This window comes from Brevibacillus sp. FIR094, from assembly GCF_050477165.1.
GTDB lineage: Bacteria > Bacillota > Bacilli > Brevibacillales > Brevibacillaceae > Brevibacillus.
Genome location: NZ_JBEAES010000026.1, coordinates 1 through 57671 on the forward strand (window position 1 = coordinate 1; position 57671 = coordinate 57671).

The 57671-nt window shown below is 45.7% G+C and carries 51 protein-coding genes and 1 pseudogene (1 of these 52 running past the window's edge); 44 read left to right on the plus strand and 8 right to left on the minus strand.

The annotated features are described in order from the left end of the window. Positions 1 to 161 precede the first annotated feature (161 nt). The 10 genes from ACQ5DJ_RS21080 to csrA all read left to right on the plus strand — a co-directional run bounded on the left by ACQ5DJ_RS21080 (position 162) and on the right by csrA (position 8107). Positions 162 to 2153, plus strand: a complete 1992-nt coding sequence (locus ACQ5DJ_RS21080; RefSeq protein ID WP_429844156.1) for a DEAD/DEAH box helicase — start codon at positions 162 to 164, stop codon at positions 2151 to 2153. 56 nt (positions 2154 to 2209) lie between these two features. Further along, the gene (locus ACQ5DJ_RS21085; protein WP_429844157.1) at positions 2210 to 3025 is read left to right on the plus strand and encodes a ComF family protein; all 816 of its coding nucleotides are present in this window, start codon (positions 2210 to 2212) and stop codon (positions 3023 to 3025) included. An 89-nt stretch (positions 3026 to 3114) separates the two neighbouring features. Then, entirely contained in the window at positions 3115 to 3543 is a 429-nt protein-coding gene (locus ACQ5DJ_RS21090) for a TIGR03826 family flagellar region protein (protein WP_429844158.1), read from the plus strand. 99 nt (positions 3544 to 3642) lie between these two features. Further along, complete coding sequence (gene flgM, locus ACQ5DJ_RS21095) at positions 3643 to 3918, plus strand: flagellar biosynthesis anti-sigma factor FlgM (protein WP_429844159.1); 276 nt, start codon at positions 3643 to 3645, stop codon at positions 3916 to 3918. Between the two features lie 18 nt (positions 3919 to 3936). Then, a complete protein-coding gene (locus ACQ5DJ_RS21100) occupies positions 3937 to 4428 on the plus strand; it encodes a flagellar protein FlgN (protein WP_429844160.1) in 492 nt (163 codons plus the stop codon). Positions 4429 to 4441: 13 nt separating this feature from the next. Continuing rightward, positions 4442 to 5902, plus strand: a complete 1461-nt coding sequence (flgK, locus tag ACQ5DJ_RS21105; protein WP_429844161.1) for a flagellar hook-associated protein FlgK — start codon at positions 4442 to 4444, stop codon at positions 5900 to 5902. Positions 5903 to 5934: 32 nt separating this feature from the next. Further along, on the plus strand, positions 5935 to 6822 hold the full coding sequence (gene flgL, locus ACQ5DJ_RS21110) for a flagellar hook-associated protein FlgL (RefSeq protein WP_429844162.1): 888 nt from the start codon (positions 5935 to 5937) through the stop codon (positions 6820 to 6822). A 25-nt stretch (positions 6823 to 6847) separates the two neighbouring features. Next, on the plus strand, positions 6848 to 7420 hold the full coding sequence (locus tag ACQ5DJ_RS21115) for a DUF6470 family protein (protein WP_429844163.1): 573 nt from the start codon (positions 6848 to 6850) through the stop codon (positions 7418 to 7420). A 14-nt stretch (positions 7421 to 7434) separates the two neighbouring features. Then, positions 7435 to 7854: a flagellar assembly protein FliW gene (fliW, locus tag ACQ5DJ_RS21120; protein WP_429844164.1), complete on the plus strand. Its 420-nt coding sequence runs from the start codon at positions 7435 to 7437 to the stop codon at positions 7852 to 7854. Positions 7855 to 7858: 4 nt separating this feature from the next. Beyond that, positions 7859 to 8107, plus strand: coding sequence for a carbon storage regulator CsrA (csrA, locus tag ACQ5DJ_RS21125; protein WP_429844165.1), 249 nt, complete (start codon positions 7859 to 7861; stop codon positions 8105 to 8107). A 137-nt stretch (positions 8108 to 8244) separates the two neighbouring features. Here csrA and fliB read toward each other — a convergent pair whose 3' ends face one another. Beyond that, positions 8245 to 9480, minus strand: a complete 1236-nt coding sequence (gene fliB / locus ACQ5DJ_RS21130; protein ID WP_429844167.1) for a flagellin lysine-N-methylase — start codon at positions 9478 to 9480, stop codon at positions 8245 to 8247. A gap of 242 nt (positions 9481 to 9722) precedes the next feature. On the opposite strand from fliB, the gene ACQ5DJ_RS21135 reads away from it, so the two are divergent. From ACQ5DJ_RS21135 to ACQ5DJ_RS21180, 10 genes are all read left to right on the plus strand, one after another. Next, positions 9723 to 10544, plus strand: a complete 822-nt coding sequence (locus ACQ5DJ_RS21135; protein ID WP_429844168.1) for a flagellin — start codon at positions 9723 to 9725, stop codon at positions 10542 to 10544. 136 nt (positions 10545 to 10680) lie between these two features. Next, entirely contained in the window at positions 10681 to 11037 is a 357-nt protein-coding gene (flaG, locus tag ACQ5DJ_RS21140; RefSeq protein WP_429844169.1) for a flagellar protein FlaG, read from the plus strand. A gap of 14 nt (positions 11038 to 11051) precedes the next feature. Further along, positions 11052 to 12524, plus strand: coding sequence for a flagellar filament capping protein FliD (gene fliD, locus ACQ5DJ_RS21145; protein WP_429844170.1), 1473 nt, complete (start codon positions 11052 to 11054; stop codon positions 12522 to 12524). A 16-nt stretch (positions 12525 to 12540) separates the two neighbouring features. Next, entirely contained in the window at positions 12541 to 12918 is a 378-nt protein-coding gene (gene fliS, locus ACQ5DJ_RS21150) for a flagellar export chaperone FliS (RefSeq protein ID WP_429844171.1), read from the plus strand. Positions 12919 to 12933: 15 nt separating this feature from the next. Then, positions 12934 to 13287: a hypothetical protein gene (locus tag ACQ5DJ_RS21155; RefSeq protein ID WP_429844172.1), complete on the plus strand. Its 354-nt coding sequence runs from the start codon at positions 12934 to 12936 to the stop codon at positions 13285 to 13287. A gap of 213 nt (positions 13288 to 13500) precedes the next feature. After that, complete coding sequence (locus ACQ5DJ_RS21160) at positions 13501 to 16968, plus strand: IPT/TIG domain-containing protein (RefSeq protein WP_429844173.1); 3468 nt, start codon at positions 13501 to 13503, stop codon at positions 16966 to 16968. 162 nt (positions 16969 to 17130) lie between these two features. After that, positions 17131 to 17943 carry a motility protein A gene (locus ACQ5DJ_RS21165; protein WP_429844174.1) on the plus strand — a complete coding sequence of 271 codons (813 nt, stop codon included), beginning with the start codon at positions 17131 to 17133 and terminating at the stop codon, positions 17941 to 17943. Then, complete coding sequence (locus tag ACQ5DJ_RS21170; protein WP_429844175.1) at positions 17936 to 18718, plus strand: OmpA family protein; 783 nt, start codon at positions 17936 to 17938, stop codon at positions 18716 to 18718. Before ACQ5DJ_RS21165 ends, ACQ5DJ_RS21170 begins: the two co-directional genes overlap by 8 nt. Positions 18719 to 19007: 289 nt before the next feature. Beyond that, positions 19008 to 19799, plus strand: coding sequence for a basic amino acid ABC transporter substrate-binding protein (locus ACQ5DJ_RS21175; protein WP_429844176.1), 792 nt, complete (start codon positions 19008 to 19010; stop codon positions 19797 to 19799). A gap of 88 nt (positions 19800 to 19887) precedes the next feature. Continuing rightward, positions 19888 to 20562 (plus strand): amino acid ABC transporter permease, encoded by a 675-nt coding sequence (locus tag ACQ5DJ_RS21180; protein WP_026043386.1) that lies wholly within the window; start codon positions 19888 to 19890, stop codon positions 20560 to 20562. Positions 20563 to 20639: 77 nt separating this feature from the next. Here ACQ5DJ_RS21180 and ACQ5DJ_RS21185 read toward each other — a convergent pair whose 3' ends face one another. Beyond that, on the minus strand, positions 20640 to 21692 hold the full coding sequence (locus tag ACQ5DJ_RS21185) for an HD-GYP domain-containing protein (protein WP_429844177.1): 1053 nt from the start codon (positions 21690 to 21692) through the stop codon (positions 20640 to 20642). Positions 21693 to 21901: 209 nt separating this feature from the next. Between ACQ5DJ_RS21185 and hpf the strand changes: the two genes are divergently transcribed. The 4 genes from hpf to prfB all read left to right on the plus strand — a co-directional run bounded on the left by hpf (position 21902) and on the right by prfB (position 27120). Further along, the gene (gene hpf / locus ACQ5DJ_RS21190) at positions 21902 to 22465 is read left to right on the plus strand and encodes a ribosome hibernation-promoting factor, HPF/YfiA family (protein ID WP_429844178.1); all 564 of its coding nucleotides are present in this window, start codon (positions 21902 to 21904) and stop codon (positions 22463 to 22465) included. A 198-nt stretch (positions 22466 to 22663) separates the two neighbouring features. Continuing rightward, entirely contained in the window at positions 22664 to 25183 is a 2520-nt protein-coding gene (gene secA / locus ACQ5DJ_RS21195) for a preprotein translocase subunit SecA (RefSeq protein ID WP_429844179.1), read from the plus strand. A 247-nt stretch (positions 25184 to 25430) separates the two neighbouring features. Next, positions 25431 to 25892 (plus strand): hypothetical protein, encoded by a 462-nt coding sequence (locus ACQ5DJ_RS21200; protein WP_429844180.1) that lies wholly within the window; start codon positions 25431 to 25433, stop codon positions 25890 to 25892. A 114-nt stretch (positions 25893 to 26006) separates the two neighbouring features. Next, positions 26007 to 27120, plus strand: a protein-coding gene (gene prfB / locus ACQ5DJ_RS21205; protein WP_429844181.1) for a peptide chain release factor 2 whose coding sequence is annotated in 2 segments (ribosomal slippage) — positions 26007 to 26087 and positions 26089 to 27120 — 1113 coding nt in all. Because the reading frame shifts where the segments join, the coding sequence is not laid out codon by codon here. Here the strand turns inward: prfB and ACQ5DJ_RS21210 are convergent. Continuing rightward, positions 27110 to 28546 carry a PAS domain-containing sensor histidine kinase gene (locus ACQ5DJ_RS21210; RefSeq protein ID WP_429844182.1) on the minus strand — a complete coding sequence of 479 codons (1437 nt, stop codon included), beginning with the start codon at positions 28544 to 28546 and terminating at the stop codon, positions 27110 to 27112. The genes prfB and ACQ5DJ_RS21210 overlap by 11 nt on opposite strands. A gap of 143 nt (positions 28547 to 28689) precedes the next feature. On the opposite strand from ACQ5DJ_RS21210, the gene ACQ5DJ_RS21215 reads away from it, so the two are divergent. From ACQ5DJ_RS21215 to ACQ5DJ_RS21260, 10 genes are all read left to right on the plus strand, one after another. Then, complete coding sequence (locus ACQ5DJ_RS21215) at positions 28690 to 28959, plus strand: YciI family protein (protein ID WP_017252257.1); 270 nt, start codon at positions 28690 to 28692, stop codon at positions 28957 to 28959. Between the two features lie 77 nt (positions 28960 to 29036). Beyond that, on the plus strand, positions 29037 to 29426 hold the full coding sequence (locus ACQ5DJ_RS21220) for a c-type cytochrome (RefSeq protein WP_429844183.1): 390 nt from the start codon (positions 29037 to 29039) through the stop codon (positions 29424 to 29426). A 135-nt stretch (positions 29427 to 29561) separates the two neighbouring features. Then, positions 29562 to 30602 carry an N-acetyl-gamma-glutamyl-phosphate reductase gene (gene argC / locus ACQ5DJ_RS21225; protein ID WP_429844184.1) on the plus strand — a complete coding sequence of 347 codons (1041 nt, stop codon included), beginning with the start codon at positions 29562 to 29564 and terminating at the stop codon, positions 30600 to 30602. A 13-nt stretch (positions 30603 to 30615) separates the two neighbouring features. Then, the gene (gene argB, locus ACQ5DJ_RS21230) at positions 30616 to 31413 is read left to right on the plus strand and encodes an acetylglutamate kinase (RefSeq protein ID WP_429844185.1); all 798 of its coding nucleotides are present in this window, start codon (positions 30616 to 30618) and stop codon (positions 31411 to 31413) included. An 18-nt stretch (positions 31414 to 31431) separates the two neighbouring features. After that, the gene (locus tag ACQ5DJ_RS21235; RefSeq protein WP_429844186.1) at positions 31432 to 32613 is read left to right on the plus strand and encodes an aspartate aminotransferase family protein; all 1182 of its coding nucleotides are present in this window, start codon (positions 31432 to 31434) and stop codon (positions 32611 to 32613) included. Between the two features lie 148 nt (positions 32614 to 32761). Beyond that, the gene (locus ACQ5DJ_RS21240) at positions 32762 to 33868 is read left to right on the plus strand and encodes a carbamoyl phosphate synthase small subunit (RefSeq protein WP_429844187.1); all 1107 of its coding nucleotides are present in this window, start codon (positions 32762 to 32764) and stop codon (positions 33866 to 33868) included. Continuing rightward, positions 33861 to 37103, plus strand: coding sequence for a carbamoyl-phosphate synthase (glutamine-hydrolyzing) large subunit (carB, locus tag ACQ5DJ_RS21245; RefSeq protein ID WP_429844188.1), 3243 nt, complete (start codon positions 33861 to 33863; stop codon positions 37101 to 37103). The genes ACQ5DJ_RS21240 and carB overlap by 8 nt, the downstream gene beginning before the upstream one ends. Then, positions 37048 to 38019 (plus strand): ornithine carbamoyltransferase, encoded by a 972-nt coding sequence (gene argF, locus ACQ5DJ_RS21250; protein WP_429844189.1) that lies wholly within the window; start codon positions 37048 to 37050, stop codon positions 38017 to 38019. The genes carB and argF overlap by 56 nt, the downstream gene beginning before the upstream one ends. A 431-nt stretch (positions 38020 to 38450) precedes the next feature. Beyond that, entirely contained in the window at positions 38451 to 39002 is a 552-nt protein-coding gene (locus tag ACQ5DJ_RS21255) for a DUF5317 family protein (RefSeq protein WP_429844190.1), read from the plus strand. After that, a complete protein-coding gene (locus ACQ5DJ_RS21260) occupies positions 38986 to 40323 on the plus strand; it encodes an HD-GYP domain-containing protein (RefSeq protein ID WP_429844191.1) in 1338 nt (445 codons plus the stop codon). The genes ACQ5DJ_RS21255 and ACQ5DJ_RS21260 overlap by 17 nt, the downstream gene beginning before the upstream one ends. A 28-nt stretch (positions 40324 to 40351) precedes the next feature. Here the strand turns inward: ACQ5DJ_RS21260 and ACQ5DJ_RS21265 are convergent, their stop codons facing one another. Further along, positions 40352 to 40891, minus strand: a complete 540-nt coding sequence (locus tag ACQ5DJ_RS21265; protein ID WP_429844192.1) for a histidine phosphatase family protein — start codon at positions 40889 to 40891, stop codon at positions 40352 to 40354. 276 nt (positions 40892 to 41167) lie between these two features. Between ACQ5DJ_RS21265 and ACQ5DJ_RS21270 the strand changes: the two genes are divergently transcribed. Together ACQ5DJ_RS21270 and argH are read left to right on the plus strand one after the other, a co-directional pair. Then, complete coding sequence (locus ACQ5DJ_RS21270) at positions 41168 to 42427, plus strand: argininosuccinate synthase (protein WP_429844216.1); 1260 nt, start codon at positions 41168 to 41170, stop codon at positions 42425 to 42427. Next, positions 42424 to 43869, plus strand: a complete 1446-nt coding sequence (argH, locus tag ACQ5DJ_RS21275) for an argininosuccinate lyase (RefSeq protein ID WP_429844193.1) — start codon at positions 42424 to 42426, stop codon at positions 43867 to 43869. The genes ACQ5DJ_RS21270 and argH overlap by 4 nt, the downstream gene beginning before the upstream one ends. Before the next feature lie 60 nt (positions 43870 to 43929). Here argH and ACQ5DJ_RS21280 read toward each other — a convergent pair whose 3' ends face one another. Further along, complete coding sequence (locus tag ACQ5DJ_RS21280) at positions 43930 to 44841, minus strand: acetamidase/formamidase family protein (RefSeq protein ID WP_429844194.1); 912 nt, start codon at positions 44839 to 44841, stop codon at positions 43930 to 43932. Between the two features lie 139 nt (positions 44842 to 44980). Here ACQ5DJ_RS21280 and ACQ5DJ_RS21285 point away from each other — a divergent pair, with 139 nt between their 5' ends. Beyond that, complete coding sequence (locus ACQ5DJ_RS21285) at positions 44981 to 46084, plus strand: GerAB/ArcD/ProY family transporter (protein ID WP_429844195.1); 1104 nt, start codon at positions 44981 to 44983, stop codon at positions 46082 to 46084. Positions 46085 to 46135: 51 nt separating this feature from the next. Here the strand turns inward: ACQ5DJ_RS21285 and ACQ5DJ_RS21290 are convergent, their stop codons facing one another. Both ACQ5DJ_RS21290 and ACQ5DJ_RS21295 read right to left on the minus strand, forming a co-directional pair. Then, complete coding sequence (locus ACQ5DJ_RS21290; RefSeq protein ID WP_429844196.1) at positions 46136 to 46600, minus strand: hypothetical protein; 465 nt, start codon at positions 46598 to 46600, stop codon at positions 46136 to 46138. Positions 46601 to 46782: 182 nt separating this feature from the next. Further along, entirely contained in the window at positions 46783 to 47940 is a 1158-nt protein-coding gene (locus tag ACQ5DJ_RS21295) for an iron-containing alcohol dehydrogenase (RefSeq protein ID WP_429844197.1), read from the minus strand. A 337-nt stretch (positions 47941 to 48277) separates the two neighbouring features. Here ACQ5DJ_RS21295 and ftsE point away from each other — a divergent pair. The 6 genes and pseudogenes from ftsE to ACQ5DJ_RS21325 all read left to right on the plus strand — a co-directional run bounded on the left by ftsE (position 48278) and on the right by ACQ5DJ_RS21325 (position 55849). Beyond that, positions 48278 to 48963: pseudogene (ftsE, locus tag ACQ5DJ_RS21300) on the plus strand (cell division ATP-binding protein FtsE). Further along, complete coding sequence (ftsX, locus tag ACQ5DJ_RS21305) at positions 48953 to 49849, plus strand: permease-like cell division protein FtsX (protein ID WP_429844198.1); 897 nt, start codon at positions 48953 to 48955, stop codon at positions 49847 to 49849. The pseudogene ftsE and the gene ftsX overlap by 11 nt, the downstream one beginning before the upstream one ends. Before the next feature lie 27 nt (positions 49850 to 49876). Continuing rightward, complete coding sequence (locus ACQ5DJ_RS21310; RefSeq protein WP_429844199.1) at positions 49877 to 51079, plus strand: murein hydrolase activator EnvC family protein; 1203 nt, start codon at positions 49877 to 49879, stop codon at positions 51077 to 51079. Between the two features lie 92 nt (positions 51080 to 51171). After that, a complete protein-coding gene (locus tag ACQ5DJ_RS21315) occupies positions 51172 to 52641 on the plus strand; it encodes a S41 family peptidase (protein ID WP_429844200.1) in 1470 nt (489 codons plus the stop codon). Positions 52642 to 52656: 15 nt separating this feature from the next. Next, positions 52657 to 54018: a PDZ domain-containing protein gene (locus tag ACQ5DJ_RS21320; protein WP_429844201.1), complete on the plus strand. Its 1362-nt coding sequence runs from the start codon at positions 52657 to 52659 to the stop codon at positions 54016 to 54018. Positions 54019 to 54148: 130 nt separating this feature from the next. Then, positions 54149 to 55849: a hypothetical protein gene (locus ACQ5DJ_RS21325; protein ID WP_429844202.1), complete on the plus strand. Its 1701-nt coding sequence runs from the start codon at positions 54149 to 54151 to the stop codon at positions 55847 to 55849. A 64-nt stretch (positions 55850 to 55913) separates the two neighbouring features. Here the strand turns inward: ACQ5DJ_RS21325 and ACQ5DJ_RS21330 are convergent, their stop codons facing one another. After that, the gene (locus ACQ5DJ_RS21330; protein ID WP_429844203.1) at positions 55914 to 56846 is read right to left on the minus strand and encodes a flagellar hook assembly protein FlgD; all 933 of its coding nucleotides are present in this window, start codon (positions 56844 to 56846) and stop codon (positions 55914 to 55916) included. 179 nt (positions 56847 to 57025) lie between these two features. On the opposite strand from ACQ5DJ_RS21330, the gene uvrB reads away from it, so the two are divergent. Then, a protein-coding gene (gene uvrB / locus ACQ5DJ_RS21335) for an excinuclease ABC subunit UvrB (RefSeq protein WP_429844204.1) crosses the window boundary here: on the plus strand, positions 57026 to 57671 show its 5' end (the start). The gene runs 1331 nt beyond the window's last position; 646 of the gene's 1977 nt are visible here — the first part of the coding sequence; the start codon lies at positions 57026 to 57028; the stop codon falls past the right edge of the window.

A 57671-nucleotide genomic window follows, 5' to 3' on the forward strand; every position in this document is an offset into this window, starting at 1 on the left:
TTCTTAACGTTGCCTAGACTTTTTTAAAAGTGTCCTTTACAAAGGGGACAGTTTAGCATGTCGGCGGCTCTTTTATTTTTCTTTCGGGAACTGTGCTCAAAAAAATTTGCCGGACCTCTTGTCTTTTTGCACACTGTTTGTAAGAGGTGGAGGGGGAGCGTATGCACAAGTATTTGCTGTATATCAAAGCTGGCAGCGGCGGATCTACACATCAGGTGCAGGCTTATGTCACACCGAGCTTTTCTGTGGATCGTGCCTTTTGGCAGGAGAGGGAAGGCTGCGTACTGCATGTCATTGGTAAGACGGCGTCACTTGCGCTGGCCTTTTCCTTGCGTGAGAGGGTGAACGGGCATTTGGCTCAAGGAGTCAGGGAAGAACGGATGTTGACGGATGGGTATGTAAACGAGTTGAGGTCACTTGTGGCAACAACTGTGTGCGAAGCAAGCCGCCTGTATGGACGAGATGTAGAGAATGCGAGGGAACGTCGAGAACAGGGGTGGTTTACCTGGGAGCCAGTCGAGGCTAGTGTAAAAGTTACGTATCGAGATAGAGTAACACCGAAGAAATTCCTCGATGACCAGTTACGTCCTTTGGGTGGTCGTCAGCTTCTGCATAGGAGTTCATCTCTAGAGCATTCGGAAGCGGTTGTTTTGAGCGAGCTTCTGAGCGGGCGTGCGCTCTTTTGGGACGAGATCCTGACCTTGCTGAAAAAGCAAGCAGTGGACATTGAAGATTTGTCAGCCATTTTGCATTCCTTTGTGCTCGCAAACAAAGCGGAGTGGCGGCCTGGCATTCGGTTTTCGGTTGCAAAAGGCTGGTTGCGCAATCGATTAGAAATGGTTTGTGAGCGCTGTGGGAGTGTGGGGGAGAAGGTAGAGCTTACCTATTGCCATACGTGTGAGCAAGGCTGTGCCTACTGTACAGCCTGTTTGGGAATGGGCAGGAGTAAATGCTGCACGCCGTATTTCTTAATGGCAGTAGGTGGGCCGACGATTTGTCGTGCAGACAAATTAGAGAATGCGGTGAGGTTGGAGTGGACGGGAAAGTATTCGGCAGGTCAATCACGGGCAGCTGAGCGAGCGCGCTCTTTTGTAGCCAATCCGCGGCCGGGGTTGTCTGAGTTTTTGATTTGGGCTGTTTGCGGGGCAGGCAAAACAGAGCTTCTTTTTCCATCGGTCCAGGAGGCGCTCGTTGCAAGAGGCCGTGTACTGATTGCAACTCCACGGAAGGATGTCGTTCTTGAACTGGCACCGCGTATTCGCCGAGTTTTCCCAAAAGCAAAAGTGATTGCAGTTCATGGCTCCAGTACCGAGAAGTGGGAGGAGAGCGATATTACGATTGCCACAACCCATCAGGTAATACGCTATTACAAGAGGTTTTCGCTGGTGGTGCTCGATGAGGTGGATGCATTTCCTTATCACAATGATCCTGTTCTGTACCGTGCACTGTCCCGGGCCGTCGAGAGTAATGGCAAGTTGTTGTATTTGAGCGCGACACCTCCCAAGTATTTGCGCAAGCGACTTATGGAAAAAGCAAGTTCGACTGACAAGCATTCTGGAGTGATACCACTGTTTTCCGAGAAGCATGTTTTGCTCCCGGGGCGTTATCACGGATCGGCTCTTCCTGTTCCCAAGATTCTTACGGTGAGAGGACTGCACAAGCGCATCCTGGCAAGTCGGCTCGTGCATGAGTTCATTCATGCAGTGTGTTTCTCTCTTGATGCAAACAGGCAAGTATTTGTGTTTGTGCCACGAGTTGCAGAAGTGGAAAGGGTGCTCGAATATCTTCAGATGTGGATGCCATTACATGCAGCACAGATGACAAGTGTCCATGCAGCCGATCCCATGCGGGAAGAGAAGGTGGATGCATTTCGAAAAAAGCGCTATGCACTGATGGTAACCACAACGATATTGGAGCGGGGTGTGACGATACCGAAGAGCGATGTTGTGGTCTTGGGAGCTGAAGTTCCCGTATTTGACGAGGCATCCTTGGTTCAAATCGCGGGACGGGTAGGCAGATCGATTGACGACCCAACAGGCGGTGTATTGTTTTTGCAAGCTGATCGCGCTACTGCCCCCAAGCGGGCAGTACGGCAAATCAACCAGATGAATCAATTGGCTCAAAAGCTGACAGAGCAAGGAGTCTTCTCATGAAGGGAGAAAGCTGTGTCGCCTGCGGAAGGCTTATATCGAAACCTGAAAGGGAGAGGGTGGTACGAGATCGAGCTCGATTTCTGGTCAATCGAGCTAGCTACCCTGTTATGTATCGATTGCTGAAGGGCCTGATGTTGTGTGGAAACTGCTTGGAAGAGATGCCTTTTATCGGAGAAGAGATGTGTCTTGCGTGTGGTCGGGATATGAAAAGCGAGATTCGTAAATACAACGGGCGGTGCCGAGATTGCGTCAACAAAGCACATGAGGATGGGATGGATTTGAAGGCGAATAGGAGTCTCCTTTGCTATGACGATAAAGGTAAGGAGTTGCTCGGAATATTCAAATACAGAGGTGACGAGAGCTTGGCTGCTTATTTTGGGGCATTGTTGGCCATCGCGATGCATCGTTACTATTCACATATTGAATTCTCATGTATTACAACAGTACCTTTACATCCACTGCGCCTGAAGGAGCGCGGATTCAATCAGGTGGATTTGCTGGCTCAATATTTGGGAGGTGTGATCCATGTTCCAGTTCGCACATTGTTGCTCCGAACAAAAGACACGCCGAAGCTCAGCAAACAGTCAGGGCGAGTGGCTCGTTTGGAAAGCATGCGAGAAGCCTTTGCATGGACTGGGGATGCCGGGGTACCTTGTGTAACTGATAACTTTGTCGCTAGATTTTTTGGAAAAAATAATTTACTGGAGTTCAGAGTGACCGATGCCAGTTTGACTCGTCCAAATCCACCTCAAAAAATTTTGCTCATTGACGATATATACACGACAGGTTCAACCCTGCGCTCATGTGCCAAGACACTGCGAATACATTTGGGGAGAACATGTGAAATTTATTCCTTGACAATATACAGATAGCCAGGTTGTGAAAATTACGCTATTATGGAGGCATACATCATCAGTTTGAGAACCGTATGAACTTTCTGAATGTCAAAGGGGTTGTCGATATGTCTATGGGCAAGTTGGCAAACTGCTCGCGGTGTGATTCTTTATTTGTACAAGCAGTCCGTGACATTTGCCCCAAATGCTGTGAACAAGTAGAACAGGAATATGACAAATGCGCCCGATTTTTACGCAAGCGTGAAAATCGTGGGGCGAATATCCACCAGGTGAGCGAAGCCACAAGCGTAAGTGTGAAGCAAATTACAAAATTCATTAAAGAAGGGCGTATCTCCGTTGCAGGAAATCCCGGTCTTGGATATCCGTGCGAGCGTTGTGGGTTCATGATTCGATCTGGAAATATATGTGATTCGTGCATGCAGGGGTTAAGGTATGAAATTACCCAACAAGCCGAAGTGGAGCAGCGGTTGGAACAGGCAGAACGTGATAATTTGGCCCAAGCAGCTTATCGAAGAAAGCAGAATGCTGACGAATAGTTCCGATGAAAAAAACTAATTGAATGTGAGAAATATGCCGATGATACTACTAAGAGAATCATCGGTTTTATTTTTGGTTGCTTGAGAGGATGGATATTAATGCGTATTAATGAACCCAACCGTGCGGGGATGATCAACACTTACAATAAAACCGGTTCAAACCCGTTGAACAAAAATGGAAAAATCCCTATGGGAAAAGATGAGGTTAACATTTCAAGGGAAGCATTGGAAATGTTGAAGCAAGTGGAGGAGCCTAACGCTCCAGCGCGTAGGGAAAAAGTAGAACAGTTAAAAAAGCAGGTGGAGGATGGCGCCTATAAAGTTTCAAGTGAAAAGATTGCTGAGAAATTCCTATCCTTTTGGAAAAAGCTCTAAAGGAGCTGAGTTATTTTCATGAGACAACTTTTTGAATTGCTGGAAAACCTGCTGCAGTTTCATAAAGCACTATATACGTTGGCGACGCAGAAAAAAAGCGTCTTAATTAAAGGACATGTTGATGAACTTATTGCCATAACGAGTAAGGAACAGAAGTTGATTAAAGGTGTGATTATAGCCGAAGAAGAGCGGCAGAAGTTGATGAAGCAAATCGTATCAGAAAAAAGTATAGCTCTGCAAGACTATACGTTGGCTGAATTTATTAAATGGACGACAAGTGCTGAAGATAAAATTCAGTTGACAAATTATCGCAATGCTCTTATTCGGATTGTCTCTGATTTGCGAGATGCGAATGAGCTGAATCAGCAATTGCTGGGACAGTCCCTTTCGTTTGTGAATATTCAATTGGATATGATATTGGATACACCAGAAGAAGACTTCATTTATAAAAAACCTACAATTAGTAATTTGCCAGTACCAAATCGTGCCATTATAAATAACAAAGCTTAAATGGGGGGTTAACATGCGATCAACTTTTCACGGATTGGAAGTAGCGAAGAGGGGGATCTTCGCTCAACAGACAGCATTGAATACGACAGGGCATAACATTTCCAATGCCAACACGGAAGGATACACTCGCCAACGAGTCAATATGCAAGCGACCAATGGTCTTCCATATCCATCATTGAATGCTAGTAAAGAACCCGGAATTCTAGGCACAGGAGTACAGGTAACCGATATTCAGCGATTACGTGAAGGTTTTTTGGACCTGCAATTTAGAAATGAAAACAAGACGCTGGGATATTGGGATCAACGTGTAGATGCAGTAAACAAGATTGAGCAAATTATGCATGAACCATCCGAAACGGGATTACAAAAGGTAATGGATCAAATGTGGCAGGCGTGGCAAGACTTGTCAAAAGACCCAACAAGCTCTTCTGCTCGTGCTGTAGTACGAGAACGCTCTAATGCGGTGGCAGAGACTTTTAGTGGGATTTACAATCACCTGCAAACGATTCAGAAAGATTTTGATAATGTTGTTGGAATAAAAGTTGCGGAAATTAACTCCCTTGGGGAACAGATAGCACAAGTGAATAGAATGATTAATCAGGTAGTCCCTCACGGCTATACACCTAATGATTTGTATGATCAACGGGATGTTTTGATAGACAAACTATCCAAGCTGACAGATATCAGGGTAGTTCAGACTAACAATGGTATGGTTGATGTATTAATGGAAGGCTCACCTTTTGTTACTGCTGATACAACTACTCCTTTGGCTACAGTTCGCAATGGAATCACAGGTTTCTACGATATTACACTTGGGGGAGCAGCATTTATTCCTAGACAAGGCAGTCTTGCTGGCTTAGTAGAAGCACGAGATCAGTTGCTTCCTGAAACAATGAAGCGTCTCGATGTCTTGGCAATTAATTTGACAAAGGAAATCAATGAAATTCATAAAACAGGTTTTAGTTTGTCGGATATCCAAAATGGTGGGGGATCGTCAGGTATACCGTTTTTCGTAGATTCTGTCGGTGGTGTTACTAACCCGACAGGCGCCAATAAAATTAAAATTAATCCTACAATTCTAGGTAGTCTGGATACGATTGCGGTAGGAAAACAGCCATCAGTAGGAAATAATGAGAATGCCTTGGCCATTGCTTCCATCAAGTTTAAAATAATTAACCCTGGACTTGGTCCAAACGATTTTAAAGAAGCAACTACAATGGATGACTATTATCGAAATATAGTTGGTCAAATCGGTGTTTACGGCCAAGAAGCTACAAGGAATCAAAAAAATGCAGAAACGATCGTTGGGATGGTTGAGAATCAAAGGCAATCCGTTTCGGGTGTTTCGATTGATGAAGAGATGTCTAATCTTGTGAAATATCAACATGCATATAACGCTTCTGCACGTGCTATTACCAGTGTGGACGAGATATTGGATAAGGTTATTAATGGTATGGGACGAGTAGGATTGTAATAACAATCTGTGACGAAAGGAAGATTGTATAAATGTCTATGCGCGTAACACAGAGCATGCTAAACAGTAACATGCTTCGTAATGTAAATAATTCCATGGGAAATATGGATAGATTACAAGAACAACTCTCATCCGGCAAAAAAACATCTAAACCATCAGATGATCCTGTTCTAGCTACAAGAGCAATGTACTATCGCTCAGCTCTGATGGAAAATGATCAATACATTCGAAATGTAGATGAAGCCGAATCATGGATGGGTGCTACAGATAGTGCACTCGACGATGTAGGAAATGTGCTAAAAAGGGTACAGGAACTCATGGTGGCCTCAGGGAATGATGATCTCTCTGTAGAAGATCGTAAAGTTATGGCAAGTGAAATAGCTGAGCTTAAAAACCATTTAGGAACAGTTGCAAATCAAACCATTAATGGACGTTACATTTTTGCTGGTACAGATACGGATAAGCCTCCATATGATGTTGCAACTGGACAATTTACCAATACAAATAGCTCTCAAATAAACGTTGAGATTAGCCAAAATACTTATTCAGCTATTAATATAGATGCTCAAAAAGTATTTAATTCTCCAGCAACAAACAATATTTTTACGATCATGGATAAAGTGATTTCAAATCTGCAAACAGGTGTATCCTCTATGCCTCTCATGAACGATGTGAAGGGACAATTTGAGAATATATTGACAGAAAGAGCGGCATTAGGTGCTCGTGTAAATCGTATAGAATTGGTTCAAGAGAGATTGGCTAACAGTGAAGTCAACATTACGGCATTAAAATCCAAAAATGAAGATGTAGATGAGGCAGAGGCTATTACGCAATTGAAGACACAAGAAAATGTCCACAGAGCAGCGTTGTCAGCGGGTGCCAGAATTATTCAACCCTCTTTGCTAGATTTCCTCCGATAGAATATAATAAGGGGGAGGAACGTATATGCAGTTAGCCAGAATCCAAATGCAAAGTTCTCCGGCACAGATCGGGTTCACTACGCGTAATGCATTTCTTGAAATGCAGCAACCGCAGGCAGAAATGAATCTTCGACAAGAACCAGCTACCCTACAGATCAGTCAGGATGCAGGAGTTCTTTTCATTGATTCCTCGAGAGCGAGAGAGAGCAGCGGATTACGCTCGTCCATGCAATTTAGCGATGAAAATTACCAATTTTCGAAGCAGCAGTTACTTGATGCTATTGCCAGAATAAGTCAAGAAGGCGACAGCATGCGGGCAATTGAAAATCCAGGAAATGCAATTGCTGCCTTGGCTTTTGATAAGATCGGGATCAGTCCTACTCCGCTATCTACACCTTCGAGTCTAGATGAAGGCGTGGATGTTACTTATCAGGCCAAGCCTGTGGAGATTCATGTAAAACGGGGAGGTATGAAAATGGATCCTGTCTACAGACCTCCTATTTATAAATATAAACCTGGTGATGTAAATGTGTATATGAAGCAATATCAACAATTACGTATTGAAGTCGTAGGCTTGAATATGGACCAATCTCTATAAGGAGGATACCTGCTATGGCTAGTGAGCAAAAAATAGAGATAGGAAAGTTTTTTTTTGAAGAAGGTATTCTCGGATTTGAGCATTTACAGTTCTTTCACTTAGTCAAAGAAGAAAACGAAAGTCCCTTTTATTCACTTCAGTCATTGGAAGATGACCAGATTAGTTTTTGGGTAGTTGATCCGTTCAATTTTTTCCCAGAGTATGAATTTTCACTCCATAGTCAAGCAAAGATGGCGCTGCATATAGAAGAGAATCATTCTATCCTCGTCGTGAACATTGTTACAATACGTGGAGAAAATAATATTACGGTTAACTTAAAGGCACCTATAGTTATTAATCAAGGTAATCGAATGGCGAAACAAGTAATTCTTAACGAGGAAAATTACGAAGTTCGTCAACCACTGTTTCAAAAACAGTTGGAAAAAAGTAGGTGACGATATGTTAGTCCTATCCCGGAAAAAAAATGAGTCTATCATGATTGGAGACTTAATCGAGATAAAAGTAGTTGCAGTGGATGGGGATCTCGTACGTATCGGTATAGAGGCTCCACTTGACTATGACATTTACCGTAAAGAAATCTATATAGCCATCCAGCAAGAAAACAAACTGGCTACACAAAATAAGGTAGAGTGGTCTTCTTTAAAACAGTTAGTTGATCAAGGCAAATTAACAGGTGACTCCAATTAAGTTATTGGGGTCACCTGTTTTCGTTTTGTTTTTAATAAGTCTGAAAAGAAAACTGCTTATATTAAAGAAAACCAATAGAAAACCCGTAAGAGGAACACTTTTAAAAGCTTCCTTTACGGGTTACTGATGTTTAAAAATTAATTTTTTACAAGAATCGCCATTCCTGCAAGAGAATTACAATCATTCGCTTTTAAAACCTCAAGGGCAAGTTTTGAAAAGCTGCCATTATGCTCAATTGTTTTAGCAATAGATTGTATACACAGAATAACATGTTCTAAGTTAAAAGTTTCTTTGTGGTAGGCTGCCATACCAACCAAGTACACTTTAATAATTCCGTATTGAACGATTAACTTTACGTAGTCTGTCATGCATTCCATTCCGCTTCCTAATGGAAATAAATTTTTGAATATGTGATTAACCAAATAGTTTTCCAGGATGTAGTGATGGGTATCCATAAATGGCTGATAATAATTGGCGAAAGCGTTCTGATATCGTATCGTTAAATCTTCAATCGTAGTTTCCTCTGTGAATCCAATGCCGTTGATTAATGCATGATGACATTCAAGATAACGTGGATTAGAGATACCTAAGGTCACCCTTAGATCTATTAAGCTCTTGATAAGCAAGATTTGTGGTGTCCATTCTACTGGCACTGCCTGAAGGCTCTCATTTAACGAACCCTGATCAATAAGAGTGTCATAGTGATTGATGATGAGAGGGATATCTGTTTCCTTATTAGCAAGGATAAGATCTTGGACATTTTGGAGGAAAATTCCCAAGAGCATCAGCCGATCAGGCAATTCGTAGTTACGGTTTTGCAGAAGGCGAATACTAAAGATTCTCAAGTCCCAGAAGTAAGAAGAGAGTTTGTCGTTGATAGAGTTAGTATCGATAAAACCTTGCACAGCATGCTTAGTATGTAAAGGTTCCTCAATCTCATCGAATTCCATTTTATTCGGATTTAGTAATGCCAATCGGGCTGCTTCTGGACAAGACATTGTTGCGGAACGTTCTACAACATGATTGACTACATTACTGACCCGAGGATAAGACATACAAATATTTGATAAATAATCTTCGCCAAGCTGAAGTTGTACTTTGCATAGCTTCTCTTCATTCAACATAGGACAACCCGCGTTTGCTTGGACATCTATTTTAGCGTACGTTTTTTCAGTTGGGTTAGTCCGATTTCGTTTTATATGAGTTGAAATTAATTGCTTCATTTCAGGATCTTTTACTTTGTTGTATTTGAAATAGGTTGACTTGTCGATGTCAACACGCCATCCTGAGCAACAAGTATCCTCACATGCTGAACCGATACATGAAAAAGCACGTAAGTAACTAGGGACTAAGATCTTTCGTTTTTGTTTCATAGCTGCTTTCCTCCTACTTGTTTCTCTTTTAAATAATATATCGGTAATCTGGTATTATCTAGAGAGTATTGATAATTAGCATCAGCTAAAATGTTTTCAAAAATTTTTTAAAAAAGTACTAAAAGAATGAAATGCCTCTTCCGATAATAGTAGTGTAAGGGGAAGAACAAGCGCGCGATTGCTCTTAACCCCCAAAAAATTGGTCACAGGGACGTGGCCTTTATACTCAAGGAGGAAATGACATGATTATCAACCACAACCTTTCTGCTATGAATACTCACCGTCAACTCGGTGTAAACTCTGGTAACCTCTCTAAAAACGTAGAAAAACTGTCTTCTGGCTACCGTATTAACCGTGCTGCTGACGATGCTGCTGGTCTCTCCATCTCTGAGCGTATGCGTTCCCAAATTCGTGGTATGGATCAAGCATCCCGCAACGCTCAAGACGGTATCTCTCTCGTGCAAACAGCTGAGGGTGCACTGCAAACAGTAAACAACATGCTCGTTCGTATCAAAGAATTGGCTACTCAAGCAGCTAACGGAACTTATGATGCTACAGCAGACTTGGCTCGTATTAACGAAGAAGTAAAAGAGCTGTCCTCTGAGATCACAAATATTAAAGACAACACTAAATTCAACGGTATCAAATTGTTGGATGGTTCTAAAGCTACTATCGATCTCCAAATCGGTATCGAAGCTGGTCAAGTGTTGAAACTTGATGGAACTAAATTCAAAATCGATACAGTTGAAACTGCTGTTCAAGGTTATGATTTCACTACTCAAGCAGGTGCTAATGGTAAGCTTGCTGATATTGAAACTCAAATCAACTCTGTGAGTGCGGCGCGTTCTTACCTCGGTGCTAACCAAAACCGTCTGGAGAACACAATCAACAACCTGAACATCACTTCTGAGAACCTGCAAGCAGCTGAATCCCGTATCCGTGATCTGGATATGGCAAAAGAGCAAATGACATTTACAAAGAACAACATCCTTACTCAAGCTGCACAAGCTATGTTGGCACAAGCAAACCAATTGCCACAAGGTGTTCTGCAACTGTTGCGTTAATAGAAAGCGTCAAAAAAGAGAGCGGGCTTCCCTGCTCTCTTTTTTTTGCATTTATAGAAAAGCATTCAAAAACGTATCAAACTTTCATAGAAACAATCCGATAACATCAATATGATATGTTTTTAGGGGGAGAGGCATGAATATTGGCTCAGTCAATCCACAGGGAAAGGCAAGTCAGCTTGTATCAGAAATGTCTCTGAACAGTGCAGGTCGACAACATGGCATACAAAATAACATTCCTGTAGGGACAGAGGGAGACACTCAATTAGGGAGAGAACACCTAGAAAGGCAATTAGATACTCTCAATAAGTTTGTTCAAACAACGGATACACATTTGAAATTTACACTCCATGAAAAGTTAAATGAGTACTTCGTGCAGATCGTGGACAATGAGACGAATGAGGTAGTTAGAGAAGTGCCGTCTAAAAAAATTCTAGATTTAGCAGCAAAGTTTCAGGAAATGATTGGGATATTGGTTGACGAAAAAAGATAGGGGGAATGGGCAAGATGGTAAGTAATATTCGCTTTGGCGGGATGGCATCAGGTCTTGATACTGAAAAAATGGTTAAGGATTTAATGAATGCTGAACGTGCACCACTTAATAAACTAAAACGGAAGAAACAAATAGAGGAATGGAGACGTGATTCCTATCGTGAAATGAACGCGAGTATGTTGGAATTTCAGAAATCTCTAGATAACTTGCGTTTCGCAGCAAATTTCGATAAGAAAAAGGCAGTACCGGACAATGATACAGCAGTATCAATTAAAACAACGGGGAAGCCAGTACTGAGCAATTACGCAATAAAAGTTAATGAAATCGGAGAAGCTTCAGTACCAGCTTCAGCTGACCTTTCTCCTACGCTAGCAAATTCATCAACTTTATTTACAAGTAATTTTTCCATCAAGCTTTCTTCTAGTGCGGGAGCTGCTACTATTGATGTAACGACCTCTGACACAATTGATAGTGTGATTCGAAAAATAAACCAATCTTCTACTGGGGTAAAAGCTACTTATTTTAACAACAAGCTTGTTCTTAACAATAATGATGGTACTACTTTTAATTTGGAAGTCACCAATGGGAATGCAGCAGAGCTCGGTTTAGGAGGAGTGGGCAGCACAAAAACGGCTACTCCTGGAAAACCCGGTAAGGAAACTGAAGTAGAAATTAATGGTGTGGTTCATAAATTTAAGGGAAACACGTTTACTTATGATGGTATGGAAATTACCGTTAAACAAAAAACCACAGGCACAGTTGGTGTGAATGTAACACAAGATGAGGATACGGTATTCAATAGTATTAAAAACTTTATCACAAAATATAATGAGGTTTTAGATAAAGTAAACTCAAAGATCTCTGAAAAGAAAAACCGTGGGTATGAACCCCTCCTTGACGAAGATCGTGAAAAGCTTCCTGAAAAGACAGCTGACAAGTTGGAAGAAATGGCGAAAAGCGGAATTTTGCAACGTGATTCTATTCTAACGAGTGGTCTGGATGCCTTGCGTTTTGCTTTGTCGAATCCTCTAAAGGGCGCAGACCCTAAATTTGATACTTTAAGCGAAATAGGAATAACAGGGGCACCTAATAGCAAGTATGCTTATTTAGATAAAGGAAAACTGTATGTTGACGAAGCAAAATTACGAGAGGCAATAAATAAAAATGGTGATAAAGTAGTACAATTGTTTACACAGTTCAGTAGCACAAAAGATCCGAAGGAAACAGGTCTCGCTCAGAGATTATATAATGAACTCGACAAGAGCATTAAACTAATTTCAGCTAAAGCAGGAAATACCACACTTGCTGTTGACGATAGTGTAATTGGTAAAAGTCTTACACAAATAAGCAAGGATATTGATAGGTGGGAAGATCGTTTAGTTGAAATAGAAAATCGACATTGGAAGAAGTTCACAGCCATGGAAAAGGCTTTATCAAAATATAATTCTCAGAACTCATGGTTCGCAAATATGTCAGGTGGACAGTAAAGAAGGGGAGATGGTTGTGTACCAAAGTGCTGCACAGACCTATCAAAATAACCAAGTTACAACCGCAACTCCGGCAGAATTAACACTCATGTTATATAATGGGGCAATAAAATTTATTAAACAAACACGCACTTCAATCAATAACGGTGATTTGGAAAAAGCTAATGAATTTAGCAAGAGAGTGCAGGATATCTTACAAGAATTAATTCTGACTTTAAATAAAGAGTATCCGTTGGCTGAACAAATGATGATGATATATGAATTTATGTTGTCACGATTAGTTGAATCAAATATAAGAAAAGATACTGTTATTCTAGATGAAGTGGAAGAGTTTTTTATCCAATTTCGGGACACGTGGAAGGAAGCCATGTTAATAGCGAAGAAAGAGGCGTAGATAGGAGGGGAGACGATGTCGGTGACTATCGAAGCCTTAGTGTACGAGCTCCTGCAAGAGACACTAATTTTAAAAGATACGTTAAATCAAAAAGAGGTAGAGCCAGAAGAGCTAATTACTATTCTTGAAAAAAGAGAAGTAATCATGGACAAATTAACACCCGTTCTTCCGACATTAAATGATGAACAAAGGAAAATCTTAGTGCAAGCTGAAGAAGTAAATTCCGGTTTGCTTTCAGACTTGCTAGCTCACCAGAATCGAATTAGTTCGAAGCTTACTGAAATTAAGCAATTAAAAGTAGCCTCGAATAGTTATCACAATAATAATCCTACAGCTGAATATGGCTTTTTCTTCGATAAGAAAAAATAGAAATTGTGAATGTAATGTAAGGAGCGCTTCCGTTTTTCTTCGGAAGCGTATTTTTCTATGTATATCTAAAGGAAGAAGACATTGAGACCGATACTAGTAGTAGTGAAATGTTGAGATTAGGAAATAGGTCTCGATATGTAACGATCTAATAGAAAAACAGTAGTAAAAAAATACTAATGTTTTTTTATATATTATTTTGGGAGGAAAAAATGGATGGGAACAATCATGAAGAAAATTACGATTATGTTGTCTTTGCTTCTCGTTTTTTCTGGTGTTCCGCTTCATTCAGCTTTTGCAGCAGTTAATGACTATGTAACTGTTTCAAAAAGTGTCGATCCAACGTCAGTAACGACTGAGGAAGAAGCAGAAGTCACTCTGAATATTCAGGGTACTCCACCGGTCACTGTTGTTCAGCCTAATGATGTCATACTTATCATTGATAAGTCAGGAAGTATGGCACCTGGAGCTAACAACGGTGAAGATAAAATGAAAGCAGCCAAAGATGCAGCGAAAGGCTTTATCGACTTGATGGATCTAACAAAGCATCAGGTGGGAATTGTGGATTTTAGCTCGTCAAGTTTGACTAAAACCTTCCCATTGACCACGGATGCTTCAGCGGCAAAAGAATATGTTGATACCATTACCGCAAACGGTAGTACTGCCACTGGAGATGCGATTGAAAAAGCTATGGCCGAACTAGAGAATCATCGACCAGAAGCAAGGCCCGTTATTGTCATTATGACAGATGGTGATGCAACTGAGCCTAAAAACAATGCCTACGACTATGCGAAACAGTGGGCACAATCAGCAAAAGATGCTGGGATTACTTTTTATACAATTGCCCTCTTAAAATCTTCGGATAATCCAAATGCTAGTGGTCCTAATCAATTGTTGAAAGAAATGGCGACTACATCGTCTCACCATCACTTCGTGTTAGGCTCTGCAGGCTTGAAGGAAATATACGCAGCGATCGTGAAAGAAATTGGGATGGCATCTGCGTATGATGTTGTGCTAAACGATATCGTCTCACCAGACTTTGAGATTGTACCAGGGTCCTATGATAACAATATTCCCAAACCAACTGTAAAAGGGAATACATTAACATGGCAATTTACTGAGTTAAAGAATAATACTCTTACCTTCAAATACAAGATAAAGCCAAAGGATCCAAGTAAAGTTGGTATCTTACCGATTTCGACGAATGATGCAATGGTTTCCTATAAGGACTATGCTGGCGCATCTCGTACAAAATCAATACCAAATGTAACCCTTCAAGTGAAGTATCCAGCTCCAGCAATTACTTCTATTGAAAAGAATGTTGGACACCCGGATGGTGGAGAAACTGTAACTATCACAGGTAAGCATTTTAGAACAGGAGCAACTGTGAATTTTGGTTCAGTTGCAGCAAAAAATGTTCAAATCTTGAGTTCAGATAAAATTGTGGTTACTACCCCTCCAGGTCCCCAAGGGGATGTAGCGGTAACTGTTGTGAATACAGATGGTCAAAAAGGCTCTGGACAATATCAATACAAAGCAGATCCTAAAGTTACCACTATTCAACCGGCACATGGCCCATTAAGTGGCGGTACATTGATTTTTATCAATGGTAATTATTTTATGAATGGGATGAAAGTTAAGTTTGGAGATAAAGAGGTTCAATTAGATACGTATGCTGGACCAACTTATATAAAAGTTAAGGCCCCAGTGGCTACTGTAGCTGGACCTGTTGATCTAGTATTTACTAACCCGGACGGGTCTTCACTTACTGTTCCCGGTGCTTATACTTACGATGCCCCAGTTGTAGAAAAACTGGAAGTAACGAATATTACACCTAACACAGGTGAATTAGTTGGTGGAGAGTTTGTTTTCCTGGATGGGAAAAAATTTGCTCAAGGAGTAAAGGTCTATTTTGGAGGAGTAGAAGCCGCACTATCTACTTATTTCTCAGATGCACGCATAAAAGTGAAAGTGCCGGCAGCAACAACTCCAGGTCCTGTTGAAGTAAAAGTGGTTAATCCGGATGGAGAAAATATTTCTATAAAGGATGGCTATACTTATAAGCCCGCTCCAGAGCTCCCTGCCCCAGAAATTACAAAAATTACACCTAATACTGGTCTAAAGGCCGGCGGAGATAATGTCACGATTGAAGGCAAAAATTTTGTTCAAGGTATTAAAGTATACTTTGGATCTAACGAAGCAGTAGTTAAAAGTTTTGCTTCAAGTACGAAAATAACCGTAACTTCTCCGTCAGTAGCCTCTGCTGGAGAAGTAGAAGTGAAAGTTGTCAACCCGGATAGTAAAGAGGCAATAAAAGTTTCAGGTTTTAAATACTTAGATGCTCCACCGGTTCTCCCGCCAACTATTAAAACTATTTCACCTGACAATGGTCCTTTGGTTGGTGGAACATTTGTATATATTGATGGTACGGAGTTCGTTCAAGGATCGAAAGTGTATTTTGGTAAGGTAGAGGTTCCAGTAGGTGCTTATTATTCTAAAGAACGAATCCGAGTTACCGCTCCGGCTGCCAGTGCAGCAGGCCCTGTAGATGTTAAAATCGTAAATCCAGATGGCGGGGAAGGTACTAAAAATGCAGGCTATACTTATAATGCACCACCACCTGCACCTGCACCGGTAATCACCACAATTACGCCTAATACTGATTTGTTAACAGGTGGTACACCCGTTTATATTGATGGTCAGAACTTCGTTCAAGGATTAAAAGTTTATTTCGGTAGCACTGAAGTTCCAGTAAACGTTTTTTACAGTAATACTCGGATTAAAGTTACTTCTCCTTCTTCTTCAGTAGAGGGACCTGTAGATGTGAAGTTTGTCAACCCGGATGGAAAGGAAGGAATAAAAGCTGCTGGTTTTACTTTCCTTAAACCACCGCCGCAAATCGTGGAAATCACCAAAATTTCTCCAGACAAAGGCAATGCTAGCGGAGGCGGATTCGTCTATTTGGATGGTTCGAACTTTAAGCAAGATGCAATGGTGAATTTTGGACCAAACGCAGTGAAGATAGACTATTTCTACAGTGCTTCTCGCGTCCGAGTAAAAGCTCCGTCGTCTAAAGGATATGAAGGCCCTGTTGACGTTACAGTTACAAATGGAGATGGACAAAGTTTTACTGTTTCAAACGGATACACGTATGAAATTCCAGCACCACAAATAACTGGTATTACTCCAAAGAATGGACCGATGGCTGGAGGAACATTTGTATATATTGATGGTATAAACTTCAGTCCCGATATGACTCTCACAGTCGATGGGAAATCAGTGCCTATTGGAGTTTATTATAGTGATACCCGTATCAGGATAACTACTCCTGCAAGTTCTACTTCAGGTGCAGTGCCAATTGTTATCACTATGCCAAATGGAGCGAATGCATCAACAACATTTACGTATGATGCCCCGCCTCAGACACCTGCTCCAGTTATTACAAAAATTACCCCAACAAGTGGTCCTGTCACTGGAGGAACCTTTATATACGTTGATGGAACTGGGTTTATAAATGGATTAAAAGTATACATGAATGACATTGAAATACCAGTTTCTTATTTCTACAGCGATGTCCGAATCAGATTAGCATCACCTCCTACTAATAGTCCGGGTACAGTCCCTATTAAATTTGTTAACCCAGACGGTAAAGAGAGCAATACTATTAATTTCGAGTACAAATAGTAAGCCAAGTGAAAAGTCGCCAGATCATTTTCTGGCGATTTTTTCTTATACGCTCTTTGCTCAGATTGTAGCTTGAGGATAGTTTGGTATAATGAATGAAGCTAGTTTCTAACCGAAAAAGTCGATGATTTTTACATTTACAAGTATAAGTAGGTGACTATTATGAATACCACAAAACGCCGCTCACTCGTCTTAATCGGAGCCGTCCTCCTCATCTTCATACACGCGGTCTACCTAAACGGAACCCTATCGGATCTCCTCAACGTAACCGCCGTTGAGCTCGTCGCGCTCTCCGTAGTCATGTCCTATGCAGTGAAACGCAAGCATCTCGACTTGAAAAAAATCTGGCGCCTGCTCATCCACGGCCGGCAAAGCAACATCGAAGAAACGATCAAGCGCTTCTACTATTACGCGCTCGTCCAGAAGGAACAGGGCTATATCGCGCTCGAAAAGGAGCTGCAACAAGAACCCGATTCATTTGTCCAACGCGGATGCTTGCTGGCGATCGAGGGTGTTCCTGAAGAAGAGCTGCGCCTGATCCTAGAGAACGAGCTAAAGGGCGAGCAGTATCGCTACCAACAGTCAGCAGGGTTCTTCCGCCTTATTAGTTTGTTGGCGCCGGGGATGGGTCTGGTTGGTACGCTTCTGGGGATGACGGGTGTACTGAAGTCGCTCTCCGACATGGCCTTGACCGGACACAGTCTGAGCGCAGCGGTCGTAGCGACGCTGTATGGCGCGCTCTTGGCGAATCTGTTCGCGTTGCCATGCTACTATCGCCTGATGGATCTGTACGACCGGGAAATGTTTGAAAAGCGTCTTTTTATCGAAGGGTGTATTGGTCTCCAGCGCATGGAGACACCACGCTTGTTGTTTGAAAAGCTGAACTCATTCTTGCCAGGTGACCAAAAGCTGGTGCTGATTAAAGAAGCAGGCAGCATGAAGGGCACGATTGAAAGGCAGGACCGCTATGCATGACGAACGGTTATACGACGAAAAGGAGCTAGAGAAAAGCTGGCTGCTTAGCTACAGTGACCTGATTACGCTGTTGTTCGTGATCGTGATTATTATCGCAGCGACGCAGACGAAGAGCATTCAGGCACAAAAAGAAGAGGTCCAACAGGAAAAAGCGAGCTTGGAGCAGGTGCATGAGAGCCTCGATTTACTCAATTTGCAAAAGCTGGAGCTACAGCGCGAAGTCTACCAATTGGAGGCTCGTCAGAAGGAGCTCAAAGGCGAAAAAGAAGAAGGCTCCGAAGACACCGTAAACGTGCCGAAGCCGCCAATGGGCCTGTCTGACTCGAGTGAGCACGATATGGAGACGGTACGCAACCAGCTATCCTCCGCTTTGGCTGAGCTGAATCTCGACTACGAGGAGACCGAAGAAGGCCTGCGTATCCGTTTGCCGGAAACGATCTTGTTTACGAGTGGTTCGGCAGACCTACAGGCCCAAGGGAAGCAAGTCGTCGGGACGGTAGCAGGGGTTTTGAAGCGGTTTGAACACAAGGTGCGAATCGAGGGCTATACAGACAATGTGCCGATATCGCGCAGTTCCTACCAATCCAACTGGGAGCTATCCTCGGCGCGCTCGATCTCTGTCATGCGTGAAATGGTGGATGTTCACTCCTTACCAGCGTCTCGCTTTACAGTGGCTGGCTTGGGCGAATACAAACCGCTTGTGGACAACTCCAACGCGGAGAACCGTGCGAAGAATCGCCGGGTAGAGATCGTGATTCTGGGGGAAAAAGAATAATTCATTATTTTCAGATAAAAGCAGGATTTTTATATGCAGGATAGAACTATATCCCGTATATATGAATCCTGTTTTTTTGCTGCTATACCCACTTATTCTCCCCATTCGTTCCCCTTACTTTCGTACTAAAGTGGCAGAATATACAGGAAAATAGTTATGCCCAGCTTGTGCACAAGGTCATGTGGATAATGTGGATAACTCTGTGGAGAACGCAAAAAATCCGTGATTTTCATGTGGACATTGCTGGGGACAAAATGGGCAGATAGAGAGACACAAGGGGGATTTCGAAATGCGTATCGGGACAAATTGGTTCAAATCGCTCGCGTTGGTCGTCGGTGTGGGGGTACTCCTCGCAGGCTGTGGATCGGGTGGTCAGCAAACGTCTGGCAGTGGTGGAGCGAGTGACAAGGTGTACGTAGTCGGTACAGATGCGGCATATCCACCGTTCCAAATGCTTGAGGCTGACAAGATTAGTGGCCATGACATCGATGTAATGAACGCGATCGCGGAAGCTGGCGGATTCAAGATCGAGTGGAAAAACACCGGGTGGGACCCACTTTTTGATGGACTGGACAAAGGGACGGTTGATATTGGAATCTCGTCCATCACGATCACAGAGAAGCGCAAGGAGAAATACGATTTTTCGGACTCATACTTTGAAGCAAATCAACTCATTCTGGTAGCGGAAGATTCTCCAGTGACGAAGCTGGCAGATTTAAAAGGCAAGAAGATCGGGGTTCAAGCTGCGACCACGGGTGAAGAAGTGGTCAAAAAAGCGTTTGGAGATACGTACGAAGGCTTGAAAGGCTATGATGACATGCCATCCTCCGTCGATGACTTCTTCAATGGTCGAGTAGATGCAGTGATTGGCGATAATGGCGTTTTGTCCTACTATGTGAATAAAGTAAAAGATAAGAAGTTTAAGCTGATTAAAGATGATTCCTTTGAAAAGGAATTTTACGGAATTATCGTGAAAAAGGGCAATACCGATGCGATGAACAAAATCAACGACGGATTGAAAAAGATAAAAGAAAATGGAAAGCTGCAGGAAATTTACACCCAGTACTTTGGCAATAAGTAGGCAGCAAAATGGCCGGGTGCGTCCCTACGACGTAGCCGGCGTTTGTTCGCAACATGGCTTGTTGACATGAAGAAGGGAGGATTAGCCATTGGACTGGAGTGTCATCTACGACTATCGTGAACTGTTTATTCGAGGCATTATTAATACGATTTTACTGACCGCAGTGGCTACGGTTTGTGGAACATTTTTGGGGTTGTTTATCAGCTTGGGGAAAATGTCCTCCAAGCGAATGATACGGTGGACCTGTTCCATTTACGTAGAGCTGTTTCGGGGAACCCCGATGCTGGTCCAAATTTTGCTGATTCATTTTGCGGTGATTCCGTCGATTTGGGGGATTCTGTATCCGGGAGCGAGCAGCCCGGAAGCGATTTATTCAGGCTTCGTCGCGCTTTCGCTCAATGCGGCTGCCTATATGGCGGAAATCTTTCGAGCTGGCATCCAATCCATTGATCCGGGGCAAATGGAAGCGGCACGATCACTTGGCATGAACAAGGGCCTAGCCATGCGCCAAATTATACTTCCGCAGGCGTTTACACGAATGCTGCCCGCAATCGGGAATGAGTTTATTGCTCTTTTGAAAGATTCATCCCTTCTGGCAGTAATCGCGACACCGGAATTAAACTACGCAGCCATGAACGTGGCGAAAAGTACATTTGAGCGCTACCCCCCGTATTTAACAGAGGCGGCGGTTTACCTGGTCCTTACGTTGTTCTTGTCCCGTGTAGTCGTGAGAGGACTAGAGAAAAAATATTCCACACGGTGATGGAAGTTATAAACGAAATAATAGCAAAATCCCCCTGTTTCCTTGATCGGACAGGGGGATTCGTTTTTTCAACGTATTTAACTGATCATTCTCTGAATGCGTAGGGAACGCTGCAGTCTCAGGTCTATAAAATCATTACCTCTACGAACGAGAGGGCGCATAGGTTCATCAGTATGAATCATAATGATTTCGACTTGGTCGCCATTGCTCAAAAGCGCATGGGAACCGATGTAAAGTAAGATAATGTAATGGATAAAACGAGAGACAATCATCGGATTTAATTTGCCTGTGCAAGCTAACTCCCACAGAACATTCGCTGCTTCAAAGGGAGAGGTTCCCTTCCGATACACGCGATCTGCGCATATCGCATCAAATACGTCTGCGACACTGATGATTTGGCATTCAAGAGGGATGCCATCTTTTTTTCGTCCGAGGGGATATCCACTTCCATCCCAACGTTCGTGGTGCATCAGAGCACATTGTGCCAGCAAATTGTCGGCATCGTCCATGGTGCGCAAGAGTTCGTAGCCGTATACGGTATGCTTTTTCATAATCGTATACTCTTCGTCTGTCAAACGCTCTGGCTTGGACAGTAGCTCATCGGGAATTTTCATCTTGCCGATGTCATGGAGAAGACCTGCAAGGCCCAAAAAGTGAACTTCTCGTTGCGGCAATCCTATGATTTTTCCGATTAAAGCTGCCACGATACCTACATGCAGGGAGTGGCGATACGTATAACTATCTGTTCCTTCATTCAAATAAATGAAGCGCAGAAATCTCATGTGATGAAGAACTTGGTCGAGCATAGGATGAACAGCGTCGCTAAATTGTTGCAGTCGGGGGGTATCCCCATTTGCGAGCTGGTTAAATAAATACTCGGTTTTTTGTACGGCTACCATATAGGCCTTTGCAGCCTCTGCCTCACTCCAGTGAAGGAGAGGAATAGGCATTTCGGGTGCTTCCGAGTCAGTAGTAACGTGTACGACTTCCACCTGGTGAGCCTCTAGCAGTCGTATATCAGTTAGATGAAGGGTTGCACCAGCGGGTAGTAAAAGTAGGCCGAACTCATTGTAGACGTCTTGAGCGAGTGTTGTTCCGATAAGTGAATGGGAAGGTTTTACCTCGGCCATGAGGATTCCTCCAGTGCGATGTACGACCGCGATATAGGATGGGATGACTACCTCTCCTATTATAGCATAGGGAATCTAGTAAGTATTGGTAAAATAATGTCGGATATTGATGATTTGTAAAAGATTTGCAAAGATTTTTTTAAGCAGAGTGGAAGGATTATTTACAGAGGTGGCGAATAAGTATGTATAGACGGAAGGAGGTTGGAACCATGAAATTTAACATTCGTGGAGAAAACATTCAAGTCACCGCTGCGCTTAGAGAATATGTCGAAAAGAAAGTCGGCCGTCTGGAAAAATATTTTGAAACTCCACAGCCTACAGAAGTACAAGTCACCATGCATGTACATCGCGGAGAGGGCACGATCGAGGTAACTATCCCACTGAGTGGGGTCATTATCCGAGCAGAGGAAACGCACGAAGATATGTATGCTGCTATCGATCTGGTAGTAGAAAAGCTGGAACGTCAGATTCGCAAACACAAAACGAAGCTGATGCGGAAACTTCGGGTTGATTCGACAGGAAGAATCGCACAGCGTGAGAGTCAACCAGTAGCAGTCATGATCCCGGATGTGGATGAGGATGATATGGACATAGACATCGATATCGTTCGAACCAAACGCTTCGATCTGAAGCCGATGGATGCACAGGAAGCGGTCATGCAGATGGATATGCTGGGGCACAACTTCTTCGTTTTCCAAAACAGTGACACCAATGACGTCAGTGTGGTGTATCGCCGCAATGATGGGCGTTACGGATTGATTGAACCAAAATAACGAAACTTTACACATTCTCATTCGTATAAGACTAGGGAGTTGCTATTGGCAACTCCCTTTACTTGTGTAGTGGATGCTCTATTTGATAAAATATCTTTTTAGAAAGTATTATTTTCGTAGAATCGGTATCCTTTTTTATTATCTGGACTCATGCCGGCTGTGCATTTTTGTTTGGCAGTATATGGAAGGGGTGTCCTCATGTTAGGACTCGTTAAAAAGATATTCGGCGATAGCAATGAACGTGAAGTAAAGAAAATGTTTAAGCGTGTGGAAAGTATCAACGCGCTGGAACCAACGATTAAGGAACTCTCGGATGACCAATTGCGGGAGAAGACAGCTGAGTTTAAGGCTCGCTTGGCAAATGGAGAAGAACTGGACAAAATTTTGAATGAAGCGTTTGCCGTTGTACGTGAAGCATCGATCCGTGTACTGGGCATGCGTCACTTCGACGTCCAAATGATTGGTGGTATGGTGCTTCAGGAAGGCCGTATCTCCGAGATGAAGACGGGTGAAGGTAAAACGCTGGTTGCGACACTGGCGACATACCTGAATGCCTTGATGGACAAAGGCGTCCACGTCGTTACCGTGAACGAATACTTGGCTGAGCGTGACTCGACCATCATGGGTACGCTGTATAACTTCCTTGGATTGACAGTCGGTTTGAACAAGAATGGACTGAGCCCTGAAGAAAAACGCGAAGCATACGCGTGTGACATTACGTATGGTACGAACAACGAGTTTGGCTTCGATTACCTGCGTGACAATATGGTTCTGTACAAGGAACAAATGGTGCAACGTCCGCTCTTCTTCGCTATCATCGACGAGGTGGACAGCATTTTGATTGACGAAGCACGTACGCCGTTGATCATCTCCGGCTCTGCTAACAAATCGACAGAGCTGTACTACATCTGCTCGCATTTTGTGAAACGCCTGGAAGAAGAAAAAGATTTTACAATCGATGAGAAGCTGAAAATCGTCAACCTCTCAGATGAAGGTGTGAGCAAGGTCGAACAGGCATTCAACATCGACAACCTGTACGATACGGCACATATCACGTTGAACCACCATATTACGGCGGCGTTGAAGGCACAAGTGCTGTTCAAGCGCGATGTTGATTATGTGGTGCAGGAAGGCGAAGTGGTGATCGTTGACGAGTTCACCGGCCGTCTGATGGTTGGACGTCGTTACAGCGATGGCTTGCATCAAGCGATTGAAGCCAAAGAAGGTCTGCGTGTCCAAAGCGAGAGCATGACACTGGCGACTATTACTTTGCAAAACTACTTCCGTATGTACCAGAAGCTGGCGGGTATGACAGGTACAGCGAAGACGGAAGAAGAAGAGTTCAAAAAGATTTACGGTCTCGATGTTGTGGTTATTCCAACGAATAAGCCAGTACAGCGTGTCGATTCACCTGACCTTGTTTTCAAAACAGAGGCAGCCAAATATCGTGCGGTTGTAAACGACATTGTCGAGCGTCACAAAAAGGGCCAACCGATCCTGGTAGGTACCATCTCCATCGAAAACTCGGAGCGCTTGTCCCAAATGCTGAAGCAAAAAGGTGTACCGCATAACGTATTGAACGCGAAGCAGCATGAGCGCGAGGCGGAAATCGTTGCGCGTGCAGGTGTGTATGGAGCGGTTACCATTGCGACAAACATGGCGGGTCGCGGTACGGACATTCAGTTGGGCGAAGGTGTTGCGGAGCAGGGCGGTCTTCATATTATCGGTACAGAACGTCACGAGAGCCGTCGGATTGACAATCAGCTGCGCGGTCGTGCTGGTCGTCAGGGGGACCCGGGTTCGTCCCAGTTCTTCCTCTCGATGCAAGATGAGCTGATGCGTCGTTTCGGTGCGGACAATATCATGAATATGATGGATCGTCTGGGTATGGAAGAGGATATGCCGATCGAGAGCCGCCTGGTTACTCGTGCGGTGGAATCTGCCCAGAAGCGTGTAGAGGGATCGAACTTCGATGCACGTAAAGGCGTTCTCCAGTACGACGACGTGATGAATCAACAACGTCTGGTTGTCTACAAACAGCGTAAAGACATCCTGGAGCAGGAAGACCTCAGCGATGTTGCTTTGAATATGATCTACGCAGTAATGGAGCGTGCAGTGTCTCTGCATTGTCCAAAAGAAGAGGTACCAGAGGATTGGGATCTGCAAGCATTGACCGATGCTGCCAATAATGGATTCCTCCATGAAGAAACGGTTACAGCTAAAATGCTGAAAGGCAAGGAAGCAGAAGAAATTCTCGAGCTGTTGAAAGCAGAAGTCGATAAGCAGTACAAACAGCGTGAAGAAGAAATCGGCGAATCGATTCGCGAGTTTGAAAAAGTCGTCATTCTGCGTGCTGTCGACAGCAAGTGGATGGATCACATCGATGCGATGGATCAGTTGCGTCAAGGTATTCACTTGCGCGCCTACGCACAAAACGATCCGCTTCGTGAGTACCAGTTCGAAGGATACGAAATGTATCAAGGTATGCTGGCTGCTGTTCAGGAAGAAGTCGCTATGTATATCATGAAGGCCGAAGTTAGCCAAAACCTGGAGCGTCAGGATGTCATTCGCGGTCAAGGAATCGACCCGGACAACTTGCAAACTTCTGGACCATCTGATCGTCCAGATCCGGAGACCTCCGGTGATGCTGATCCGAAAAACCGTGCGCAGCGTCGCGCTCAGGAGCAAGAACGCAAACGTCAAAATAAGAAACAGTAAGCAATATGACAAAACATTCTTCTCGTATCGGCAAATTCGGTACGAGGGGAATGTTTTTTTCTTGTCCATTCCTAATGCCTTGACAGTATTCGTCCTCATCTATTCTTCCTCGTCTGATATTAAGGATCTATTTGTCTAACACTGGTAAATGTGATCGAACGATTCAAGTGGTAATTATCTGAAAAATAAATAGAATCGTAAGTACAACACTTTTACCAAAAATTCACGAAGACGGGGGAATGAACAAATGAGAACGTCAGTGAACGTGATGGGGATACAAACGAAGAATATTATGGAGCGCATTTCCGTTACCTTAAAAGCAGTGCTAAAGACAGGAAAAGAAAATAAAAAAGTACAGCTCATTGAAAAGGAGGAGGGAATCGAATTACCGAGAGTCATCTCTGCGCAAGACCCGGTCTTTGAGGACAAGCGACTGATAGAGGAAATTCCAGAGCCGAATTGGAATGAGGCCTTGATCGCACCGCCGAATGGAATGGTGGATCGAACGCGTGAAAGTCCGCTAGCCAAAAAATATCGAAAAACACACAACTGGAAGCGACAAGCCTTCATCAGACAAGCTTATCAGCTGAAAGCAAGCGAAGCTCGGCGTACGCATCTCCATCTGGTTGCCGCACCACAGGCGGAAAATAAACAACCACATGAAATCCGAGACCTGAGATCCTCGCCATCACCACCGGTGGCAACGTGACAAAGGGTAGCGGCGAAGTCCCTTTTCTAAACGTGACATGCTGCCATATTTGCGCATCCGGCAAATTACGTTACAATAAAACATAGCTTACGTAAAGAGAAGGTGATTCGCAACATGGCATTAATCGATATTGCGGACATCAAACAAGAGATGTCTAGCATGGCTAAGCGATTAGCGGATATCAGGGGGTCTCTTTGACCTCCCAGTAAAACAGGAACGAATCGGTGAACTGGAAGAGCGCATGCTGGCACCCGATTTTTGGGATGACAATGATGCAGCGCAAAAGACAATCAGTGAACTGAATGCCATCAAAAGCCTCGTAGAGACGATGGCCAAGCTGGATTCCCAGTACGAGGATCTCCAGGTAATGCTGGAGCTCGTCATCGAAGAAGGGGATGCGTCTCTCATTCAAGATCTGTATGACAGTACGCAGGAGCTACGGAAGTCATTTGAGAGCTTTGAGCTGGAATTGCTTTTGAGTGATGAATACGACAAAAACAACGCCATTCTGGAGCTGCATCCGGGAGCGGGTGGAACAGAGTCCCAGGATTGGGCGGCCATGCTTCTGCGCATGTATACACGTTGGGGGGATGCCAAGGGCTTCAAGGTCGAAACATTGGACTATTTGCCTGGTGATGAAGCCGGTGTAAAAAGTGTTACTCTCCTCATTAAGGGCTACAATGCGTATGGCTACCTCAAATCAGAAAAAGGGGTTCATCGTCTTGTGCGGATATCTCCGTTTGATGCCTCTGGACGTCGTCACACATCGTTTGTGTCTTGCAACGTCCTGCCGGAGATCGAAGACGATAATGCGGTAGACATACGTACAGAAGACCTGAAAGTCGATACGTATCGTTCCAGTGGCGCGGGTGGTCAGCATATCAACACGACTGACTCCGCTGTACGGATTACTCACTTGCCTTCTGGAATTGTGGTGACGTGTCAAACGGAACGCTCCCAGATTAAAAACCGGGAGCGTGCGATGAAGATGCTGACGGCACGATTGTTCGAGAAAAAACGGGAAGAACAAGAGAAAACGTTGGCCGCGATTCAAGGTGAACAAAAAGATATTGCATGGGGCAGCCAAATTCGTTCCTATGTCTTCCACCCATACAGCCTGGTAAAAGACCATCGGACGAATATGGAGACAGGAAACGTTCAGGCAGTCATGGATGGTGAGATTGATTCGTTTATCGATGCCTATCTACGCGCGCAGATTAATCGTTAAACGAAACAGAAGGCTTCAAGGCTTTTGGTATGAAAATCGATACGGTGGTTCCTTTGCCGACATCACTGGAGATGTTGATTGTACCGCCGTGATCGCGAATAATTTTTGAGCTTACCATTAACCCCAGGCCAGTTCCTGCTTCCTTTGTACTATAAAAAAGCTCTCCTAATCGGGGAAGTAGCTCGGCAGGGATACCTTGTCCTTGATCGCTGATTCGGATGACAACATCAGAAGAGCGCTCTACAACCTTGATTGTGAGATTTCCACCTAACGGCATGGCTTCCATGCCGTTTTTTATGATGTTTATGAAGACTTGCTTGATTTGATATTCCTCACACAAAATGAGGGACGTGACTTGCGGAAAATCAGTAAGAATAGATACATTTTTAAGAAGTGCTTGTGGTTCCAAAAGCTTAATGACAGACGAAAGCAATGGCAAAAGGCCGTTGGGAGCAAATCGCAACGCTTGCGGCTTGGCCATTATCAAAAGCTCACTGGTAATCGAAGTGATCCGGTCGATTTCCGATCGCATAATTTGCAAGTATTGCTGATTCGCGAACTCGTCCCCTTCCATGAGTTGAATAAACCCTTTCAAGGCCGTAAGTGGATTGCGAATTTCGTGGGCAATTCCCGCGGCAAGCTCTCCTAGAACGGACAGCTTGTCAGAGTAACGAAGCAATTCCTCTGATTGCCGACGTTCTGTAATATCACGTGCCACAAAAACCGTGCTGAGAATATGACCGTTCGAACAAATGTCAGGTGTTCCTTTCACATCGAACAGCAACATTCTTCCGTCTGGGTGCAGGTAATGGTACTCGGCATCAAGTGTGATCTTCTGCTTCATCATTTGAGCAAAATCGTTCTTGGCGTTGGTTACTTGCTCAGGATGAATCAAGATCGAAAAATGCTGATTGATCACTTGATCAATTGTGAGACCAGTAACGGCCTGAACAGAAGGGGAAGTGTAGGTAATAATTCCATCCACATTTACAATAAAAATCAAATCCATAATGTTTTCGGATATTAACCGAAAGTTCTCTTGCATCTGGTGAAGAACCTCTTCCATTTTCTTTTGCTGCGTGATGTTCGTGGCAATGGAATAGCGACTAATGATTTCGCCGTCTTGAAAAATGGGAAAGCTGGAAGCGATAATATCCACAACCTGCCCGTTTTTATGGAGCAACTGATAATGCTTATTTTTTCGGATTCCTGCAGAGAGGATTTGTTGTTGTTTCTTACTGTCGAGAGCTTCTGTAGAAGCGAGAATTTCCCAAATTTGCATGTGCAGCAATTCTTGAGAGGTGTATCCTACCAATGCTTCACCAGCAGTGTTTACTCCTGTGAATCTGCCCTGCATGTCGAACATGAAAACAGCGTCAGGATTGTTGTGGAAGAGAGATGTATATAACTGTATCTGCGTGCCCATACCTATCCGCCTCTCTGTTGCTACTTGCTACCTTTGAATCGTTCGCTGTAGAAAGGAAAAATCCTACCAGACCAAAGTCCGTATTCATAATTATGTTATACTTCATGAAAGAGCAAGGTCATGAAAAAGGAGAGAAACCGTCCATGTTGTATGCCGCATTTTTGCCAATCGTGAATCAAGAGCTGAATGCTCAAGTAAGACCTGCGCATCTTACGTATATCAATGATTTGTACAAGCAGGGAAAAGTGATCATGGCAGGACCCTTCACAGATAAGCTTGGCGGATTAGTTATTTATAAAGCGGATTCTCTGGAAGAAGCTCGCAAATTGGCTGAGGCTGATCCAGTTGTCGTGGAAGGCGCACGGACGTTGGAGTTACGTGAATGGAGCCCGCTAGAGTTTCCTTTGTCCTAAATTGGTTATCGTAAGAATGAGAAGTGGTAGTCGGAGGCATACTTAGCGAAGAAATCCGATTAAAGGAGGGAACAGCCTTGAAACGTATTCCACTCGTTTTGACAGCGGCTGTACTCGCATTCTCGCTAAGTGCCTGTGGTACCAGCAAGCAAACACAGCCGCCAGCACAACAACCATCAACGGAAACGCCGGCAGCTGAAAAACCAGCGACAGAAACACCTTCGACAACGCCATCTGGCAGCTATGATGCAGCAACTGCAGAAACCATGTTCAAAAATACCTGTGCAGGCTGCCACGGACAGACGTTGGAAGGGGCAGTTGGGCCGAACTTGCAAAAGATCGGTAGTCAGTTGAACAAGGAGCAGATCATGGGCATTTTGGAAAAAGGAAAAGGATCAATGCCTCCGGGTCTCGTCAAAGGAAAAGATGCAGAGAACATCGCTGCATGGTTAGCGGACAAAAAGTAAACAAGGCAACAAACCAGCGCTCGAGCAATCGGGCGCTTTTTTCTTTGGCTTAAAAAAGTTTTTGTGTTGTATTCTAAATGGATTTTTATTATTATTCATGTATAAAAATACGGAATGAAATAAAGGGGAGAGAGCATGGTTCGGGTCGGGATTGTTGGAGCAACGGGGTATGGTGGTGCGGAGTTGATCCGTCTTTTAACTGGGCATCCGCATGTTGAGATCGCAAATTTATATTCAAGTTCATCAGAAGGAGAAAGCTTGGAAAAATCGTTTCCACATGCAGCTGGGCTCGGATTGCCGACATTGTCACCGATTGATGCAGACAGCATGAGCGGTGTGAACGATTTGATCTTCCTCGCTACGCCTGCGGGAGTAAGTAGCGGGCTGTCTCCGAAGCTGGTCGAAAAAGGCGTAAAGGTCATTGATTTATCCGGGGATTTTCGTCTGGAAAACGGTGCGGTCTACCAAAAGTGGTACAAACATGAGCCTGCCCCTTCCCAATGGGTAGAAGCGGCGGTTTACGGTTTAACCGAGTGGAATCAAGAGCAAGTGGCGGGTGCCAGTCTCATAGCAAATCCAGGCTGCTATCCCACTGCTACGCTCCTCGCCCTGCTTCCGCTGGTAAAGACAGGCTGGGTACAGCCTAACAGTTGGATCGTCGATGCCAAATCAGGTGTGTCCGGCGCTGGACGTGGAGTATCGCTCGGTGTTCATTACGGCGAGATTAATGAAAGCATTCATGCTTATAAAGTGGCGAGTCATCAACATACACCAGAGATTGAACAGGAGCTGCAAAAACAAAGCGGGGAAGAGACGCTTGTTCAATTTACGCCGCATCTGGTGCCGATGACCCGAGGAATTTTAGTCACGGCTTACGGACAACTAACCACTGATGTCACACAAGCGCAAATCCAGGAGCTATACGAAGCTACTTATGCGGATAAGCCTTTTGTGCGCGTACGTCCTGCAGGCAGTCATCCGCATACGAAAGAAGTTTATGGCTCCAATTACTGTGATATCGCCATCCATGTTGATCAGCGCACGAAGCGCGTTATCTTGCTGTCGGTCATCGATAACATGATGAAGGGCGCAGCCGGTCAAGCTGTGCAAAACATGAATGTCATGTTTGATTTGCCTGAGAAAACGGGCTTGCCGCTCGTACCAGTATACCCGTAGAGGAGGAGAGCAGATGCAAGGAATTGTCGTGATTAAATGTGGCGGAAGCACCATGGATCAGCTACCTGCCTCTTTCTTTCAGGCGATTGCTGGACTACAGGAGCAAGGACAAGAGATCGTCATCGTCCATGGGGGCGGACCTGCCATTAACAGTATGCTCGATCGAGTTCAGATCACTCCGCAATTTGTCGATGGGCTTCGTGTTACATGCGAGGACACGCTGCGTGTTGTGGAGATGGTCTTGTGCGGCAGTATCAACAAGGCGCTGGTAAAAAGGCTGACGCAGGCAGGAGCCAAGGCGTGGGGAGTTAGTGGCATCGATGGTCAGACTCTTTTGGCAACAAAAACGCCAAAGCCACTCGGGTGGGTAGGAGAGATCAAGAAGGCTGATACGACCATTCCGAAAGCGATTCTTGGGCAGGGCTATGTCCCGGTGATTGCTCCCCTTTCCGTTAGTGAAGATGGCACAGAGACATTTAATGTCAATGCTGATGTAGCCGCAGGAGCGATTGCCGCAGCACTCAGCGCCGAAAAGCTGATCATGGTAACAGACGTTCCGGGCATCATGCAGCCTCAGCCAGACGGAACCAAGGCAGTAGTGCCAGCTACAAGTGCAGAAGAGATACAGGAAATGATTCGGGCAGAGATTATTACTGGTGGAATGATTCCGAAGGTTCAGGCAGCTCTAGACGCTCTCGGACAGGGCGTGGAGCAGGTAGTCATCTGCCGGGGAACCGCTGATGATCTGCTCGGTGTTTGTGCGGGGCAGGGAGTTGGGACAACCGTACGTACGAATGTCAATTACGTTTAGGTGAGGAGGAAAATGAATATGCATACAACAACAGCGCCTGTGCATCTCATGAATAACTATGCGAGATGGCCCGTCAGTTTGGTAAAAGGACAAGGAAACCAGGTGTGGGATGATCAAGGCAAGCAATATCTCGATTTTACCTCAGGAATTGCCGTGACCTCGCTAGGGCATGTCCCGCCAAAAGTAACAGCAAAGCTGCACGAACAGCTCGATACGTTGTGGCATTGCTCGAATCTGGTGCATGTTCCTCAGCAAGAGATTTTGGCGGAAAAACTGAGCCGTCTGTCTGGACTGGATCAGGCTTTTTTCTGCAACAGTGGGGCGGAGGCGAATGAAGGCTTGATCAAGCTCGCCCGCCGCTATGCACAAAAAATTAAAGGGACCGACCGTTACGAAATCATCAGCTTTGAACAGTCTTTTCATGGACGGACATTGGCTACCCTAACGGCTACTGGACAGGAAAAGGTGAAGGACGGATTTGCACCATTGCTGCAAGGATTTGTCACTGTTCCTTACAACGACCTCGATGCAGTCAAGTCAGCCATTACAGACAAGACATGCGCGATAATGCTGGAGCTGGTTCAGGGTGAAGGTGGCGTACATCCAGCAGAAGAGGCTTGGGTGAAGGCGCTGCGTGAATTGTGCGATGCGCACGGATTGCTCCTGTTAATCGATGAGATACAGACTGGGATTGGTCGCACGGGTACATGGTTTGCTTTCCAACAATATGACGTGAAGCCAGATGCGATTTCATTGGCAAAAGGCTTGGGAAGTGGGTTCCCAATTGGAGCGGTTGTCGCGACTAAGGAAGTAGCAGACGCGTTTGCTCCAGGTACGCATGGTACTACTTTTGGCGGGAATCCATTGGCAGCAACTGCTGGAATCGCAACGCTTACGACGATGGAAGAGGAGCAGATTTTGGAGCGGGTAGCCCATATCCATGATGTATTGATCAAAGAGCTGGAGAAGCTCAAGGCAGAGCATCCAGACAAAGTGGTTACGGTTCGGGGAAAAGGATTGCTTCTCGGTGTGGAGCTAACGATTCCTGCTGGTGAGCTGGTCACGTATGCACGGGAAAAAGGAGTCATTCTGCTGATGGCTGGTCCACAAGTAGTGAGACTCTTGCCTTCGTTTGTAACGACCGATGAGGAAGTAAAGCAGGCCATTGCCGTATTAAGCGAGGCGCTGTCTCAGGTTTAGATGAAAAAGCAAAGAATGCAACGAGTAGAAGTGGTCAAAAAACTCGTTGCATTTTTATAATCTCAAATGTATATTAATACAAAAGGTTGCATAAATTCTCGGTAAGAGCGATCAGGCCGGTGCCCATTGGAGAGGAGTGGCTTTATAGATGGATAGAGAGAATCAATCGTTAGGTACAGGATATTTAACGCTGGAGAGCGGCGAGGTTTTTACAGGGAAGCTGTATGGCGCCCCCATTAACGGATTCGGAGAAGTGGTTTTTCATACAGGAATGACGGGATATCAAGAGGTGATGACAGACCCTTCTTTTGCAGGGCAAATTGTTACCTTCACGTATCCCTTGATCGGAAACTACGGGATCAACGAAAAGGATTATGAGGCAGCCAAGCCAGCCTTGACAGGGATGATTGTCAGCGAGCTATGCACGGAGCCAAGCCATTACGAATCAAACATGACTTTGGCCCAAGCGGCAGAAGCATTTGGATTCCCGATCCTTGCAGGGATTGATACGCGAACGATTACAAAGCGCGTCCGCCAAGATGGTACCGTATTCGGTGTCATTTCCGATCAGCCTATGCAGGTGGAGGAAGTTGTGTCCCTGCGCTTCAAGCACGCCAAGAAATCATTAGTTGCCAACGTATCCAGACAGCAGGTGGAGCGGTATCCGGGAACAGGGGAGCATGTCGTCTTGATTGACCTTGGCATGAAGCAATCGATTTTGGATGCACTTCTCGAACAGGGCTGCCGTGTCACGGTCGTTCCATTTGATACGAGTTTTGCCCAAATTAACGTTCTCGCACCAGACGGATTGTTGTTTTCCAATGGGCCTGGCGATCCGGAGCATTTGCTTGCGTATTGCAGCGAATGGCGCAAAGCCGTGGAGCAGTATCCGACATTGGGCATCTGCTTGGGGCATCAAGTATTGGCGTTGATGTACGGCGGCAAGACAGAAAAGCTCGCATACGGTCACCGTGGTAGTAATCATCCGGTCAAGGATCTGATGACTGGGAAAGTATACATGAGTTCACAGAATCACGGGTACGTGGTCAAGGAAGAGTCTCTGGACAAACGTCAGTTAACGGTTTCCTATCGCAATGTCAATGACGGTTCAGTCGAAGGGCTACGTCACGTCAGTCTGCCTGTTTTCAGTGTGCAGTTCCATCCGGAAGCACATCCGGGCCCTAACGATACATCCCACATTTTCCACCAATTCTTGCAGTCGATGCGCGTAGTAGGAGCGAAGAGATATGCCTAAATTGCCACACATTCATAAAGTATTGGTCATTGGTTCTGGTCCGATCGTCATCGGGCAGGCAGCGGAATTTGATTATGCAGGTGCACAGGCTTGCCTTTCCCTAAAGGAGGCTGGTGTTCAGGTTGTGCTGGTGAATAACAATCCAGCTACGATCATGACAGATGAACAAGTAGCGGACAAAGTATATCTGGAGCCGCTCACGGTGGAATCTGTGACAGCTATTATCGCAAAAGAGCGTCCCGATGGCCTCTTGCCTACGCTAGGCGGCCAAACGGGACTTAATCTTGCTGTTTCGCTGGCAGAAGCGGGCGTGCTGGAAAAGTACAGTGTGCAGCTGTTGGGTACGCCGCTGGCTGCCATTCAAAACGGGGAAGACCGTGAGCTGTTCAAGCAATTGATGCAAAAAATCGGAGAGCCTGTTCCAGAGAGCGATACAGTCGAATCTGTAGAAGCAGCGATCGAGTTTGCGAACGCCATAGGCTATCCCGTTATTGTCCGTCCGGCTTATACACTCGGAGGAGCAGGTGGCGGGATCGCGGGGGATGAAGTGTCCTTGCGAAAGGTTGCAGCGGGTGGCATTGCAGCTAGCCCAATCGGTCAGGTATTGATTGAGCGCAGTGTAAAAGGCTGGAAAGAAATTGAATACGAGGTCATGCGGGACGCAAATGATACCTGCATTATCGTGTGCAATATGGAAAATTTGGACCCAGTAGGTATTCATACGGGAGACAGTATTGTCGTCGCGCCATCTCAGACGCTGACAGATCGCCAGTACCAAATGTTGCGCAGCGTATCAACGAAAGTGATTCGTTCGCTAGGCGTAGTAGGCGGTTGCAATATTCAATTTGCGCTTGATCCGAATTCTGATCGGTATGTGCTGATCGAAGTAAATCCTCGGGTAAGCCGTTCAAGTGCGTTGGCATCCAAAGCAACAGGGTATCCAATTGCGCGCATCGCCGCCAAGCTCGCACTAGGCTATGGACTGGATGAGGTACTCAATCCAATCACGGGCTACACGTACGCTAGCTTTGAACCAGCGTTGGACTACATCGTTGTCAAAATCCCGCGCTTCCCGTTTGACAAATTCCCGCTGGCAGACCGCAAGCTTGGGACCCAAATGAAAGCGACTGGCGAGGTCATGTCGATCGCCCGCAATCTAGAAGCAGGACTTTTGAAGGCAGTTCGTTCCCTGGAACAGGGCTGCACACATTTAACTCGACCAGAGCTGGCATCCTGGACACGTGAGGAGCTTGCACATTCCTTGCAGGAAGCGACTGATATCAGACTGTTTGTTTTTGCCGAGGCGATCCGCAAAGGCTTTACAGAAAGTGAGCTGCACAGTCTGACTGGTGTCGATCCGTTTTTCTTGCGGAGCTTGCGTAAAATCGTGGACTTGGAAGTAGAGCTGTCTTGCCACGATAGGAAAACACTGACCCCAGAGCTGTTGATGGAAGCAAAGCGTCGCGGGTTTGCCGATGAAACTATCGCTTCACTGGTGGATGCTACGCCTGCCGAAATCAAATCATTACGTCAAGAATCAGGCATTACGCCTACTTATAAAATCGTGGACACTTGTGCTGCAGAATTTGATGCCCAAACCCCTTACTACTATTCGGATTGGCAAGGAATAGATGAGGTCGTGTCACTGTCTGGCCGCAAAGTACTGGTACTTGGCTCAGGTCCCATCCGCATTGGTCAGGGTATCGAGTTTGACTACTGCTCCGTACATGCAGCCAAAGCGCTTCAGGCAAGCGGTATTGCGGCTGTCGTTGTGAACAACAACCCAGAGACGGTCAGCACTGACTATGAAACAGCCGACCATCTTTATTTTGAACCGCTTCACGTAGAAGACGTGTTGCATATCGCAGAACGCGAACAGGTGGATGGCGTCATGGTTCAGTTCGGCGGTCAAACCGCGATCAACCTGGCAGCCAAGCTGGAGCACGCAGGGCTGGAAGTAATGGGTACGTCGCTTACAGCCATCGAACGTGCGGAGGATCGCGAGCTGTTTTACGCCATGCTGCGCAAGCTGGACATTCCACATATCCCCGGTAAAGGAGTATCGACCTTGGAGGATGCGACCGCGATAGCGGAGGAAATCGGCTTCCCTGTTTTGATGCGACCTTCGTACGTCATCGGCGGGCAAGGTATGGTAGTCGTCCACAATATCGACGAGCTGCAAGCGACCATTCACGACTGGTTGAACCATCCGGACATGAGCATGTTTTTCCCACTCCTTGTGGATAAATACGTTCCAGGTAAGGAAGCAGAAGTAGACGCGGTGTGCGACGGACAATCTGTCATTATCCCAGGGATTTTTCAGCATGTGGAGAGAGCGGGCATCCACTCAGGAGACAGTGTAGCCTTGTTCCCGGCTCCTCAGCTGACGGATGATATCAAGCAAAAAATCGCGAGCTATACAGAAGCAATCGCGAGAGAAATGGAAGCGGTCGGGTTAATCAATATTCAGTTCGTCATTGATGGCGAAACGGTTTATGTACTGGAGGTAAATCCTCGTGCTTCACGGACCGTACCGATTACGAGCAAAGTGACTGGCATCCCGATGGTTCAACTGGCGGTTCGCGCACAATTGGGTGAAAAGTTGTCAGAGATGGGCTACGGTACAGGGCTTTTGCCAGAGATTCCGTTTGCAGTCGTCAAAGCGCCCGTTTTCTCCACGATCAAGCTGAACGGCGTAGACCCAGTACTAGGTCCAGAGATGAAATCGACGGGGGAAGTTCTCGGCTTGGGGCATTCTTTCGAAGAGGCAGCAGGCAAAGCCTTTGCTTTCAAGGACAATTTATACGGCGACTGGCAAAAAGGTCAGTTGGTTATGATTTCTCTAGCAGATGGAGATAAGCAGGACGGCGTAAGAGAGTCGATTGGACAAATTCAAGCAGACGGTGCCAATCTGGCGGCGACTCCGGGAACGGCCGAGTGGCTGAAAGCCGAAGGAATTGTCGTGAAGCATGTCGTGGCAGATGAAACGGCCTGGATCGACCTATTGCAAAAGGAAGAAGCGGCCTTCGCACTTGTTACTGCGACGAAAGGTAATCGTCAGGGCCGGACAGGATTTGCTCTGCGAAGCCGTATGGTACAACAAGGCGTGCCGTTGTTCTCCGCTGTTGATACGTTCGAGTTATACGTGAAGTCTATTATGAAGAAAAGAGGTGGCTCACATGCAGCCAGTGAAGATATTGGAACACTTTCAAAACTTGCCGTTACAAAAGCATAAAGGAAAGGATTTCCTACGTGTCGATGAATTCAACGGGGAAGAATTGATGGAGCTGCTCCATCTGTCTGCTCACGTCAAGCAATTGCAGAAGCTGGGACAGCCATTCCAGCCTTTGCAAGGCAAGACATTGGGGATGATCTTTGACAAGGCTTCGACCCGCACGCGCGTCTCCTTTGAAGTAGGAATGCATCAGTTGGGTGGCCTAGGGATGTTCATGAGCGGAAAAGAGCTACAGCTCGGACGCGGGGAGCCAATCAGCGACACAGCAAAAGTTCTCTCGCGGTACGTGGATGCCATCATGATTCGCACCTTTTCCCACTCTTATGTAGAAGAGCTTGCTGAGCACGCGTCGATCCCTATTATCAATGGCTTGACCGATTTGTACCATCCTTGTCAGGCATTGGCCGATCTGCTGACGATTTGGGAGCATAAAGGCAAGCTGAAAGGAGTCAAGCTTGCCTATGTAGGAGACGGGAACAATGTGGCGAACTCACTGGTGCTAGGCGCAGCTCTGCTAGGCCTGGATGTGCGGGTGGCGACTCCGGCAGGCTACGAAATGGATGCAACAATTGTCGCAAAAGCTACAGAATATGCAAAACAAAGCGGTGGAAAAATGATGGTGACCACCGATCCGATAGAGGCTGTCATGGGGGCAGATGCTGTATACACGGACGTTTGGACTAGTATGGGTTTTGAAGAAGAAAATGAGGTGCGATTGAAAGCATTTGCCGACTATCAAGTAAACGAAAAATTGGTAGCAGCGGCAGATCGTGATTATCTCTTCTTGCACTGCTTGCCAGCACATCGTGGTGAAGAAGTGACAACCGGGGTCATCGACGGATCGCGCTCTGTCATTTTCGATCAGGCTGAAAATAGATTGCACGCACAAAAGGCGATATTGGCGGCGCTGGTGTGAACATAGTTCTAGTTAAATAGAACTAGCTGTAATTAAATCGAATAGACTATGAATCTGTGATTGCCGAATTTTGTCACTTATGTGTAAAATAAAGGTAGGAAAGAAGCAAAGAAGTACGGACTGTATCTGGTCGCTTGGTCCGTATGGAGCCAGTAGCGAATCCACCCTTTTCCGTAATGGAAATGGAAAGAAGAGCAGAGGCTGTACTTGGTCGCTTGGCCTCTGTATCACGGACAGTAGCGAAGCCAGCTTTCTCCACTATGCCTGAAGGGGGGAAAAGAAAATGAAAAAATGGTTCGCGGCAATTATGATGGTGGTAGCAATCGTAGCAGCTACTTCTGCAAACTTCCATATTGGATAAATAAGCGTATTGGAGAAACAAACACCGCTTGGCTGAGTGGTGTTTTTTCTTCAAGCTTGGAGGAAACAACATGCTATTGGATGTAATTGCCCTATCTTTTCTCGTAGCATTGCTGCGAGGGGGGAGAATTAAAGAATTTCCTAAATTCAATCAATTGAAACTTCTTATCGTTACCATACTGCTCCAGGCTTGTGCAGTCTTCTTTCCTATGATCGGTGGCATGTTCATATCGATCGCATATGTGTTTATTTTGGCTTTCCTCGTTTTTAATCGGGAATTTGAAGATATGCGGATATTTTTAATCGGCTGGTTTCTGAATGCGATTGCAATTTGGTCTAACAATGGAAAAATGCCAATCGATTTAGTCCAAGCAGCAAAGCTTCCTTATGACTTAGAGCCGGTTATAAACGGAACGAATTTCAAGCATAGTGTATTGACGGAAAGTTCAAATTTCCCGTTTTTGACGGATGTCATCTACATGCCATCTATCATTCCTCGGATTATTAGCATCGGCGATATTTTTATTATGTTAGGCGCCTTTTTACTTGTTCAGCGATTGATGAATAAACCTATTTCATTACTACAACTTCGCGAAGGTAAAAGTTATGCGACAAAAAACTGATTATGCAAATTGGATAAAGGGGATTGTTGTACAGGTTGGATTTGTCATTGCAGCAATCTATATTTTTTACACTTCTTCATCTGAATGGGCAGTTCGTGAGCATTGGGGGGTATTATCTACCTATACTCTCTTGACCATTTTTTCCTGTTTTGCTCCCGTACGTATATCAAATACGATTTTAACAGTGAACAATGCTGTAATCTTTTCGGGTATCTTGTTGTACGGTGTCTGGGTGGGAGTATGGGCTGCTGTTATTGAATCATTAATTATTGCTTTCCTGGTAAGGTTTAATCCGCTAAAAGCTATCATTAATATTGGGCAATTGTTAATGACTATATGGACAGTAGCGTTTTTGAAGGATTGGATCGAGGGCTTCGGAACGGTTTCTCCTATTATTAGCGATTTGTTTTTGGCTGTGATTTATTGGTTTGTGAACCTGATTTTATGTGGATTGGGTATCTCCTATTTTCATAAAATGACCTGGGCGCGAACCATAAAGATGATGGCAAAAGGATTTACCTCGACGTACTTGCTGCTATTAATTTTAGCCGGAGTAGGTTCACGATTAGTAGAGTCATATGGCCCGCTAACTCTAATTCCTATGATGATTGCGTTTATTACGATCAGTTACGTATTTCATCATTACTATGACAACCTTCAAAGGCTTCAGCAAAAAGTAGAAGAGGTCAAATCATTCAATCACAACTTCTTAACGACGATGGCTGCATCCATTGACGCACGAGATCGATACACAAGTGGACATTCTCAGCGTGTAGCTTACTGGGGAAGAGAAATTGCGAGAGATATTGGTTTGTCCGAACGAAAAGTGGAGGATGTTTATATCGGGGGAATCTTGCACGACATTGGAAAAATCGGCATCGAAGACGAAATTCTCAATAAAAAAGGAAAGCTGACCCCGGAAGAGTACGACAAGATCAAGCAGCACACAGTCATTGGCTACGAAATTATTTTGCAAGCAGGGATGTTCAATGAATTGCTTCCTGCGATCCGCTCCCATCATGAGCGAATAGACGGAAGGGGATACCCGGATGGTTTAGCCGGGGATGAGATTCCGTTGATGGCGAGAATTTTAGCCATTTCAGATGCTTTCGATGCGATGGTCGCGGACAGGCCTTATCGAAAAGGTTTGCCAGTGGAGGAAGCGCTTCAAGAAATCAGACGGGGCTCCGGTACCCAATTTGATCCGATATTGGCGGAGCATTTTATCAGAATCGTTCAGCGACTGCCGTACGAAGAGTTGCAGAGCATTATCGGAATAGAGTCCATCCCGCAGAAACAGTTACAGGAGGCAATCAGATAAGCTGCCCCTTGTAACTGTTTTTATTCGTTTACGACCATATGCGGATGAGCTCTTTGGTTTCTAGATGGCAGGTAAGCTTGAATACATCCGGATTGCTTAATTTCTCCCAATCGTGAAAGCCAAAACGGTCATCCATTGATTTCATGAGCAAGGCCAGCAGGCATCCGTGGCTAACAAGCACGATTTCTTTATGCGCATCTGCCAAAATCTCAGTGAGCAACGCATTTGCCCGGTTGATAGCAGTAAGGCTGGATTCGCCCCCTTCGAATTCAAGCGTCAGGTCATCGAATGTATCGCGCAGTCGCTCGAACCAATCTTCACGTGGTACTCCGCTAAGGACGCGCTCGACCAAACGCGGGTCTTCTTCAACCTTGATTCCGCGTTCCTGTGCAAGTGGTTGGATGGTAGCAATCGCCCGATGATACGGACTCGAAATGATTCGATCAATGGGGGAACCTGCGAAGAAGGTGGCAAGCTCCCGAGCTTGTACTTCTCCCTTTTCCGTGAGCAGGGCTTCGGGTTCTTGACCAGCAGCCTGACAATGACGTACCAAATAAATTGTTTTCATAATCCCTCCAACTGACTTCTCCTATGTCATTCTTCCTTTCACTCATTCTCTACCTTGGATTCGTTTTCCTTTCAATCGTGCAACGTTTATGCATAAACAGATGATGGCTATGCATAAAAACAAGATACTCTTTATGCGAGAAATGTATATTTTCTTTGCATCTCCGTTTTTGTCTGCGAATTCACAAGAAATAAACAAGAAAAATAGTTGTATTTTTATTAGTTCGTTTGTATAATTACTCGCATGAGAGAAACTTCGACACGGGGAGAGAGAATGATGGCAAAAGATAAAATTGTGTTGGCTTATTCAGGCGGTTTAGATACATCGGTAGCAATTAAATGGCTGCAAGATACGTATAACTACGATGTCATTGCAGTTGCATTGGATGTAGGGGAAGGGAAAGACCTCGATTTCGTACAGAAAAAAGCATTGCAGGTAGGGGCATTGAAATCAATCGTAGTGGATGCAAAAGATGCATTCGCAGAGGAATTCGTATTGCCAGCCCTGAAGGCAAACGCCATGTACGAAGGGAAGTATCCGCTGGTGTCTGCACTGTCGCGTTACCTGATTTCGCGCGTGCTGGTTGAAATCGCGGAAAAAGAAGGCGCGGTAGCTGTCGCACACGGTTGCACAGGAAAAGGAAACGACCAAGTACGTTTCGATGTTTCCTTTACAGCGCTGAACCCGGATATCAAAATCGTGGCGCCGGTTCGGGAATGGGGCTGGACGCGTGACGAAGAGATTGAATATGCGAAAAAGAACAATATCCCGATCCCAATCGATCTGGACAATCCATACAGCATTGACCAAAACCTGTGGGGCAGAAGCTGCGAGTGCGGTGTTCTGGAAGATCCATGGGCAGCTCCTCCAGAAGGTGCATACGATCTGACGAAGTCGATCACGGATGCACCAGACGAGGCAGAAGAAATCGAAATCACTTTCGTGCAAGGGAAGCCAACTGCATTAAATGGCGAAGAGCTCCCACTGGCTGAACTGATCCTCAAGCTGAACAAAATCGCCGGAAACCATGGTGTAGGCCGTATCGACCATGTGGAAAACCGTTTGGTGGGCATCAAATCTCGCGAAGTTTACGAGACTCCGGCTGCGACTACTTTGATTTTGGCTCACCGTGAGCTGGAATTCTTGACGCAACCACGTGAGGTTGCTCAATTCAAACCGATTGTCGAGCAAAAACTGGCGCAAGTGATTTACGAGGGTCTCTGGTTTTCGCCAATTCGCAATGCTGTCCAGGCATTCATTGAAGAAACGCAAAAACACGTAACGGGTGTCGTACGTGTGAAGCTGCACAAAGGACATGCGATCGTTGTAGGCCGCACCTCTGCATCGTCTCTCTACAGCCATGAGCTGGCGACTTACAATGCTGGTGACCAATTCGACCATAAAGCAGCACTCGGTTTTATCAAGCTGTGGGGTCTGCCTACAAAGGTATACGCACAGGTAAACGAAGGTGTACTGCACGAGAATAAAAACACGGCCATTAAGATTTTGGATGAAAAGGATGCGATCAAGCAATGAAACTCTGGGGAGGACGCTTCACGAAGCCGACGAATCAACTCGTAGAAGAGTATACCGCTTCTATTTCTTTCGACCAGAAAATGTGGCGACAGGACATCGTTGGAAGCCTTGCTCATGTTGCCATGTTGGGCAAGTGCGGCATCCTGCCAATGGAGGAAGTAAGACAGATCATCGCTGGCTTGAAAAAGGTAAAAGAGAAAATTGAGCGCGGGCAAGCTGAGTTTCTCGTTGCGCACGAAGATGTGCATATGAATATTGAAAAGATGCTGATTGAAGAGATCGGTCCGGTGGGGGGCAAACTCCACACCGGACGGAGCCGCAATGATCAGGTTGCGTTAGATATGCACCTGTACCTCAGAGAAAAGCTGATGGAGATTATCCAATTGGCGATGTATTTGCAAGAGGCATTGCTCGAGCAAGCGAGCCAGCATCTCGATACCGTCATGCCAGGCTATACACATTTGCAGCGTGCGCAACCAGTATTGTTTGGCTATCACCTGATGGCGTATGTGTCCATGCTACAACGTGATATCGAACGGATGACCGAGACGTGGAAGCGTGTGAATGTGCTGCCGCTTGGAGCTGGTGCCCTCGCAGGTACGACATTCCCTATCGACCGCACGTTTGTAGCGGAATTGCTGCAATTTGATGGTATCTATCAAAACAGCATGGATGCAGTGAGTGATCGTGACTTCATCGTCGAATTTTTGGCGGACGCATCCTTGGTCATGACCCATCTCTCCCGTCTGTGCGAAGAGCTCGTCATCTGGAGCAGTCAGGAATTCTCCTTTGTGGAGCTAGACGATGCATTTTGCACGGGGTCCAGTATCATGCCGCAAAAGAAAAATCCTGATGTAGCAGAGCTGGTTCGCGGAAAAACAGGACGTGTTTACGGCAATCTGTTTGGATTGTTGACCGTATTGAAAGGTTTGCCGCTGGCGTACAACAAGGACATGCAAGAAGATAAAGAAGGCATGTTCGATACGGTAGCTACCATTCATGGTGCGCTAGCGTTGCTCACGCCGATGATTAAGACGATGCAAGTCAAAGCAGATCGCATGCGTCAAGCAGTTACCAACGATTTTTCCAATGCGACAGACTTGGCAGATTACTTGGTTCGCAAAGACATGCCGTTCCGTCAGGCGCATGAAGTCGTAGGGAGAACCGTCTTGTACTGCATCGAGCAGCAAAAATATCTTCTCGATCTGACCTTGGAAGAATTCCAGAGCTTCTCAGAGGCTATTGAGGCAGATGTGTATGGCGCTCTAGCTGTTGAGACGGTTGTCAATGCACGTAACGTGCTGGGTGGGACCGCTCGTAATCAGGTAGAGGTACAAATTGATTGGTATCGCAAGCAACTGGTAGAAACACATGCTTGGGTGCACAAAAACAGTCAAAAGGTCATGATTGAATCCCTGATCGATGTAGGTTCACCTGCATAAAAACGTACATGAATGAAAAGCAAAAACCCCAAAGCTTTGGGGTTTTTTTGCGTTCTATCCTTATCTACCAACTATTTTCAAATCAAAGCCTACTGCGGTTGCGTACGCAAGAGGCAACTCCATGCGGGCTGTCTTTAATGGATCAACGACCTGACAGATACGCAAATCTCCAGCAGCGGAGAGTAAGAAGGTGGCTTCGGCCTTTTCTACTCCCAGCTCTTCGTGTAGAAATTGTACCATGTTGATTACCGCTCGATCCGCTGCCTTGTCCAGCTCTTTTTCCGAAGCAATCGTGATCAAGTGATCTTGATTGACTGCCATCGGTAACGGCCACTGCTTTCCTTTTATCACATCGAGCTTTACGGTTACTTCCCCAGCAATTTCCACGCCACATACAGCTACTTCACCGTCAGCCATTGCAGCATGAAGGTCACCCAGGGCAAATAATGCGCCGGGAACATTTACGGGTAAAAGTAATGTAGTACCTTCGCGCATTTGTTTGCAGTCCATGTTGCCGCCGTGATCGCCTGGCGTACCACATGAAATGGCTTCTTTGGCAGGCGCAGTTCCAATTACGCCAATCATGGGATTGATCGGAACCTGAAGCTTGTCTGATAATACAGCTTGTCCATCTTGTATCGGAATCATTTTGATCACATTTTCTTGCAGGTCGAATCCCATTACACCCAGTTCTGGTCCAGTCACCATTACGCCTTGATTTTTAATCTCAATTTTCTGAATATGAACAACCAAAATATCGCCTGGTTCTGTTCCTTCTATATATATAGGGCCGGAAGCAGGGTTGATCCGATTCCAATCAAGCTCTTGAAACGCGGTGTCAGCCGATTGGATTTGGTCCTCGAAGCAATCGCAGGTTTCAACCGTTACGATACTGCCTGCTTCTACCTTCAAGACCGGCTGATTCTCAGGAGACATGGCATAAATCACGTCCTGCTTTTTTACTCTGTACATGGTTGCAGTCCTCCAGTCCATTTCGAAATTTACATATATTTCTTTATCATAGCATGAAATGCCTACGTGTTTAGCGCTGAATCATGGAGGAAATAATTGTACAAAGGAATCGAAGGTCTAAAGAGAGCAGGGAGCAATCATGCAAGAGAGCTACAAGATCAGTCCCCGTCAACTATTGATGCTCGTCACCCTTGTTACCATTGGGGACTCCGTTCTCGTCCTGCCTGGCATGACGGCTGCACTCGCTAAACAGGATGCGTGGATATCTGTCCTGATCGGGCTTGTGGTGGGACTGCTCAATATTGTCTTACTCATAGCAGTGGGGAAGCTTTATCGGAATCAAAGCTTTTTCACCTTCGTTGATCAAACCGTTGGGAGAGTATTAGGAACGATCATTACACTCTCGTTTATTAGCTATACGCTGTTTTCAGCAGGGGCGCATGTGATGGAAATTGGCGACTTTGTTGGCACGCATCTACTAGTTTCGACTCCAAGATTCGCGATACAGCTGTTGTTTGTCATTGTGATTATGTTTGGTGTGAGTTTGGGACTGCAAACAGTCGCTGAATCGGCAGAAATCTATTTTGTCTGGTTCTTTTTCTTTTTTGTTTTACTGATGATTACTCTGCTGCCACAGGCGGACATATCGAGAATTCAACCTGTATTTGAAAATGGGTGGAAGCCTATTTTGCAGGGAGCTACGGCGGCAATTGCCTTTCCTTATTCGGAGTTGGTGATTTTTATGGCGGTTCTTCCGTTTGTCTCGCCCATCCAAAAACGGATGAGATATTTTTTTCTGGGGACGTTGCTTGGGGGAATAGTGCTGTTCATCATCATGTTGATGTGCATCCTTGTTTTGGGGGCAGATCTGACTGCGCGGCATTTTTATCCAACCTATGTACTCATCAAACAGCTGAAGCTCGGGGATTTCATTCAGCGGCTAGAAGCGATTATCGCGGTGATCTGGTTTATCGCGGTAAGCGTCAAAATTACGCTGTATTGCCTGTTTTTTCATTTGGGCATCCGTCACGTCTTTCGAATCGACAATTTCAAGGTTCTAATCTTTCCGTACATCGTTTTGCTCATGGTGATGTCCACGATTTTCTCGCCCAATATTGTCGTCTTTGGCGACATCATTGCGAAGTACTGGCCATTCTATGATTTTACTTATAGCTTCGGTGTACCGTTGGTGCTTCTGTGTGGGTATGCCATTCGAAAAAGATTCCTAGGTCAAAAATCTTGATGGCTCGTCCACTTGAATTGGACGAGCCATCGTTAATTTGTCGAATTTATATTATTGGATAGATAAAGCATATCCGTTTGTGGTGTTACCTGTAGCACCAGATTTACTTACTCGGTCGATTAAAATATAGTATTTTTGCGCAGAAAAATACATGGTAACTGATTCTGCGCCACCTACGCCGTTTTTATTTGAAATAGATTCATCCAACACTTTGTTACGAGCTGCATCCCATATTTCAAATTTCAAATCCATATTGGAAGGAACGTTCAGTCTAATTGTTCTTGTACCACTTGTTTTCGGTTGAAAAGCAACGTAGTCTTCGTCATCAATATCCCAAATGTATCCTTGTGCGACATCCCCGATTCCTAGGACAAATCCATTTGCATCACGTTGACCCCATGTATTATTGCTTTGCTGATTTGTTTCACTTTCCCAATACGATGCAGCAAATACAGAGGACGCCACTGTTAAACTCAATACCAATGATGAAATACCGACTAGAAGCTTTTTCTTCATAAAAAACACTCCTTTTAACGGCTTTGTTTTACATTTTTCATAATATTTTAATTAAAAATGGTTGTAAATACAAATTTTAACATTATTCTTCAAAAAATGATAGATTATGTATCTGTTTTCAAAAAAGTAGAAGCAGCTGATTAGTATTTAATCAGTTGCTTCCAGAAGTTGATTTATAGGGATTACAAACTTAATCGAAGAATCTGTGCCACATCGTCACTCGTCAACGTCTTAAACTGACCGATCGGACCAAACGGAGTGGCTTTTTCGGCCATGAGTTGCAAGTGCTCGTCGGTGATGTCGTAATCAGCCAATCGGGTCGGGGCACCGATACGGGCAAAGAAAGCTTCTGTAGCAGCAATTCCTTCCAAGGCGATCTCATCATCTGTCTTGCCGGAAGGATCGACATTCCATACCTCTGTTGCGAAGCGCATGAAGCGAGGGACGTTTTCACGGTACACATAGCGCATCCATTTGGGGAAGATGATCGCCAGACCGCCACCGTGCGGGATGTCGTAAACAGCACTGACAGCATGCTCAATGGAGTGAGTTGCCCAGTCTGTTGTGACGCCAACCGGGAGAGTTCCGTTCAATGCCATTGTTCCGCAGTACAGGATGTTGGCGCGGGCATCGTAGTCTTCCGGATTGGTGAGGACGCGTTCTGCATTTTCGATGACGGTCTTCATGATCGACTCAGCAAAACGTGTTTGCAATGGAATTTCGGTTGTATGCGTGAAATACTGCTCGAATACATGGGACAAAATGTCGCTGATTCCGTAGATCGTTTGGTCGCGAGGTACGCTAAACGTATGCTCAGGATCCAGAATCGAAAAAGCGGGAGACGTCGTGCCAGCTCCATGCTTTTCTTGTGTCTCCCAGTTGGTGACGACACTTCCCCGGTTCATTTCAGAACCAGTAGCAGCAAGTGTCAGTACGGTACCGAGGGGGAGAGCTTCTTGTGCGACCGCTTTACGCGTATAAAAATCCCATACATCTCCCTCGTAAGGCACACCAATCGCGACTGCTTTGGCCGCGTCGATTACACTGCCTCCACCAACAGCGAGTATCCAATTGACGCCCTCTTGGCGGCATAGCTCAATTCCTTTATTCACGGTACTCAGACGTGGATTTGGCTCCACTCCTGCCAACTCATGCACGCGGCAGCCCGCAGACTGGAGGAGAGATATCACTTTGTCGTAGAGTCCGGTTCGTTTTATACTGCCACCACCATATACCAAAAGAACAGTGGGACCTAGCTGTCTTGCTTTTTCCTCGAGCTGGGCCAATTGACCCCGTCCAAAAATCAGCTGTATCGGGTTATGGTAAACAAAATTTTCCACGTTATATCCAGCTCCTTTTACATGAATGAACCTCTTGTCACACTCATTGTAGCCAACTGTTTTCCATGATGCTAGGCGGGAATGTGCAATCTTATTTTCTCCCTAATTCGTGACAGTTGTTAACAATCGAAGCTGTTTCGACAAGAAATGAGAGATTTAGTGGATACCATCCTTGAATCGTGGTGGTATAATGGATAAGATGGGAAATCCCGCTGTTTTTCAACAAGGTGTGGCAGCGGTTGCTAGTAGGTAGAGGGGTTTTGTCGATTTTATCATTAACAAAAAATCAGGATCAAGATACATAAAGAAGGATCTGACGAAGTAGGATGTGATTTGCTTGATCGAAATGTTCGATGTGTGGAAAACATACCCGAATGGTACGAATGCTTTGAAAGGTATCAACATTCGAATTGAGAAGGGTGAATTTGTGTACGTAGTAGGCCCCAGTGGAGCGGGTAAATCTACGTTTATCAAATTGATGTACCGTGAAGAGAAGCCGACGAAAGGACAAATATTTTTGGGTGGCTTCAATGTCAGCAGAATCAAAGAGCGTCAAATTCCATTAGTCCGCCGCAGTATCGGTGTTGTGTTCCAAGACTTCAAGCTGCTGCCGACATTGACTGTTTCGAAAACGTCGCATTTGCGATGGAAGTAATCGAGAGTAATCCCAAACAAATCAAGCCCCGTGTGATGGATGTTTTGGGCCTCGTAAAGCTCAAGCATAAAGCCAAAATGCTGCCAAACGAGCTGTCCGGCGGTGAGCAGCAACGTGTTGCCTTGGCGAGAGCGCTGGTGAATAGCCCGGGAATTATTATCGCGGACGAACCGACGGGAAATTTGGACCCAGAAACCTCTTGGGAAATCATGAGGCTATTTGAAGAAATCAATCAGCGAGGAACGACGGTCGTCATGGCGACCCACAACAGGGAAATTGTAAACACCATGAGAAAACGGGTAGTTGCGATCGAAGCAGGCCAAATCGCCCGTGATGAGCAGAGAGGGGAATACGGTTATGAAGATTAGGACGCTGGGGCGCCATGTCCGTGAAGGGGTCAAAAACCTCGGGCGGAACGGCTGGATGTCGTTCGCTTCTATTAGTGCCGTGACCATTACCCTCTTTATCTTGGGAGTTTTCCTCGTCCTGGCGATGAACGTCAATTACTTTGCACAATCCGTCGAAAAACAAGTGGAAATTCGCGTTTTCATGGACTTGCTGGCGACAAAAGAAAACATCACGCAGGTTGAGAATAATATCAAGAAACTTCCGCAAGTGGAGTCTGTTTCATTTATACCGAAAGACGAAGGGCTGAAGCAGTTTAAAGAGAGCCTTGGTGAAAAAGCGTACTTGTTTGAAGGCTTGGAGGAAAGCAATCCCCTGCCAGATGCATTTGCAGTAAAAACAAAACAACCACAGGACACTGCTACGGTGGCAACGCAAATCAAAAATTTCCAGTATGTCAAGAGCCTGACCTACGGGGAAGGCACTGTAGATAAGTTGTTTTCTTTGACCGAAGCAGTCCGTAATGTCGGGATTGCCTTTATTATCGGTCTCGGTTTTACAGCGATGTTCTTGATTGCCAACACGATTAAGCTGACGATTGTAGCACGTCGCAGAGAGATTGAAATCATGAAGCTGGTTGGGGCCACGAACTGGTTTATCCGTTGGCCATTCTTTGTGGAAGGGCTCTTGATGGGTGTGGCAGGGGCATTGATTCCGACGATTATGTTAACGGTTGGGTATTACTACCTCTTGGATGCCATTACCTCCAGCTTTGAAGCTTCCCAACTGTTTAAACTGTTGCCGCTATTCCCGCTCGTGTATCAAGTGGCGCTGGCTTTGCTAGCGATTGGTGCATTCATCGGGATTTGGGGAAGTTTGGTGTCTGTACGTCGCTTCTTGCGAGTTTAATAATTTGAAGAGCGTGGGAGGAGTAACATGAGAAAGAGAATCCTGCTAGCACTCGTAATCACTGGGCTTGTGGTCGGTACTGTGCTCCCGACAAATGTGAGCTTGGCAGCGCCTAGTAAGGCCTCTTTGGACAAGATTAATCGAGAGCTAAAAGAAATCCAAAAGAAGAAGAAAAGCCAGCAGCAGCAATTGAAGAAGACAGAAGAACAGATCAATGTTGTGCAAAAAGAGAAAAAAGGTTTGGAGACGCAATTGATGCAAATTGATTTGCGTCGCAACGATACACAGAAAAAGTTGGACAAGCTTGAGCAGCAAATGGACGATACCAAGGAAAAAGCAGCCAGCGCTCAGGATCATCTGGACGAAGCAAAAGACCGCGTAGCCAAAAGGGATGCCTTGCTCAGAACGCGTGTGACTTCCATGTATGAACGCGGTACGATCTCTTATTTGGATGTACTGCTCGGTTCCTCTGACTTTGGGGACTTTTTGACACGCATGCAGGCCTTGCAGCTTATTTTGGAGCAGGACACGCGTATTTTAGAGGATAACATTCGCGATAAGGAAACAATCGAGACCAAAAAGAAAGAAATTGATCATCAACTGACTGTGTACGCCGGGATGTTCGATGAGGCTGAGGAGCTTAAAGTCGAATTGGACAAGCAGTACAAGCAAAGTCTAGTGGTCAAGGCTGAACTGGATAAGAAAGAATCTGCGCTGGAAGTGGATTTGGAGCAATATGGACAGGAGCTTTTGGCTATCACGAAACAGGAAGCAGCCAAATACTCGGAACGAGTACGTGCGATGAGCGCTTCCGCTACAGGCTACAAGGGTGGAAAGTTTGCCTTGCCAGTCGCAAGTGGGCAATTCCGCTTCACTTCGGGCTTCGGAATGCGGAGTGATCCGTTTACAGGCCGCTCGGCTGGGCATAATGGTTTAGATATGGCAGCACGGAAAGGAACGCCAATTATGGCTGCGGCTGACGGAGTCGTTCTCTTTGCAGGATACAATGGCGGCTACGGGAATACAGTAATGATCAAGCATAACGCGGAATATACCACTCTGTACGGTCATATTCGTGAGGGTGGGATCAAGGTTTCTGTTGGGCAATCCGTATCGAGAGGTCAAAAGATCGCAGAGGTAGGATCAACAGGTCGCTCAACCGGGAATCATGTGCACTTTACCGTCTATAAAAATGACGTAGCAGTCAACCCAATGCCGTATTTGAAGTAGACCCTCGTGCGACCAGACAAATATTGTTAACGGAACATGCATAAACTAGCAGCATATCTTTTTCCGGTAGCACAAAGGATGGTGACGTAACAGTGAGATGGAAAGGACGTACCGTAATCGCGCTTGTACTCATCTCGATGGTAGCCAGCAGTTTTATTACGATGGCGATCATGAAGACATCGGCTAGCGCCAGTTCAAGTCAAGGTGGGGCTTTAACAGCATCTAGCATGGCGCTGTTTTCTGGGAGTGGAGATTATCCGAAAGAGTTCCAGAAGCTGTACGAGGCGTTTTCAACAATCAAGAAAGATTACATCCAAAATGTCACCAATGAGCAATTAGTAGAAGGTGCAATTGGCGGAATGGTCGGGTCGCTCGAAGATCCGTACAGTGATTACATGGACCCTCGTTCTGCTGAGGAGTTCACATCTACCCTACACTCGACTTTCCAAGGGATCGGGACAGAAGTAACGATGCAAAATGGTCGGGTAACGGTTGTTTCGCCATTCAAAAACTCTCCAGCGGAGCGTGCAGGGCTGCGACCAAACGACCAAATTTTGAGCGTAAATGATGAATCGCTTGAAGGATTGGACCTGCATCAGGCAGTGACGAAGATTCGCGGGCCTAAAGGTACAAAGGCGGTTCTCAAAGTAGTGAGAGCCGGAGTGCCAGAGCCTCTTACCATCGTGTGTGTACGTGACGATATTCCGATTGAGACGGTAAACAGTCAGATACTCGAGAAGAACGGTGTTAAAGTAGGCGTGATCAACATTACCCAATTCTCTACAGACACAGCTAAGCACTTCAAAGATCAGCTGGCTGCTCTCGAGCAGAAGGGGATTGGCGGTCTGGTTATTGACGTTAGGGGCAATCCGGGCGGATATTTGTTAGCTGTGAAAGAGATCGGAGAAATCCTCGTACCGAATAAAGGCAAGATCGTGCAAATCGAGTATGGAAATGGCGGGCAGCAAAAAGAAGAGTACTTCTCGACTACTGAAGCTGCTAAGCCTTATCCAATCTCGGTACTGATTAATGGCGGAAGTGCCAGTGCCTCGGAGATTTTGGCAGGTGCCATGCGTGATAACGGCAGCTACAAGCTGGTCGGTGAGAAGACCTTTGGTAAGGGAACCGTTCAGAGTACAATGGAAATGAACGACAAGAGCCAATTGAAGCTGACGATTGCCAAGTGGGTCACGCCGAAGGGCGAATGGGTCCATAAAAAAGGCATTACGCCAGACTTTGCAGTCAAGCAACCGGACTATTTCAACGCAACTCTGTTGCCGGCAGATAAAGTATTGCAGCGCGACATGGCTGGTACTGACGTGAAAAACCTGCAGCTCATCCTGAAGGGCTTGAATCTGTCCACAGGGCGAGAAGATGGCTATTTTGATGAAAAGACAGAGGAAGCAATCAAGCAGTTCCAAACCTCCAACAAGCTTGAGGTAACTGGCAAAGTAGACGCGAAGACACGCTCTTCGCTGGAAGAAAGTCTCCGTAAAAAGATGACGAAGCCAGAGAATGACCTGCAATTGCAAAAAGCTCTGGAAGTAGTCACGGGCAAGTAATCAATAATCAAGAAAATGGAAGAAGGTAATTCCCTGCTTTCCGTAGAAATGATAACCACGGCAAATCAAATGCCGTGGTTTTTCTTTCTTTTAGTTGAGGTGAGGCAATTGGCGATACAGGCAGATATGCTTACCATTGCATATGGCTTTGCCGCATTTTTTATCAATCCTGTTTTCTATCTCTTTCTGGTTTTTATTTATTTGCATTATCGCAGACAGATGAACCTGGAAAGACAGCTTTTTTCTGCACGCATTCAGTCACCCTTGCTCTCGACGATACGGGCTGTAGGGATGGGCTTGGTGGGAGGATTACTTATTTCTCTTCTTAGTGCAGGACTCGGCGTGGTTGTGCAAGCACAGGATTTGTGGATACTATGGGGATTGGCGCTCATCTTGGCGCTGATTCGTTTACGGTTTCTCTGTTTCGCATATGCTGCAGGGATTTTGGCGATTTTACACGCGATCACACAGGTCATTCCACCAGTTACGGATGTTCCTGGATTGAGCTATGTCTGGGAAATGATTCGTCAGGCAAAACCTTTGCCGTTGCTTGCGTTAGTTGCGATCATGCATCTGATTGAAGCGATGCTCGTACGCTGGAATGGCGGGCGGGACGCTTCTCCGCTATTCGTGGAAGGGCAGCGTGGGCGGATTGTCGGTGCCTATTTGCTTCATTCTTTTTGGCTGACGCCAGCCGTGCTGTTCGTACAAATGGAGCCAGGTGCTATCAGTGGTGCGTTGTATCCGGGTTGGCCGTTCTTTTCGCCGGAAGCCGCTTCATTCGGACTGATGCTTTTGCCGACGGTGACCGGATTCTCCGATATGACGCAAACGATGACACCTTATAGAAAGGCAACGCAGGTTGCGAAAAATTTGACGCTGTATGCGATTGGTTTGTTGGGGTTATGTGCTCTGGCTGTATGGTTTTATCCGTTGATCTTGCTGGCTGCGATCTTTGCACTATTCGGTCATGAAGCGCTGTTTTTCTGGAGTCAGTATCAAGAAAGAAAGCGTTCGCCTTATTTCATCCAGTCTTCGCGTGGTGTAAAAGTAATGGGTGTCATTCCAGGGACGAGAGCAGAAGAAATCGGCATCACGCCAGGTGAGATTATCGTGAAAGTAAATGGCATTTCGGTGCGGGAAAAAGAAGATTTATATCCGGCGTTACAAGCCAATCCTGCCTTTTGCAAAATGGAAGTACTCACGCGTGAAGGCGAGCTGAAGTTCGTGCAGTGTGCGGTCTATGCGGGCAATCATCACCAACTGGGGATCATTGTGGTTCCGGATGCAAATACCCGTGCATTTGTTGATTTGAAACGCGCCAGTGTAGTCGAGCTGATCAAGCAAAAGCTGGAGAAGCTGAATGTAGGAGCATAAGGAAAGTTGGGGAGAAGGTATGCAGACAAAAATGCATACCTTCTTTTTTCTAGAAAAGCTTGTCCACTCGGTAACTTACTGGTGGCTGTTGCGTCTCAATGTAGGAGGAAAAAAGAGGGAGTGGGGTCCGGTGTTCAAGGTGAAAAGAACGGTCTCGTGGTTTTTGTCGGGTACTTTAGCTGCCGCCACAGTTTTTGCCGCCCCCTTATCAGGAGTAGGCGCAACGAGTCCTGCGACCGTAGCGCAGGCTCAATCGGTTGTGGCTGTGCCGATGCATGTGACGAAAGGTGTCCAAAAGCTAGTCAAGCTCTTACCGGAGCTGTCTTCGCGCTACGTCGTTTACGGTGGCGATGTGGATGGACCTGGTGTTAGCGGGGTGGTGGTCACGTTCGCACAGTCTGCTGCTGAGGCCGAATCGTCCATGGATGATGCGATTTTTGACGGACAGACAGGTGAGTTGCTCAGACTGAATCTTACCCCGAAAGCAGCAACAAAGCCTGCCTACCCGACTGAGCAGCAGGCCAAAACACGTGCGCTGGCTTTTGTCGCTGGTTTGCAGGGAACAGGTACAGGTAACACCTATCAAACGAGAGAGGTTTATAAAAATAAGGACCTATTGACGGTTAGACTGGTGCGAGTCCTGAATAATGTAGTGCTCGATGACGATTATGATTGTCTCGTCAGTTTTGATGCAGCGGGAAGAATCGTTTGGTTTTCCACGTTTGATGGCAGGCTATACGAAAAAGTAAGTCCCTCTTCACTCCCATCTCCGCAGCGCGTCATCTCCGCCGAACAAGCTGTACGAAAGTGGCAAGAAAGCCGTCCATTGGAACTCGTTTATTTATTGCCCATTCATAATCATAGCGACCAGGTGGAAGCAAAGCTCGCTTATGTCCTGAAAAATGGAATCATAACACAACAACATACAGGTAGTGCATTGGATGCCTTTAGTGGCAAACGATTAGTAACAAAGAATACCCGAGAGACTACCAACCCGTCTCAGACCATCAATGTGACTGGAACAGGTGAGAAGTGGGAAGCCCAAACAGAGTCGCAAGCACGTGATTTGTTACGCATATTGTTTAGAATCGAAACAGAAAAGCTGCCGCTATCCATCTACGAAGCGAGTTACGATGATGGTCCAGCTCTTCGTTATTTCATATGGGGAAATTTTGGTGAAGGGGTTCCCGATGCTGACAAGATATCTCGAATGGCTACGTTTCCTGAGGGAAGCAGTAACGGGGAGCAGCATCATCTCCTTGTGACAGATGCGAAAACTGGTGAACTGCTTGAATTTTCCACAAAGGTGAACAATCCGCAATGGTCTAACGTGAAAACGGATAAGAAGCGGGATCGGATGGAAGCGGATAAGCTTTTGAGAAGACTGGCTCCGTCTGGAGGCAATCAGATACAAGTAACGGAGGATGGAGATGAAAGGTACACCTTCATCGTTGCTGATCCCCTTGTGAACGGTCTTCCGGTTTATGGGAACAATCAGAGTGTGGAGAATGGGATGTATACGATTCGGATCGATTCATGGACGGGTGCATGGGAGCAGGTAAGCATAAACAAACCGGCCAGTGTCAAATACCCGGCACGTTCCCAAGCGCTTAAAGAACAAGTGGCCATGACCCGTTTACTGCAAACCTTTCCACTTGAGCTGACCTACATCCACCAACCAGATTACAAGAAAGGCACGATTACCTGGAAGCTCGGTTATGACCTTTCGTTCCGTCAAACTCGCTCGCATTGCTTTTGCGGGGGAGAATTTAAAGTAGATGATACGTTTTATGTGGATGCGAGAACCGGAAAAGTGATCGTAAACGAATAGGAACCTGAAGAAGAAAAAGCCGCCTTCTCCGATTTCGAAGAGGTGCGGCTTTTTGTATTGGATTCTAGGCAGTTGCTTCGAATCCTGTGATTTGATTGAGACTGACTTTCTTATCATCCTGGAGGACGAATTCAACTACTCCGTTTTTCATGCTGACAGCCTTTACCACTCCGGTAAGAGGAGTATTGGTAGAGGTGCCGTCTGGATTCGTTTGGGACTGGTTGTACGTGATGTTGTAGCCGATCATTTGCGCGTAGGCAAGGGAGTTGCCCATGGTTCTGTTTTCAGGCTTCACCGTCATGCCTACGATTTCTTCGGCTTTTACGGTTGATCCATTATCCAGTTGGAACTGTGCTGTACCGTTTTTGGTGGTAAAGCCAGTGATGACGCCATTCAAGATTTCATCAACCTTGGAAATGTCATTTGTGGTATCTGGATTGCCATCGCGGTCGACTTCCTTGGTTACTTTATAGGAAATCTCTCGACCGATCATTTCCATGTACTTCACGCTGTTATCGAGCGTATTACCAGCCAGACCTTGCGATTCCAGTCCGGAGACGTCTGCCAGCGGAATCGGTGTCGATTCGCCTGCGATACGGAAGTAGATTTTGCCTTGATCCATGTAGACGGCGTCAAGTACGCCTTCTTTCCGCTCCGTCGAAGTTTCTCCCGTCATCTCATCTTTTTTGGTAATAGAATACGAAGCTGTACGACCTACCAGCTTTTCATACTTTTCCAAAGTGACCATGCTGTTGTTCGATTGCTCCATCAGCGTGGTCATTTTTGTGATTTTTTCTACCATGGTCAGCATACTTGTTTGCTGGATGAACTGAGAGTTGTCCATTGGGGACATAGGGTCTTGATGCTTTAACTGCTCCAGCATGAGCTTCATAAAGGCATTTTGGTCCAGCTCGGTGGTGAATTCTTTTTTGCCTTTATAGCTCATATGCGGTTGTATATAAGGATTATTTTTAACGGTTGTTCCGGTATCTGACATGTCAATCCTCCCTAAAGGTGGCGAGTCTATCTGCGCATGTTTGTACTTCCTTCATCTATATCGGAGAAATTGGTGGAAAGATGAAGACAAACGTTTGTTCGAATTTTGGGCTTAAACTAGCCGGAATTGTGTTATAATGGAAGTAGAAACAGTCATGCTATGAGGAGATGAACGAGGGAATGGAGCGTTTTGAATTGGTATCGGAGTTTCAACCGTCCGGTGACCAGCCGACCGCCATTGCCGAGCTGGTGGCAGGGTTACAGGCTGGCAAGCGACACCAGACATTGCTGGGTGCGACGGGAACGGGAAAGACTTATACGGCTGCCCAGGTAATTGCTCAGGTGAACAGGCCAACACTCGTGATGGCACACAACAAAACTCTGGCAGCTCAGCTTTGTGCAGAGTTTAAGGAGTTTTTCCCGAACAACGCGGTGGAATACTTCGTCAGCTACTACGATTACTATCAACCCGAAGCGTACATTCCCCAATCGGATACGTTTATTGAAAAAGACTCGAGCATTAACGACGAGATCGACAAGCTCCGTCACTCGGCTACCAGTGCTTTGTTTGAACGCCGAGATGTCATCATTGTTGCCTCCGTCTCCTGCATTTACGGATTGGGTTCGCCTGAAGAGTATCGGGAGTTGCTCTTGTCTTTACGTGTTGGCATGGAAACAGGACGGGACGAGATTTTGCATCGTTTGGTCGATATCCAGTACACACGCAATGACATCAACTTTACCCGCGGTACATTCAGGGTGCGAGGCGACGTGGTGGAGATTTTCCCTGCCTCTGAAAGTGAGCAGGCGATTCGCGTCGAGTTTT

Bases quoted from the DNA above. Each gene is read 5' to 3' on its own strand.
- ACQ5DJ_RS21175 (WP_429844176.1), top strand. From the start codon at position 19,008: ATGCGTATCGGGACAAATTGGTTCAAATCGCTCGCGTTGGTCGTCGGT.
- ACQ5DJ_RS21215 (WP_017252257.1), top strand. From the start codon at position 28,690: ATGTTGTATGCCGCATTTTTGCCAATCGTGAATCAAGAGCTGAATGCT.
- ACQ5DJ_RS21280 (WP_429844194.1), bottom strand. From the start codon at position 44,841: ATGTACAGAGTAAAAAAGCAGGACGTGATTTATGCCATGTCTCCTGAG.
- ACQ5DJ_RS21265 (WP_429844192.1), bottom strand. From the start codon at position 40,891: ATGAAAACAATTTATTTGGTACGTCATTGTCAGGCTGCTGGTCAAGAA.
- ACQ5DJ_RS21210 (WP_429844182.1), bottom strand. From the start codon at position 28,546: ATGGGCACGCAGATACAGTTATATACATCTCTCTTCCACAACAATCCT.
- ACQ5DJ_RS21165 (WP_429844174.1), top strand. From the start codon at position 17,131: ATGAATACCACAAAACGCCGCTCACTCGTCTTAATCGGAGCCGTCCTC.
- argC (WP_429844184.1), top strand. From the start codon at position 29,562: ATGGTTCGGGTCGGGATTGTTGGAGCAACGGGGTATGGTGGTGCGGAG.
- fliD (WP_429844170.1), top strand. From the start codon at position 11,052: ATGGTAAGTAATATTCGCTTTGGCGGGATGGCATCAGGTCTTGATACT.
- flaG (WP_429844169.1), top strand. From the start codon at position 10,681: ATGAATATTGGCTCAGTCAATCCACAGGGAAAGGCAAGTCAGCTTGTA.
- flgM (WP_429844159.1), top strand. From the start codon at position 3,643: ATGCGTATTAATGAACCCAACCGTGCGGGGATGATCAACACTTACAAT.
- ACQ5DJ_RS21080 (WP_429844156.1), top strand. From the start codon at position 162: ATGCACAAGTATTTGCTGTATATCAAAGCTGGCAGCGGCGGATCTACA.
- ftsX (WP_429844198.1), top strand. From the start codon at position 48,953: ATGAAGATTAGGACGCTGGGGCGCCATGTCCGTGAAGGGGTCAAAAAC.
- ACQ5DJ_RS21160 (WP_429844173.1), top strand. From the start codon at position 13,501: ATGGGAACAATCATGAAGAAAATTACGATTATGTTGTCTTTGCTTCTC.
- secA (WP_429844179.1), top strand. From the start codon at position 22,664: ATGTTAGGACTCGTTAAAAAGATATTCGGCGATAGCAATGAACGTGAA.
- ACQ5DJ_RS21310 (WP_429844199.1), top strand. From the start codon at position 49,877: ATGAGAAAGAGAATCCTGCTAGCACTCGTAATCACTGGGCTTGTGGTC.
- ACQ5DJ_RS21290 (WP_429844196.1), bottom strand. From the start codon at position 46,600: ATGAAGAAAAAGCTTCTAGTCGGTATTTCATCATTGGTATTGAGTTTA.
- csrA (WP_429844165.1), top strand. From the start codon at position 7,859: ATGTTAGTCCTATCCCGGAAAAAAAATGAGTCTATCATGATTGGAGAC.
- ACQ5DJ_RS21115 (WP_429844163.1), top strand. From the start codon at position 6,848: ATGCAGTTAGCCAGAATCCAAATGCAAAGTTCTCCGGCACAGATCGGG.
- flgK (WP_429844161.1), top strand. From the start codon at position 4,442: ATGCGATCAACTTTTCACGGATTGGAAGTAGCGAAGAGGGGGATCTTC.
- ACQ5DJ_RS21270 (WP_429844216.1), top strand. From the start codon at position 41,168: ATGGCAAAAGATAAAATTGTGTTGGCTTATTCAGGCGGTTTAGATACA.
- argF (WP_429844189.1), top strand. From the start codon at position 37,048: ATGCAGCCAGTGAAGATATTGGAACACTTTCAAAACTTGCCGTTACAA.
- ACQ5DJ_RS21185 (WP_429844177.1), bottom strand. From the start codon at position 21,692: ATGGCCGAGGTAAAACCTTCCCATTCACTTATCGGAACAACACTCGCT.
- ACQ5DJ_RS21260 (WP_429844191.1), top strand. From the start codon at position 38,986: ATGCGACAAAAAACTGATTATGCAAATTGGATAAAGGGGATTGTTGTA.
- ACQ5DJ_RS21320 (WP_429844201.1), top strand. From the start codon at position 52,657: ATGGAAGAAGGTAATTCCCTGCTTTCCGTAGAAATGATAACCACGGCA.
- flgL (WP_429844162.1), top strand. From the start codon at position 5,935: ATGTCTATGCGCGTAACACAGAGCATGCTAAACAGTAACATGCTTCGT.
- ACQ5DJ_RS21100 (WP_429844160.1), top strand. From the start codon at position 3,937: ATGAGACAACTTTTTGAATTGCTGGAAAACCTGCTGCAGTTTCATAAA.
- fliW (WP_429844164.1), top strand. From the start codon at position 7,435: ATGGCTAGTGAGCAAAAAATAGAGATAGGAAAGTTTTTTTTTGAAGAA.
- carB (WP_429844188.1), top strand. From the start codon at position 33,861: ATGCCTAAATTGCCACACATTCATAAAGTATTGGTCATTGGTTCTGGT.
- ACQ5DJ_RS21235 (WP_429844186.1), top strand. From the start codon at position 31,432: ATGCATACAACAACAGCGCCTGTGCATCTCATGAATAACTATGCGAGA.
- ACQ5DJ_RS21155 (WP_429844172.1), top strand. From the start codon at position 12,934: ATGTCGGTGACTATCGAAGCCTTAGTGTACGAGCTCCTGCAAGAGACA.
- hpf (WP_429844178.1), top strand. From the start codon at position 21,902: ATGAAATTTAACATTCGTGGAGAAAACATTCAAGTCACCGCTGCGCTT.
- argH (WP_429844193.1), top strand. From the start codon at position 42,424: ATGAAACTCTGGGGAGGACGCTTCACGAAGCCGACGAATCAACTCGTA.
- ACQ5DJ_RS21170 (WP_429844175.1), top strand. From the start codon at position 17,936: ATGCATGACGAACGGTTATACGACGAAAAGGAGCTAGAGAAAAGCTGG.
- ACQ5DJ_RS21285 (WP_429844195.1), top strand. From the start codon at position 44,981: ATGCAAGAGAGCTACAAGATCAGTCCCCGTCAACTATTGATGCTCGTC.
- ACQ5DJ_RS21240 (WP_429844187.1), top strand. From the start codon at position 32,762: ATGGATAGAGAGAATCAATCGTTAGGTACAGGATATTTAACGCTGGAG.
- argB (WP_429844185.1), top strand. From the start codon at position 30,616: ATGCAAGGAATTGTCGTGATTAAATGTGGCGGAAGCACCATGGATCAG.
- ACQ5DJ_RS21255 (WP_429844190.1), top strand. From the start codon at position 38,451: ATGCTATTGGATGTAATTGCCCTATCTTTTCTCGTAGCATTGCTGCGA.
- ACQ5DJ_RS21330 (WP_429844203.1), bottom strand. From the start codon at position 56,846: ATGTCAGATACCGGAACAACCGTTAAAAATAATCCTTATATACAACCG.
- fliB (WP_429844167.1), bottom strand. From the start codon at position 9,480: ATGAAACAAAAACGAAAGATCTTAGTCCCTAGTTACTTACGTGCTTTT.
- ACQ5DJ_RS21090 (WP_429844158.1), top strand. From the start codon at position 3,115: ATGTCTATGGGCAAGTTGGCAAACTGCTCGCGGTGTGATTCTTTATTT.
- ACQ5DJ_RS21135 (WP_429844168.1), top strand. From the start codon at position 9,723: ATGATTATCAACCACAACCTTTCTGCTATGAATACTCACCGTCAACTC.
- ACQ5DJ_RS21200 (WP_429844180.1), top strand. From the start codon at position 25,431: ATGAGAACGTCAGTGAACGTGATGGGGATACAAACGAAGAATATTATG.